51 protein-coding genes and 1 pseudogene (2 of these 52 only partly in view) are annotated in these 56,747 nt (G+C 72.4%); 28 read left to right on the top strand and 24 right to left on the bottom strand.

Translation table 11 applies throughout. The features are described 5' to 3' along the window. The 4 genes from JT362_RS14910 to JT362_RS14895 all read right to left on the bottom strand — a co-directional run. Positions 1-685, bottom strand: partial view of a FecCD family ABC transporter permease gene (locus tag JT362_RS14910; protein ID WP_260191793.1) — the 5' portion only. The gene continues 350 nt to the left of window position 1, outside the view; 685 of the gene's 1,035 nt are visible here — the first part of the coding sequence; the start codon lies at positions 683-685; its stop codon lies off the left edge, out of view. After that, positions 685-1,596 (bottom strand): FecCD family ABC transporter permease, encoded by a 912-nt coding sequence (locus tag JT362_RS14905; protein ID WP_375546508.1) that lies wholly within the window; start codon positions 1,594-1,596, stop codon positions 685-687. Before JT362_RS14905 ends, JT362_RS14910 begins: the two co-directional genes overlap by 1 nt. A gap of 76 nt (positions 1,597-1,672) precedes the next feature. Next, positions 1,673-2,491 (bottom strand): siderophore-interacting protein, encoded by an 819-nt coding sequence (locus tag JT362_RS14900; protein ID WP_260191791.1) that lies wholly within the window; start codon positions 2,489-2,491, stop codon positions 1,673-1,675. Positions 2,492-2,493: 2 nt separating this feature from the next. Then, positions 2,494-3,489 (bottom strand): ABC transporter substrate-binding protein, encoded by a 996-nt coding sequence (locus tag JT362_RS14895; protein ID WP_260191790.1) that lies wholly within the window; start codon positions 3,487-3,489, stop codon positions 2,494-2,496. Positions 3,490-3,544: 55 nt separating this feature from the next. Here JT362_RS14895 and JT362_RS14890 point away from each other — a divergent pair, with 55 nt between their 5' ends. Together JT362_RS14890 and JT362_RS14885 are read left to right on the top strand one after the other, a co-directional pair. Further along, positions 3,545-4,348: a helix-turn-helix domain-containing protein gene (locus tag JT362_RS14890; protein ID WP_260191789.1), complete on the top strand. Its 804-nt coding sequence runs from the start codon at positions 3,545-3,547 to the stop codon at positions 4,346-4,348. A gap of 36 nt (positions 4,349-4,384) precedes the next feature. After that, a complete protein-coding gene (locus tag JT362_RS14885; protein WP_260191788.1) occupies positions 4,385-4,549 on the top strand; it encodes a hypothetical protein in 165 nt (54 codons plus the stop codon). Positions 4,550-4,591: 42 nt separating this feature from the next. Here JT362_RS14885 and JT362_RS14880 read toward each other — a convergent pair whose 3' ends face one another. Together JT362_RS14880 and JT362_RS14875 are read right to left on the bottom strand one after the other, a co-directional pair. After that, positions 4,592-4,954 carry a VOC family protein gene (locus JT362_RS14880; protein ID WP_260192051.1) on the bottom strand — a complete coding sequence of 121 codons (363 nt, stop codon included), beginning with the start codon at positions 4,952-4,954 and terminating at the stop codon, positions 4,592-4,594. Next, positions 4,951-6,258: a cation:proton antiporter gene (locus JT362_RS14875; protein WP_260191787.1), complete on the bottom strand. Its 1,308-nt coding sequence runs from the start codon at positions 6,256-6,258 to the stop codon at positions 4,951-4,953. The genes JT362_RS14880 and JT362_RS14875 overlap by 4 nt, the downstream gene beginning before the upstream one ends. Before the next feature lie 124 nt (positions 6,259-6,382). Between JT362_RS14875 and JT362_RS14870 the strand changes: the two genes are divergently transcribed. Together JT362_RS14870 and JT362_RS14865 are read left to right on the top strand one after the other, a co-directional pair. Beyond that, on the top strand, positions 6,383-6,790 hold the full coding sequence (locus tag JT362_RS14870) for a four-helix bundle copper-binding protein (protein ID WP_260191786.1): 408 nt from the start codon (positions 6,383-6,385) through the stop codon (positions 6,788-6,790). 12 nt (positions 6,791-6,802) lie between these two features. Beyond that, positions 6,803-6,997: a PspC domain-containing protein gene (locus JT362_RS14865; RefSeq protein ID WP_260191785.1), complete on the top strand. Its 195-nt coding sequence runs from the start codon at positions 6,803-6,805 to the stop codon at positions 6,995-6,997. Positions 6,998-7,004: 7 nt separating this feature from the next. Here the strand turns inward: JT362_RS14865 and JT362_RS14860 are convergent, their stop codons facing one another. Together JT362_RS14860 and JT362_RS14855 are read right to left on the bottom strand one after the other, a co-directional pair. After that, complete coding sequence (locus JT362_RS14860; protein ID WP_260191784.1) at positions 7,005-7,751, bottom strand: TauD/TfdA family dioxygenase; 747 nt, start codon at positions 7,749-7,751, stop codon at positions 7,005-7,007. After that, a complete protein-coding gene (locus JT362_RS14855) occupies positions 7,748-8,953 on the bottom strand; it encodes an MFS transporter (RefSeq protein WP_260191783.1) in 1,206 nt (401 codons plus the stop codon). The genes JT362_RS14860 and JT362_RS14855 overlap by 4 nt, the downstream gene beginning before the upstream one ends. 159 nt (positions 8,954-9,112) lie before the next feature. Here JT362_RS14855 and JT362_RS14850 point away from each other — a divergent pair, with 159 nt between their 5' ends. The 4 genes from JT362_RS14850 (at position 9,113) to JT362_RS14835 (ending at position 15,012) form a co-directional block, all read left to right on the top strand. Next, positions 9,113-10,117, top strand: a complete 1,005-nt coding sequence (locus JT362_RS14850; RefSeq protein WP_260191782.1) for an ABC transporter substrate-binding protein — start codon at positions 9,113-9,115, stop codon at positions 10,115-10,117. Then, on the top strand, positions 10,107-11,210 hold the full coding sequence (locus tag JT362_RS14845; RefSeq protein ID WP_260191781.1) for a FecCD family ABC transporter permease: 1,104 nt from the start codon (positions 10,107-10,109) through the stop codon (positions 11,208-11,210). The genes JT362_RS14850 and JT362_RS14845 overlap by 11 nt, the downstream gene beginning before the upstream one ends. Then, the gene (locus JT362_RS14840; RefSeq protein ID WP_260191780.1) at positions 11,207-11,971 is read left to right on the top strand and encodes an ABC transporter ATP-binding protein; all 765 of its coding nucleotides are present in this window, start codon (positions 11,207-11,209) and stop codon (positions 11,969-11,971) included. Before JT362_RS14845 ends, JT362_RS14840 begins: the two co-directional genes overlap by 4 nt. A gap of 74 nt (positions 11,972-12,045) precedes the next feature. Next, positions 12,046-15,012: a 3-keto-alpha-glucoside-1,2-lyase-like domain-containing protein gene (locus tag JT362_RS14835; RefSeq protein WP_260191779.1), complete on the top strand. Its 2,967-nt coding sequence runs from the start codon at positions 12,046-12,048 to the stop codon at positions 15,010-15,012. A gap of 5 nt (positions 15,013-15,017) precedes the next feature. Here the strand turns inward: JT362_RS14835 and JT362_RS14830 are convergent, their stop codons facing one another. Then, positions 15,018-15,902, bottom strand: a complete 885-nt coding sequence (locus JT362_RS14830) for a cation diffusion facilitator family transporter (protein ID WP_375546498.1) — start codon at positions 15,900-15,902, stop codon at positions 15,018-15,020. Positions 15,903-16,076: 174 nt separating this feature from the next. On the opposite strand from JT362_RS14830, the gene JT362_RS14825 reads away from it, so the two are divergent. Next, a complete protein-coding gene (locus JT362_RS14825; RefSeq protein WP_260191778.1) occupies positions 16,077-16,526 on the top strand; it encodes a DUF4396 domain-containing protein in 450 nt (149 codons plus the stop codon). On the opposite strand, the gene JT362_RS14820 is transcribed toward JT362_RS14825, so the two are convergent. After that, entirely contained in the window at positions 16,523-17,281 is a 759-nt protein-coding gene (locus JT362_RS14820) for an IclR family transcriptional regulator (protein ID WP_260191777.1), read from the bottom strand. The two genes, JT362_RS14825 and JT362_RS14820, sit on opposite strands and share 4 nt — an antisense overlap. Positions 17,282-17,487: 206 nt before the next feature. Here JT362_RS14820 and JT362_RS14815 point away from each other — a divergent pair, with 206 nt between their 5' ends. Further along, positions 17,488-18,108, top strand: coding sequence for a DUF4360 domain-containing protein (locus tag JT362_RS14815; RefSeq protein ID WP_260191776.1), 621 nt, complete (start codon positions 17,488-17,490; stop codon positions 18,106-18,108). Between the two features lie 143 nt (positions 18,109-18,251). After that, positions 18,252-18,896, top strand: a complete 645-nt coding sequence (locus tag JT362_RS14810; protein ID WP_260191775.1) for a DUF4360 domain-containing protein — start codon at positions 18,252-18,254, stop codon at positions 18,894-18,896. Positions 18,897-18,946: 50 nt separating this feature from the next. On the opposite strand, the gene JT362_RS14805 is transcribed toward JT362_RS14810, so the two are convergent. Then, complete coding sequence (locus tag JT362_RS14805; protein ID WP_260191774.1) at positions 18,947-19,489, bottom strand: TetR/AcrR family transcriptional regulator; 543 nt, start codon at positions 19,487-19,489, stop codon at positions 18,947-18,949. A gap of 54 nt (positions 19,490-19,543) precedes the next feature. Between JT362_RS14805 and JT362_RS14800 the strand changes: the two genes are divergently transcribed. After that, positions 19,544-20,473, top strand: a complete 930-nt coding sequence (locus JT362_RS14800) for an NAD(P)-dependent oxidoreductase (protein WP_311202709.1) — start codon at positions 19,544-19,546, stop codon at positions 20,471-20,473. Positions 20,474-21,445: 972 nt separating this feature from the next. Here JT362_RS14800 and JT362_RS35795 read toward each other — a convergent pair. After that, positions 21,446-22,561, bottom strand: a pseudogene (locus tag JT362_RS35795) (NACHT domain-containing protein); the annotation flags it as partial. A gap of 650 nt (positions 22,562-23,211) precedes the next feature. On the opposite strand from JT362_RS35795, the gene JT362_RS14790 reads away from it, so the two are divergent. The 4 genes from JT362_RS14790 to JT362_RS14775 are packed head-to-tail and all read left to right on the top strand — an operon-like array spanning position 23,212 to position 30,393. Then, a complete protein-coding gene (locus JT362_RS14790; protein ID WP_260191772.1) occupies positions 23,212-24,750 on the top strand; it encodes an alanine/glycine:cation symporter family protein in 1,539 nt (512 codons plus the stop codon). A 38-nt stretch (positions 24,751-24,788) separates the two neighbouring features. Continuing rightward, positions 24,789-25,775, top strand: a complete 987-nt coding sequence (locus tag JT362_RS14785) for a LacI family DNA-binding transcriptional regulator (protein WP_260191771.1) — start codon at positions 24,789-24,791, stop codon at positions 25,773-25,775. Positions 25,776-25,810: 35 nt separating this feature from the next. Continuing rightward, a complete protein-coding gene (locus JT362_RS14780) occupies positions 25,811-27,661 on the top strand; it encodes a glycoside hydrolase family 76 protein (protein WP_260191770.1) in 1,851 nt (616 codons plus the stop codon). Beyond that, the gene (locus tag JT362_RS14775; RefSeq protein WP_260191769.1) at positions 27,658-30,393 is read left to right on the top strand and encodes an AbfB domain-containing protein; all 2,736 of its coding nucleotides are present in this window, start codon (positions 27,658-27,660) and stop codon (positions 30,391-30,393) included. Before JT362_RS14780 ends, JT362_RS14775 begins: the two co-directional genes overlap by 4 nt. Before the next feature lie 2 nt (positions 30,394-30,395). Here the strand turns inward: JT362_RS14775 and JT362_RS14770 are convergent, their stop codons facing one another. Then, a complete protein-coding gene (locus tag JT362_RS14770; protein ID WP_260191768.1) occupies positions 30,396-30,845 on the bottom strand; it encodes a DUF6924 domain-containing protein in 450 nt (149 codons plus the stop codon). A gap of 86 nt (positions 30,846-30,931) precedes the next feature. Here JT362_RS14770 and JT362_RS14765 point away from each other — a divergent pair, with 86 nt between their 5' ends. Beyond that, positions 30,932-33,019 carry an acyltransferase family protein gene (locus JT362_RS14765; protein WP_260191767.1) on the top strand — a complete coding sequence of 696 codons (2,088 nt, stop codon included), beginning with the start codon at positions 30,932-30,934 and terminating at the stop codon, positions 33,017-33,019. Positions 33,020-33,034: 15 nt separating this feature from the next. Here JT362_RS14765 and JT362_RS14760 read toward each other — a convergent pair whose 3' ends face one another. From JT362_RS14760 to JT362_RS14745, 4 genes are all read right to left on the bottom strand, one after another. After that, on the bottom strand, positions 33,035-34,282 hold the full coding sequence (locus JT362_RS14760) for a coiled-coil domain-containing protein (protein ID WP_260191766.1): 1,248 nt from the start codon (positions 34,280-34,282) through the stop codon (positions 33,035-33,037). Between the two features lie 120 nt (positions 34,283-34,402). Beyond that, on the bottom strand, positions 34,403-35,500 hold the full coding sequence (locus JT362_RS14755; protein ID WP_260191765.1) for an alkaline phosphatase family protein: 1,098 nt from the start codon (positions 35,498-35,500) through the stop codon (positions 34,403-34,405). A 20-nt stretch (positions 35,501-35,520) separates the two neighbouring features. Beyond that, positions 35,521-38,340 carry a helix-turn-helix transcriptional regulator gene (locus JT362_RS14750; RefSeq protein ID WP_260191764.1) on the bottom strand — a complete coding sequence of 940 codons (2,820 nt, stop codon included), beginning with the start codon at positions 38,338-38,340 and terminating at the stop codon, positions 35,521-35,523. Positions 38,341-38,786: 446 nt separating this feature from the next. Further along, positions 38,787-39,095, bottom strand: coding sequence for a hypothetical protein (locus tag JT362_RS14745; RefSeq protein WP_260191763.1), 309 nt, complete (start codon positions 39,093-39,095; stop codon positions 38,787-38,789). A gap of 181 nt (positions 39,096-39,276) precedes the next feature. Between JT362_RS14745 and JT362_RS14740 the strand changes: the two genes are divergently transcribed. Continuing rightward, complete coding sequence (locus JT362_RS14740; protein WP_260191762.1) at positions 39,277-39,636, top strand: anti-sigma factor antagonist; 360 nt, start codon at positions 39,277-39,279, stop codon at positions 39,634-39,636. Between the two features lie 101 nt (positions 39,637-39,737). Here the strand turns inward: JT362_RS14740 and JT362_RS14735 are convergent, their stop codons facing one another. The 3 genes from JT362_RS14735 to JT362_RS14725 all read right to left on the bottom strand — a co-directional run bounded on the left by JT362_RS14735 (position 39,738) and on the right by JT362_RS14725 (position 43,915). After that, positions 39,738-40,805 carry an NAD-dependent epimerase/dehydratase family protein gene (locus JT362_RS14735; protein WP_260191761.1) on the bottom strand — a complete coding sequence of 356 codons (1,068 nt, stop codon included), beginning with the start codon at positions 40,803-40,805 and terminating at the stop codon, positions 39,738-39,740. After that, a complete protein-coding gene (locus JT362_RS14730; RefSeq protein ID WP_260191760.1) occupies positions 40,802-42,913 on the bottom strand; it encodes a catalase in 2,112 nt (703 codons plus the stop codon). The genes JT362_RS14735 and JT362_RS14730 overlap by 4 nt, the downstream gene beginning before the upstream one ends. Positions 42,914-42,991: 78 nt before the next feature. Beyond that, positions 42,992-43,915, bottom strand: a complete 924-nt coding sequence (locus JT362_RS14725; RefSeq protein ID WP_260191759.1) for a YihY/virulence factor BrkB family protein — start codon at positions 43,913-43,915, stop codon at positions 42,992-42,994. Between the two features lie 104 nt (positions 43,916-44,019). On the opposite strand from JT362_RS14725, the gene dhaK reads away from it, so the two are divergent. From dhaK to JT362_RS14700, 5 genes are read left to right on the top strand one after another with little or no spacing between them, the layout of a single operon-like run. After that, complete coding sequence (gene dhaK, locus JT362_RS14720) at positions 44,020-45,021, top strand: dihydroxyacetone kinase subunit DhaK (protein ID WP_260191758.1); 1,002 nt, start codon at positions 44,020-44,022, stop codon at positions 45,019-45,021. Continuing rightward, positions 45,021-45,641, top strand: coding sequence for a dihydroxyacetone kinase subunit DhaL (dhaL, locus tag JT362_RS14715; RefSeq protein ID WP_260191757.1), 621 nt, complete (start codon positions 45,021-45,023; stop codon positions 45,639-45,641). Before dhaK ends, dhaL begins: the two co-directional genes overlap by 1 nt. A gap of 42 nt (positions 45,642-45,683) precedes the next feature. Beyond that, on the top strand, positions 45,684-46,352 hold the full coding sequence (gene dhaM, locus JT362_RS14710; protein ID WP_260191756.1) for a dihydroxyacetone kinase phosphoryl donor subunit DhaM: 669 nt from the start codon (positions 45,684-45,686) through the stop codon (positions 46,350-46,352). Between the two features lie 41 nt (positions 46,353-46,393). After that, positions 46,394-48,358 carry a Xaa-Pro dipeptidyl-peptidase gene (locus JT362_RS14705; RefSeq protein ID WP_260191755.1) on the top strand — a complete coding sequence of 655 codons (1,965 nt, stop codon included), beginning with the start codon at positions 46,394-46,396 and terminating at the stop codon, positions 48,356-48,358. Between the two features lie 52 nt (positions 48,359-48,410). Next, positions 48,411-49,271, top strand: coding sequence for a hypothetical protein (locus JT362_RS14700; protein WP_260191754.1), 861 nt, complete (start codon positions 48,411-48,413; stop codon positions 49,269-49,271). Here the strand turns inward: JT362_RS14700 and JT362_RS14695 are convergent. The 4 genes from JT362_RS14695 to JT362_RS14680 form a co-directional block, all read right to left on the bottom strand. Beyond that, positions 49,268-49,696 carry a hypothetical protein gene (locus JT362_RS14695; RefSeq protein WP_260191753.1) on the bottom strand — a complete coding sequence of 143 codons (429 nt, stop codon included), beginning with the start codon at positions 49,694-49,696 and terminating at the stop codon, positions 49,268-49,270. The two genes, JT362_RS14700 and JT362_RS14695, sit on opposite strands and share 4 nt — an antisense overlap. Before the next feature lie 19 nt (positions 49,697-49,715). Further along, a complete protein-coding gene (locus JT362_RS14690; protein WP_375546507.1) occupies positions 49,716-50,375 on the bottom strand; it encodes an asparagine synthase-related protein in 660 nt (219 codons plus the stop codon). Positions 50,376-50,571: 196 nt separating this feature from the next. Next, complete coding sequence (locus JT362_RS14685; RefSeq protein ID WP_260191751.1) at positions 50,572-50,868, bottom strand: cupin domain-containing protein; 297 nt, start codon at positions 50,866-50,868, stop codon at positions 50,572-50,574. Positions 50,869-50,952: 84 nt separating this feature from the next. Beyond that, positions 50,953-52,860, bottom strand: coding sequence for a P-loop NTPase family protein (locus JT362_RS14680; protein ID WP_260191750.1), 1,908 nt, complete (start codon positions 52,858-52,860; stop codon positions 50,953-50,955). Positions 52,861-53,190: 330 nt separating this feature from the next. On the opposite strand from JT362_RS14680, the gene JT362_RS14675 reads away from it, so the two are divergent. The 5 genes in view from JT362_RS14675 to JT362_RS14655 are tightly spaced (at most 4 nt apart) and all read left to right on the top strand, a layout consistent with a single transcriptional unit that may run on beyond the window. Next, on the top strand, positions 53,191-54,741 hold the full coding sequence (locus JT362_RS14675; RefSeq protein ID WP_260191749.1) for a sensor histidine kinase: 1,551 nt from the start codon (positions 53,191-53,193) through the stop codon (positions 54,739-54,741). Then, the gene (locus tag JT362_RS14670) at positions 54,738-55,133 is read left to right on the top strand and encodes a roadblock/LC7 domain-containing protein (protein ID WP_260191748.1); all 396 of its coding nucleotides are present in this window, start codon (positions 54,738-54,740) and stop codon (positions 55,131-55,133) included. The genes JT362_RS14675 and JT362_RS14670 overlap by 4 nt, the downstream gene beginning before the upstream one ends. 4 nt (positions 55,134-55,137) lie before the next feature. Next, the gene (locus JT362_RS14665; protein WP_260191747.1) at positions 55,138-55,491 is read left to right on the top strand and encodes a DUF742 domain-containing protein; all 354 of its coding nucleotides are present in this window, start codon (positions 55,138-55,140) and stop codon (positions 55,489-55,491) included. Next, entirely contained in the window at positions 55,472-56,086 is a 615-nt protein-coding gene (locus JT362_RS14660; protein ID WP_260191746.1) for a GTP-binding protein, read from the top strand. Before JT362_RS14665 ends, JT362_RS14660 begins: the two co-directional genes overlap by 20 nt. Then, positions 56,087-56,747 carry the 5' portion of a cytochrome P450 family protein gene (locus JT362_RS14655; RefSeq protein WP_260191745.1) on the top strand. Its footprint extends 581 nt past the window's final position, so the window shows 661 of its 1,242 coding nt (coding positions 1-661); its start codon is at positions 56,087-56,089; the stop codon falls past the right edge of the window. It abuts the gene before it with no gap.

Here is a 56,747-nt window from a genome sequence, read left to right as displayed (position 1 = left end):
CGTCGCCGAGCCCGGCCTGGTGCATCGCCCGCGACAGCGCCGCGAGCAGCGCCGCGAGCACGCCGACGACGAGGAACGGCACCCCCACGTCCGACCAGTCCAGCCCGTTCAGCGAGCCAGTGCTCCACCCGCTCGCGGCCAGCGCGACCTCCAGGTCGACCCGCAGCACGATCCACGAGTTGACCGCCGTCAGCACCGCGTTCACCGCGATCCCGACCACGATCAGCAGCCGCCGGTCCAGCCCGGACCGCAGCGACAGCGCGTAGACCACGGCCGCGGTGAGCAGTCCGCCCAGCATCGCCGCCCCGGTCAGCGAGAACGCGGTCCCGCCGACGGCGGTCAGCACGATCAGCGCCCCGGTGTAGGCCCCGGCGTCGAGCCCGATGACGTCCGGGCTGCCCAGCGGGTTGCGGGTCAGGTTCTGGAACACCGCCCCGGCCAGCCCCAGCCCGGCGCCGAACACCGCCGCCGCGCACACCCTGGGCAGCCGCCACTGGAGGATCACGAACGCCTCCTCGCCGCGCCCGGCCAGCGCCGCGAGCACCTCGCCCGGCGGCGACCACTCGGTGCCCCGCGCGAGTCCGGCGAACCCCAGCGCCAGCCCGGCGGCCACCAGCACGACCGCCACCACCAGCGCCCGCCGGGAGAACCGGGCCGACACCGGACCAGCACGCACCACGATCATCACAGCGCGGCCGCCCCGTACCGCCGGACCACCCAGATCAGCACCGGCCCGCCGAGCACCGAGGTCACGACCGCGACCGGCACCTCACCCGTCGGCAGCAGCACCCGCGACCCCACGTCCGACACCAGCATCAGCACCGGCCCGAGCACCATCGTGAACGCCACCAGCCACGGGATCGAGCCACCGGCCAGCCGGCGCGCCAGGTGCGGCACGATCAGCCCGACGAACGCGATCGGCCCGGCCACCGCCGTCGCCGCCCCGGCCAGCACCGTCACCAGCGCCACCACCGCGACCCTGGTCCGCGCCACGTTCGTGCCCAGCTCGCGGGCGACGTCGTCGCCGAGCACCAGCGCCGACAACGGCCGGGCCGCCGCCACCGCGCCGATCAGCGCGGCCGCGATCACCAGCAGCGGCACGGTCAGCGCCAGCTGCTCGCGGCCGGCCAGCGACCCGACCGTCCAGAACCGGTACCGGTCCAGCGTGTCCGGCAGCATCAGCCGCAGCCCCAGCGAGATCCCGGCCAGCACCGCGCTGAGCGCCACCCCCGCGAGCAGCAGCCGCAGCGGCGCCGCCCGCCCGACGGCGAACACCACCAGCGCCGCGCCGACCGCGCCGACGACCGCGAGCGTCAGCCGCGCGTACTGCGACCCCGCCACCCCGAGCGCACTGCCCACGGTGACCGCGAACCCCGCGCCCGCGGTCACCCCGAGCAGCCCAGGCTCGGCCAGCGGGTTGCGGGTCATCGTCTGCACCAGCGCGCCGCCGACCGCGAGCGCCGCGCCGACCGCGAGCGCCAGCACCATCCTGGGCACCCGCACCTCGTGCACGATCAGGTCCGCGGGCGCGCCCCCGCCCGACACGAGTGCCTCCCACACCCGTGCCGGGGACAGCGCCTGCGCGCCGACCGCCATGCTGAGCACCGCCACCACGGCCAGCAGCGCGAGGCACCCGGCCAGCAGTCCCGATCGTGCGGCCACCCGGCGGGTACTACTCCCGTTCAAGCCCGGCGACTCCGCGCTTCCAGTACCCGGTGATCGACGACGTCTCCTTCGGCCAGCTCCGCAGCGGCCGGATGTCCTCCGCCTCGCCCGCCGCGAACAGGAACGTGTCCGCCGGCAGGTCGAGCGCGCGCACCGTGTCGGCCAGCGCGGACCGGGTGCCGTCCCGGACCAGGCGCACGACCTCCAGCCCGGCCCGCTCGGGCAGCGGGTAGTCGTGCTCGGCCGGCTCGTCGGCCTCCACCACCAGGTGCGTGCCCGGTCCCGGCGGCGCGTCCTCCAGCCAGCGGGCCGCGGCCGGCAGCCCGGTGGGGTCGACGGCCAGGACGTAGTGCTCGTGGGTGTACCGGAAGGCCTTGCCGCCGGGCGGGCCGGCGACCGTGACGTCCTCGCCGACCTCGACGGTCTCCGCCCAGCGGGACGCGACGCCGCCAGCGCCCAGGTGACCGTGCAGCACCACGTCCAGGACCAGGGTGTCCTCGGCGAAGCGGCGGACGGTGTAGTCGCGGGTGGTCGGCATCGGGTGCGGCCAGTCCAGCTTCTGCCGCTCGTTGGGCACCGGTCGCCGCCAGGTGCCGTCCTGGTCCGGGAAGACGATCTTCACGTGGTCGTCGGCCTGGTAGGAGTGGAACCCGGCGAGGTCCGCGCCGCGCAAGGTCAGCCGCAGCATCCTCGGGGTCAGCCGCTCGCGGGCGACCAGCGGCACGGTCCGCACCCCGATCGGGTACGGCACCCGCACCGCGCCGGTGCCGGTCCGCTGGTGCTCGGCGACGCGGGCCTGGAAGTCGGGTTCGACGACGTGTCGCATGATCACCGGTCCAGCAGTGGCGCGAGGGCCTGGTCGATGGCGTCGAGGGTGCCGAGCGCCGACGGGTAGGTGGCGGCCTGGGTGTAGCGCAGCGGGAACACCATGCCGGCCTTGACCGCGGGCAGCTCCCGCCACAGCGGCGAGTCGAGCACGTACTGGACCGCCGGGCCGACCGAGCCGTCCGGCTCCAGCGTGTAGGTGATCGCGTCGGCCTCGCCGAGGCTCGCCGGCAGTTCCTCGATCGAGGGGTACTCGGACACGGCCATGCCGCCCTCGCCCTTCTCCCGCACCTCGCCGTAGTACTCCACGCCGACGTCCTGGGCGATGTTGGTGCCCCAGGAGCCGGCGAACTCGCGCTGGAAGTTGCCGGCCGAGACGTCGCCGTAACCGCCGACGTGTCCGAACGCCAGGCCACGCAGGGCGTCGGCGTACTTGGTCCTCAGCTCGGCGGCCTTCCGGTCGTAGGCGGCGCGGTCCTCGTCGAAGTCCGCCAGCCGCCCCGCGGCGTCGGCCTGCTTCTCGGACAGCTCGCGCCACTGCCACGGCTGGTCCGGGCCGATCGCCACCACCGGCGCGATCGACTCCAGCCGCTCCATGTCGACGTCGACGAGCACCGGCTGCGGCACTCCGACGACGATCAGGTCCGGGTCGGCCTTCGCGACCGCCTCGTAGTTGGTCTCCGCGGCGAGGTCGCCGGCGATCTTGGTCAGCTCGTCGTAGGTGGCGCGGTCCTCGTCGCTCATCATCTCCAGGCCGCGGCTCCAGGTGGAGATGCCGACCAGGGCGGCGTCGACCTCGATGAGCACGGGCACCGCGTAGCCGGTGGCGATCACGCGCTTCGGGTCGACGGGGATGGTGACCTCGCCGTTGTCGGCGGTGAACACGCGGGTCGGCACGTCGCTCGCGGCGCCGTCCGCGGCTCCGGTGCCACAGGCGGACAACAGGGCGACGGTGACGGCGAGCGCGCCGGCCAGGAAGGGGGTGGAACGGTTCTGCACGTTCCTTAGGCTAGCCTTACCAACTCGTCGAGGAATGTCGCTGAGAGGTCACCCGATGCAGAGTCCAGGCCACTTCGGGTCCGATCCGGTGGTGTGCGAGGAGTACGGCTACGGCCTCGGCAGCCCCGGTGGGATCCTGGTGCTGGTCTACCGTGGCGCCGGCCGCGTCACCTTCGGCGAGACCCGCGACGACTTCCTGCACCAGCTGTACTGGTCCCCGGACGGCGTGCTGTCCACGGTCGGCGGGTTCGCCGGCGGGCGGGAGGCGTTCTGGGCGCGGCGCGCGGTGACCCACGAGGTGGTGGCGGCGGGCGGCCGCACGGTGTACCGGGTGTTCCTGCGCGAGGTGCCGCCCGCGCTCGGCGGCGCGCGGTCCGGCGCGGTGTCGGTGTCCCCGGACGCGGCGCGGGCGATGGTGTCGATCGGGCGCGGCGGCGTCGGCGAGGCGGAGGCGCTGGCCGCCCGGTCGCGGATCATGGCCGGGCTGGCGGCGTCGACCCGGGAGTTCGTCGACCACCACGCGGTCGGCGCCGGCTTCGCGATGACGATCGCGCGGGCGGTGACCCGCGACCCGGGCGACGCGGTGGGCCTGGCGGAGTGGGCGACGCGCCTGCACACGAGTGTGAAGACGGTGCAGCGCGACTTCGAGCGGGAGTTCGGGATGCCGTACTCGCGGTGGCGCACCCTGGCCCGGCTGCGCGCGGCACGGGCGCTGCTGGAGTTCCACCCGGTGCACCAGGTGGCGCACCGGGTCGGCTACGCGAGTCCGTCGTCGTTCGTGGCGGCGTTCGCCAAGGAGTTCGGTGACACGCCGGGACGGCTGCGCGGAGGGTTGCGTGGTGCCAGGATGGGGTACTGAGGGAACCGGACATTTCGTCTACGAAGGGAAGCCCCCATGGCGCTCGACCCCAAACGCCGCTTCCGCCTGCTGGCGGTGATCGGCGCGCTGGCCGCGCTGCCGCTCCTCGCGGCCTGCAACGACAGCGAGGAGGACGACGACGATGACGACGACGACGGCATGCGCGCCCGTCCCGCCATCGTGATGATGGTGTCCCAGTAGTCGTACCGGCTTCGTGCCGGCGCCCGCGCGGCGCCGGCACGGTCATTCCTCGGGCAGGTACAGGCAGAACGGGTGTCCGGCCGGGTCGAGGCAGACCCGCACGTGTTCCTGCGGCTGGAACTCCGCGAGCCGGGCCCCCGCGGCGACCGCGTAGTCGGTCGCGGCGTCGAGGTCGGTGACCGCGATGTCCAGGTGCGCCTGGATCAGCTGCGATCCCGGCTCGCCCGGCCACACCGGCGGCACGAAGTGCGGCTCGGTCTGGAACGACAGCCGCGCGCCCGCGGGCGAGCGCAGCGTCACCCAGTGCTCTCCGTCGTCGAGCGGCGTCCAGCCGAGCAGCCGCCGGTAGAAGTCCGCCAGCTCCCGTGCGTTCGGCGCGTCCAGCACCGTCGCGGTGAGCGTCATCCTCGGGCGGTCGTCCATGTTCCGTCCCCTTCCTGTCGTTCCTCGTGACGGTCGTCGAGTTCGTCCTTCTTGCGGTCCAGGAACGCCATGACCGGGCTCGCGGACAGCCCGTGCACGACGATCGAGCCGACCACGACCAGCGCCACGATCCGCCACACCGCGCCCGCCTCGAGGAAGTCCCCGTGCTCGACGGCGTAGGCGACGTAGAACACCGAGCCGACGCCGCGCACCCCGAAGAACGAGACCACCACCCGCTCCCGCGTCGCGGCGCGCCCGCCGAGCAGGGCGAGCAGGCCGGCGACCGGTCGCACCACGAGCAGCGCCACCAGGGCCACCAGCACCTCCTCCCAGGTCAGTCCGGCCAGCAGGCCGCGGGTGACCGCCCCGCCGAGCAGGAAGATCACCAGCACGGTCAGCAGTCGTTCCAACTGCTCGACGTAGGTGTGCAGCACGCGGTGGTAGCCGTGCGATCGCTCGGCGGCTCGGATCGTGCACGCGCACACGAACACCGCGACGAAGCCGTAGCCGTGCACCAGCTCCGCCACCCCGTAGGTGAGGAACGTGGCGGCGAGCGCGACGAACCCCTCGGCGTGTTCGGCCAGCCGCAGCTTGTCCGACTCGGCCCGGAAGAACAGCTTGCGCAGCCCCCATCCGGCGACCAGGCCGACCAGCAGACCGCCGCCCACGCGCCACAGCACGTCCACGGCGAGCCAGTGCGCCAGCCACCCGCCCGGCGCGAGACCGGCCCCACTGATCGCGATGGCGGCGTAGGTGAACGGGAACGCCAGGCCGTCGTTGAGCCCCGCCTCGGAGGTCAGCGCGAACCGGGGTTCGTCCTCGGTCTCCTCCTCGGCGCCCTGGGCGGGCTCGCCGACCTGCACCTCGCTGGCGAGCACCGGGTCGGTCGGCGCCAGCGCGGCGGCGAGCAGCACCGCGCCGGCCACGCCGAAGCCCAGCACGCTCCAGCCGAGCAGGCCGAGGCCGACCATCGTGATCGGCATGGTGACGCCGAGCAGCCGCCAGGTCGTCGACCAGGCGTGCCGGCCGACCCGGCGGTCCAGCGCGAGACCGGCGCCCATCAGCGAGACGATCACGCACAGCTCGGTGAGGCGCAGGGTGATGTTGGCGTGCTCCATCGGCAGCGGGTCGGGCAGCGGTTCGATCAGGGCGAACGCCACCGCGCCGACCGCGAGGAAGATCATCGGCATCGAGACCGGGATCCGGCCGAGCAGCCGGGGGAGCAGGGCGGCGGCCAGAGTCGCGAGCCCCGCGGCCGCGTACACGACCGAACCAGGATCAGTCACGAGCTCCCTCCCGCCCCGCCGGTGCCGGCAGTGATGTACCCGGCCGGAATCGCGCGAAACGGTGGTTTCCCGGCACCCGCGTCGGGTACGTGGATCGGACGGAACCGACTCGGGAAGGACGACGATGACTGTCGCGGAGATGGTGCGGACCTACCCGGCCGACCTCGGCGGAGTGGACCGGAACGCGCTGGTGCGCTGCATCGAGGAGTGCCAGGCGTGCGCCCAGGCGTGCACGGCCTGCGCCGACGCCTGCCTGAGCGAGTCGGACGAGGAACTGCCCGGCCTGCGCAAGTGCGTGCGCACCGACCTGGACTGCGCCGACGTCTGCGCCACCACCGAGCGGGTGCTGTCCCGGCACACCGGCTACGACGCCAACATCACCCGCGCCGTGCTGGAGGCCTGCGCCACGGTCTGCGCGTCCTGCGCCGACGAGTGCGAGCGGCACGCCAACCACCACGACCACTGCCGCGTCTGCGCCGAGGCGTGCCGCCGCTGCGAGCAGGCCTGCCGAGCCCTGATCGACTCCCTGTAGAAGGAGACCCCCGTGACCACCACGTCGACCGCGCTGACCAGGCCCCAGAGCCGCAAGATGATCGCCGGCGTCTGCGCCGGCCTCGCCGCTCGCTACGGCTGGCGAACCGGCCGGGTGCGGCTGGTGTTCGTGCTGTCCTGCCTGCTCCCCGGCCCGCAGTTCGTCGCCTACATCGTCCTGTGGGCCCTCATGCCCAGGAGCCCCTGACCGGCGTTCACCGGGCCGCGGCGGTGCGCAGGGTGAGGATGCGGACGACGCGCTCGCCGGTGTGCGCGTCGCGGCCGTGCCAGCAGCGGTAGTTGTCCAGCACCAGGACGTCGCCCTCGGCCAGTGCGAACCGGGGGAGCGTCGCCTCCAGCGCGAGCGTGGCCTCGGTGAACCGGGCGAGCATCGCGGTGATCCGGTCGGCGGCGGGGTCGCGGTGCAGCGGCACGGCGCCCTCGCCTCGGCGCACGATCCGCCGGCCGGTGCGGGTGTACTCGACGTGCCTGGCCACCCGCGGGATCGCCGGCAGGCCGCGCAGGCCGGTCCAGGCGCCGTAGAGGTCCACGTCGTCGCCGGTGAGGAACGCTACCAGCTCCGGGTCGGCGTCCTCGACGAACCGGTACGCGTCGGCGACGAACGACTCCCCGCCACTCGCCGGTCCGCGAACGCACTGCACGAGCACGGCGTCCTCGTCCGGATCGCGCCGCCGCACCGGCACCCCGCCGACGTCCACGACCTGGTCGAAGCTGTCCGCGTGCAGGTGCACCGCGCCGCCGTCCCGGGAGGCGCGTTCCCGGACCGGGAACAGCTCCCGCAGGTCGGCGCCGTGCACGGTCGCGGCGGCGAGCACCAACCCGTCGGCGGTCACCGGCAGGCCGGTGAGCACGACCGCGCCGTCCTCGGCGAGCGCGTGCCGGGCCTTGTCGGCGGCGTCGTCGGCGGCGGCGTCCACGCGGGCGGGGACGACTCCGGTCATGCGGCGAACCTCCTCGTACTGGGAACGAGCGCGGCGGCGGCCGGGGCGAGGAAGCACACGGCCGCGCACGCGCCGAGCACCGCGGTCACCCCGAACGCGTCGATGGCCGGGGCGATCAGCGCGAGCCCGACGGGCGCGAGCCCGTAGGAGAGCAGGAAGTCCAGAGAGGACACCCTGGCCAGCTTGTCCGGTGCGACCTCCCGCTGGGTGGCGGTGAACCACGGCACGTTGAACAGCTCGATGCCAAGCCCCGCGACCACGTAGGCGGCCACGACCACCACCCAGTGCACCGGCAGCAGCAGCGCCAGCGGCGCGAACCCGTAGCAGGCGAGCGCCGCGAGCGCGGCCCAGCCCTGCGCGCGCGGCCGCCAGCGCGCGACCACCACCGCGCCGATCAGCGCGCCCGCGGTGTAGGCGGTCAACGCCGCGGCGAGCACGAACTCGGTGTCGTACCGGTCGCGGCTGACCAGCGGCAGCGCGACGCCGGTCGCCGAGTAGCCGGTGGCGATCACCGCGGTGAGCGCGCCGAGCCCGGCCAGGAACCACGGGTGCCGCCGCGCCTCCCGCACCCCGTCGGCGAACTCCCGGGTGAACGGCACCCGCGCGACCGGCGCCGCCGGAGCCGCCGCGCCCGCCGGCGGGACCAGCGCCGCGACCAGCCACACCAGCCCGGTGCCGACCAGCAGCGCGCCCGGGTCGAGCACGGTGGCCAGCAGGGCGGTCAGCCCCGGCGCGGTCAGCGTGGTGACCCGCACGGCCAGCGCCATCGCCGCGTTCGCCTGCTGGCGCCGGTCGGGGTCGACCACTTCGGCGGTGAGTGCCTGGAACGCGGGCCGGCACGCGCCCTGCCCCGCGCCGACCACCGCCGCGGCCAGCGCCATCAGCAGCACCGACCGGCCGAGCCCGAACGCGATCACCGGCGACGCGAGCGCCGCGGCGAGCCCCGCCCACAGCACCACGGCCCGGCGCGAGTGCCGGTCGGCCAGCACCCCGCCGACCGGGACCGCGAGCAGGAAACCCACCGTTCGGGTGGCCAGCACGATGCCCAGCCCGCCCGCGGTCAACCCCCGGTCGAGCACCGCGAGCCCGAGCACGAACGGCAGTGCCCAGGTGGCGAGCCCCGAGGCGGTGGTGCCGGTCCACAGCCGCAGGAAGCCCGCCTCCAGCAGGATCGATCGGGGCGCTGTGGCCGTGGCGGTCACCGTGACTCCTTCCGCTGTCCAGCCGGGACCCTAGCCGCACTCTTGCCTCAGTCTGGCAAATGCAAGTTAGATGCGAAAGAGAACCGACCATGGTTAGTGAAACTGATTATCACTACAATGTGGCCGCTCGTCTGATCGGACCCCGCCTTGGAGGTTGTGATGGCACAGCGAGTCCTGGTCCGCGCCGCCGGGCTCGCGGCCTGCCTGGCCGTCCTCGCCACCGGCTGTGCCGACCCGTACGCGGCTCCCGACCGTTCCGGCGAGGGCGTCACCGTCACCTCCTGCGGCCGGGAGCTGTCCTTCCCGGCCACGCCGGAGCGCGCGGTCACCCTCGACCAGACGGCCACCGAAACCCTCCTCGAGCTGGGTCTCGCCGAGCGGATGGCCGGCACCTCGAACCTGAAGGTCCCGATCGCCCCCGAGTACGCCGCCGACTACGACACCGTGCCGGTGCTGAGTGAGAAGCTGCTCACCGCCGAGCAGTTGCGCGCCGCGGCCCCCGACGTCGTGCTGGCCTCGTTCGCCGCGCAGTACACGCCCGACCGGGTCGGCACCCGCGAGGAACTGGCCGAACTCGGCCTGCCCACGTTCGTCAGCGCGGTGGACTGCCCCCGGCACCACGAGAACCGGACCGCGTTCGACCGGCTGTTCGCCGACTACGAGACGATCGGCCGGATCTTCGGCGTCGAGGACCGCGCCGCCACACTGGTCGACGAGCAGCGCGCCGCCGTCACCCGCGCCGAGCGGGCCGGCGAGAACTCCGCCGGCGAGCCGACGGTGCTCTGGCTGTACTCGACGTTCAACGGCATCCCCTACGTGGCCGGCGGCACCGGGCTCCCGGCCGAGCTGAGCCGGATCGTCGGCGCGCGCAACGCCTTCGACGACGTCGACGAGGACTGGCCGGAGGTGTCCTGGGAGCGGATCGCCGAGCGCGACCCGGACGTCATCGTGGTCGGCGACCTGTCCGAGCGCGGCGCGCCGGGCGACAGCGCCGAGGAGAAGATCGCCATGATGAAGGAGCACCCGGTGGTCTCCCAGCTGCGCGCCGTCCGGGAGAACCGGATCATCGAGGTCCCCGGCATCGCCATGGACCCGTCGGTGCGCTCGGTGGACGCGCTCGGCCTGGTCGTCGACGGCCTGCGTGACCTCGGGCATGTCCGCTAGCCGCACGCGGGAGCCCGTGCTGCCCGCCCTGCTCCGCCCGGACGCGCCCGCCCTCCCGGCCGACGAGCCGGCACCTCCGCCAAGGCGAGTCCCGCCGGTGCCGCTGTTCGCGGCCGGGCTGGTGGCACTGGTCGGCTCGGTCGCCGGCGGCGTGCTGGTCGGCAGCGGCGACATCGGCCTCGCCGAGCTGGGCCGGGTGCTCGGCGGGCACCTCGGGCTCCACGTCGACCCGCTGCCCCGGCTGCTCGACTCGCTGGTGTGGGACCTGCGGATCCCACGGGTGCTGATGGCCGCCGTCGTCGGCGCCGCGCTCGCGATCTGCGGGGCGGTGCTGCAGGCGGTCACCCGCAACGCGCTCGCCGAGCCCTACCTGCTCGGCATCTCGCACGGCGCGTCCACCGGCGCGGTGGTGGTCGTGGTGCTGGGCGTCGGCGGCGGCGCGCTCGGCGTGTCCGGCGGCGCGCTGGTCGGCGCGCTCGGGTCGTTCGCGCTGCTGCTCGCGCTGCTCGGCAGCCGCGGCCTGAGCTCGGTGCGGGTGCTGCTCACCGGGATCGTCGTCGGGCTGCTGTTCGAGGCGGTCACCTACCTGGTGCTGATGGCCTCCAGCGACGCGGACACCACCCGCGCGATCACCTACTGGCTGCTCGGCTCGATGGCACCGTCCCGCTGGGACACGCTCGTGGTGACGGCGGTCGTCGCCGCCGTGGGACTGCTGGTGCTGTGGCTGTACTCGACCGCGCTGGACGGGCTCGCGTTCGGTACCGACACCGCCGCAGCGCTCGGCATCAACGTGCGGGCGACCAGGATCGTGCTGCTCGTGGTCACCGCGGTGCTGACCTCGGTGGTGGTGGCCTCGGTCGGCGCGATCGCGTTCGTCGGCCTGATCGTGCCGCACGGCGTGCGGTTCCTCCTCGGCCCGGCGCACCGGACGCTGCTGCCGTTCAGCGCGCTGGCCGGCGCGGTCTTCCTGGTGTGGACCGACGCGCTGGCGCGGGTGGCGTTCGCCCCGCGCGAGGTGCCGGTCGGCGTGTTCACCGCGCTGGTCGGCGTGCCGCTGTTCCTGCTGGTGCTGCGCAGGCGGGGTGACCTGTGAGGATCGCGGCGGTGGGGCTGGCCTGGGCGGCGGGCGGCCGGACGATCATCACCGGCGTCGACCTGGACGTCGCGCCGGGGGAGACCGTCGGCCTGATCGGCCCCAACGGCTCCGGCAAGTCCTCGCTGCTGCGCTGCCTGGCCGGCCTGCGCGCACCGTCCGCCGGCACGGTCCGCCACGGCGACGAGGACATCGCCGGCTGGAGCGCGCGGCGGATCGCGCGGCGGCTCGCGTTCGTCGAGCAGACCGCCGACAGCGACACCGACCTGCGGGTGGCCGACGTGGTCGCGCTCGGCCGCACGCCGTTCCGGGACCGCTGGCGGGGCGTGGACCGCACCGACCGCGCGATCGTCGACGCCGCGCTCGACCGGCTCGACCTCACCGAGCTACGGCACCGGCGGTGGGCCACGCTGTCCGGCGGGGAGCGGCAGCGCGCGCACATCGCCCGCGCGCTCGCGCAGCGGCCGCACGCGATCCTGCTGGACGAACCGACCAACCACCTCGACGTGCGCCACCAGCTGGAGCTGATGGCGCTGCTCACCGGCACCGACCAGACCGTCCTGGTCGCGCTGCACGACCTCGCGCTGGCCGCCCGCTTCTGCGACCGGCTGGTGCTGCTGCACCGAGGCGCGCTGGTCGCCGACGGCACCGCCGACGAGGTGCTCACCTCTGCGCGGCTGCGGGAGGTGTACGAGATCGACGCCGAGGTCGGCCGGGACGCGCTCGGCCACCCGGCCATCGCCTACCGCGGCGTCACCTGACTTGTGCGGCCATTCGCCGTAACCGGCCCCCACTTTCGTTGACCCTGAGCGAAAGTGCTCCTACTGTCCGTGACATGCGGTTGATACCCTCCCTGCTCGCCGCTGCCACCGGACTCGTCCTCACCACCGTTCTCGCCCCGACCGAAGCCCAGGCCCAACCCGACCTCCCGCCCCAGGAACCGGGCGTGACGTTGCGGGTCTTCGACGTCCAGGTCGGCCTCGAGGAACTGTGCGTGCTCAAGCCGGGGCAGACGCCCAACGTCGACAAGCTGATGCCGACCATCGACTGGAGCACGACCGACCAGTTCGAGATCGCCGACAACTTCGTCTCCGAGGTCACCGGCAACCTCGACGTCGAGAACGCCGGCACCTACGAGTTCCGGCTCACCAGCGACGACGGCTCCCGGCTGCGCATCGACGGGTCCGTCGTGGTCGACCACGACGGCCTGCACGCGCCGACCCCGGCCACCGGCTCGGTCGAGCTCACCGCCGGCTACCACGCCCTGCGCATCGACCACTTCGACGCCCAGTACGACAACGTGCTCCGGCTCGAGTGGCGCCCGCCCGGCGCCGCGGACTTCACGCTGGTGCCGAACTCAGCACTGAGCACCGACGCCGACGTGGTGCGGGTGACCGCGCCCGGCCGCAAGGAGTGCGAGGCCAGCGGCGACACCCCGGGCGACGGCATGCCGCTCACCGCCGTGCACCCCGACCACACGCTGACGAACCTGCGCCCCGAGGGCTTCGAACCGCAGGTCAGCGGCATGGACTGGTTGCCGGACGGGCGGCTCGCGATCACCACCTGGGGCGGCTCGGAGAACGAGCTCGGCGAGGTGTACCTGCTGAGCGGCGTCACCGGCGCGACCGACCCGTCCCAAGTGGACTACCAGCGGATCGCCAGCGGGCTCACCGAGCCGATGGGGATCAAGCACGTCGACGGCAAGCTGTACGTGTCCGAGAAGACCGGGCTGACCGAGCTGAACGACACCGACGGCGACGGCGTCACCGACGAGTACCGGACGATCGCGACCTGGCCGTACGGCGGGAACTTCCACGAGTTCGCGTTCGGCCTGCTGTACCGGGACGGGTACTTCTACCTCAACCTGTCCGTCGCCATCGACCTCGGCGGCGCCACCACCGACCCCCAACCCGCGCCCAACCGAGGCACGACGGTGAAGGTGCACAAGGACACCGGCGAGGTGTCCTATGTGGCCGGTGGGTTGCGGACCCCGCACGGCATCGGCTGGGGACCCGACGGCGAGGTCTTCGTCACCGACAACCAGGGCGGCTGGCTGCCGTCGTCGAAGCTGGTGCACATCAAGCAGGACAGGTTCTTCAACCACTACACGAACCCGGCCGGCCCGTTCGACTCCCGACCGGTCACCCAACCCGTACTCTGGTTGCCGCAGAACGAGATCGCGAACTCGCCCAGCAACCCGGTCCAGCTGACCACGGGCCCGTTCGCCGGCCAACTGGTGTTCGGCGACGTCACCTACGGCGGACTGCAACGCGCGTACCTGGAGAAGATCGGCGGCGAGTACCAGGGCGCCGTGTTCCGGATGACCCAAGGCCTCGAAGCCGGCGTCAGCCGCATCAGCATCGGCCCCGACGGCGCGATCTACACCGGCGGCATCGGCGCCGGCGGCAACTGGGGCCAACCCGGCAAACTCGACCACGGCCTGCAGAAACTCGCGGCGACCGGAAGCGACGCCTTCGACATCCTGGCCATGCGCGCGGTCGAGGGCGGCTTCGAGCTGGAGTACACCCAGCCGCTGTCCGCCGAGACCGCCGCCGACCTGGTGACGAAGTACGAGGTGTCGCAGTGGCGCTACGAGCCGACCGAGGACTACGGCGGCCCGAAGATCGACCAGCAGACGCTGACCCCGTCCTCGGCGACCCTGTCCGCGGACGGTCGGACGGTCGTGCTGCGCGTCCCCGGCCTGCTGCCCGGCCGCGTGGTGCACGTCCGCTCACCGCGCCCCTTCGCGGCCGAGTCCGGCGAGCAACTGTGGAGCACCGAGGCCTGGTACACGCTCAACCGCCTGGCCGGCGGAGGCGGCGCCGCCACGTCGTACGAGGCGGAGCGGGCCGCGCTGAGTGGCGGCGCGGCCGTCAACACCAACCACCCCGGCTACTCGGGTACCGGTTTCGTCGACGGCTACTGGAACTCGGGCGCGGCGACCGAGTTCACCGTGGACGTTCCGTCGGCCGGCGCGTACAACCTGGACCTGCGGTACGCCAACGGCCCGGATCCCTTCACCGGCACCAAGTCCCTGACCGTCCACGTCAACGGCGAGCGAGTCCGCCAGACCCACCTACCCAGCACCGGCGCGTGGTCGACCTGGGCGGACCACACCGAGACCCTCACCCTCGCCGAGGGGGTGAACACCGTGACGTACGCCTACGGGGCGGGGGACACTGGCAACGTGAACCTGGACAAGCTGACGGTGAGCGAGGCGGAACGAATCGTCCTGTTCGACGGCTCCGACCTGGACGCGTGGGAGGCCCGCGCGGGCGGCCCCGCGACCTGGCCCGTCGCGGACGGCTCGATGGAGTCGCTGGGCGGTGACATCCGCACGAAGGAACGTTTCCAGGACTTCCGCCTGCACGTGGAGTGGTACGAGCCGCAGTACCCGCCGGACGTCACCGGCCAGGCACGCGGCAACAGCGGCGTGTTCCTCCAGGAGCGGTACGAGATCCAGGTCCTGGAGTCCCACGGCAACCCGCTGGCGCCCAACGAGGCCGGTGCCATCTACAACAAGAAGGCCCCGGACGTGAACGCCGCCGCCCCGATGGGCGAGTGGCAGACCTACGACATCACGTTCCGCGCCGCCCGCTTCGACGCCGCCGGCAACAAGATCGAGAACGCCCGCGTGACGGTGGTGTGGAACGGCATTCTGGTCCACGACAACGTCGAGATCGACGGCGGCACCGGCGACAGCGATCCCGAGACCCCCGAACCCGGCGCCATCCGCCTCCAGGACCACGGCGACCCCGGCGACAACCCCCGCTACCGCAACATCTGGATCGAGCCGATGTAGACACCTCAGCGCGGTGCGGCGCTGTCCAGGTGCGCCCGGTGGTACGAGTGCGCGTTCGTCGGGTGGGCGTGGATCGTCGCGCGGGTCAGGTGGGGGAGGGCGTGGGTGAGGCGGTGCTCGGCGGCGTGGGCGATGGTGTGCGCGGCCACGACGGACAGGGTCGGCGCCACCTCCACGTCGGCTTCGGCGGTGAGGGTGTGGCCGACCCAGCGTAGGCGCACCCAGCCCACGTCATGGACGCCCTCGGTGTCGCGCAGGGCCTGCTCGGCGTCCGCGACCAGCGCGGGGTCGACGGCGTCGAGCAGGCGGCCGAGGACCTCGCGCGCCGCGCCGACCAGGAGCGGCACGATCGCGACGGCGATCGCCAGGCCGACCAGCGGGTCCACCCACTGCCAGCCCAGCGCCGCCCCGCCCGCGGCGGCGACCACCGCGAGGCTGGTGAACCCGTCGACGCGAGCGTGCACGCCGTCGGCCACCAGGGCGGCCGAGCCGATGCGGCGGCCGACCACGATCCGGTACCTGGCCACCAGCTCGTTCCCCGCGAAGCCGACGACGCCGGCCGCCGCTACCCAGCCCGCGTGGGTGACCTCGCGCGGGTCCACCAGCCGTTCGACCGCCTGCCACCCGGTCAGTGCCGCGGATGCCGCGATGACCAGCACGACCACCAGCCCGGCCAGGTCCTCCGCGCGCCCGAGCCCGTAGGTGAACCGGCGCGTCGCCGCCCGCCGGCCGAGTAGGAACGCGACCGCCAGCGGCAGCGCGGTCAGCGCGTCGGCGACGTTGTGCAGCGTGTCGCCCAGCAGCGCGACCGACCCGGTGAACGCCACCAGCACGGCCTGGACCGCCGCGGTCGCCGCCAGCGCCGTGAACGAGATCCACAGCGCCCGCATCCCCTGCCGGCTCGATTCCAGCGAACGGTGACCGTGCCCGTGACCATGTCCGTGACCCACGGCGCAACCGTACGCACCCGCCCTGGCCTGCGACAACGCCGCAACAGCCAGTGGCTGGCACCCGCCACCGACTCGTGCTACGGTGATACCCCCATAGGGTATATGGAGGCGAGAATGTCGACAGAACACGCCAGCTGGGGCATGGCGGCCTCGGCCACCCTGCACTGCCTCACCGGCTGCGCCATCGGCGAGGTGCTCGGCATGGTCATCGGTACCGCGCTCGGCTGGGGGACGATCGCCACCGTCGTGCTCGCGGTCGCACTCGCGTTCCTGTTCGGCTACGCGCTCACCATGCGCGGCGTGCTGCGCGCGGGGGTCGGCTTCCGTCGCGCCGTCAAGGTCGCGCTCGCCGCCGACACCGTGTCCATCGCGGTCATGGAGATCGTGGACAACGCGATCATCGTCGGCATCCCGGGCGCGATGGACGCCGGGCTCGCGAGCTGGCTGTTCTGGGCCGCGCTGGCGTTCGCCCTCGCTGTCGCGTTCGTCGTGACGCTACCGGTGAACAAGTGGATGATCGGCCGCGGCACCGGGCACGCTGTCGTGCACGAGTACCACCACTAGCGGGACAGCAGGGGCGCCACTCGGTGCACGATGCCGGTCAGGTCGCCGGCCAGTTCGGACAGTCGGGTGTCGGTGAGACGCACGGTCGGGCCCTGTACCGCGACCGCGGCCACCACCTCGCCGCCCGGCGAGTGCACCGGCGCGGCGATGGCCCGCACTCCCGGGTTGCGCTCCTCGTCGTTGAGTGCCCAGCCGCGCTCGCGAATCAGCTCCAGCTCGGCGCGCAGCCGGTCGGGGTCGGTGATCGTGCGCTGGGTGGCGCTGGCCAGCTCGCCGAGCCGCTCGATCTGCTCGTCCAGGTCACCGGCGCTGGCGAGCAGGCACTTGCCCATGGCCGACGCGTGCAGCGGCACCCGGCTGCCCTGTTCCTGGTCGAACCGCAGCGGCTGGCGGGACGCGACCGCGAGCACCACGTGCACGTCGTTGCCCGCGCGGATGCCCAGGTTGACCGACTCCCCGGTGGCCGAGGCCAGCTCCTGGAGCAGCGGGAGCGTCTGGCGGTAGCCGAGTCGCTCCTCGGCCTTGCGGCCCAGCGCGACCAGGGCGGGGCCGAGCAGGTAGCGCTCCGAGTCGGGGTCCTGCAGCAGCAGGCCCTCCTCGGTGAGCGCGCGGGCCAGCCGGTGACAGGTGCTCATGGTGAGGCCGGTCTGCCGGGCGAGTTCGGTGACGCCGAGTCCGCTCTCGGCGTCCTCGACGCGGCGCAGCACGGCGAGCGCGCGCTCGACCGTCTGCGCACCTGAGCGGGGCCGTGTCACGCCTCGCATCCTCGCACAGTCGATCACAGCCGGCCGAAACGAACCCCGCCACTGAATTAGTTCACCCAGGAAATCCCAGGCTGCGGACTTTTCCGTCCGGTTCCGTTAATGACGCGGACATTTCTGTCCATCCCTTGTTCGGGTGATGATCATGCCGTAGCGTCAGGGGTCGCCCCCGACTTTTCGCAATCGGAAGGTAATCCCCGATGCTATCCATGATTGCCGCTGCCGGCATGGCCTTGTCCATCGTTGTCACCCCCGCGGCCGCGCAGGACGACCGCCCGACCGAGCGGGTCACCGTCGACGTGGTCACGGTCAACGGCTCCGGCTGCCCCTCGGGCACCGCCGCCGTCGCCACCGCGACCGACAACACCGCGTTCACCGTCACCTACAGCGACTACATCGCCCAGGTAGGCCAGGGTGCGAACCCGACCGACCTGCGCAAGAACTGCCAACTCTCACTCCGTGTGCACATCCCGTCCGGGTTCACCTACGCGATCGCGCAGGCCGACTACCGCGGTTTCGCCCACCTGGCACGCGGTGCGGAGGCCAAGCAGCAGGCGAGCTACTACATCCAGGGCACCTCGCCGACCAGGCGGTCCAGTCACCCGATCGCCGGCCCGTACAGCGACAACTGGCAGTTCACCGACCGGACCGAGATGGCCGAGCTGGTCTACGCGCCGTGCGGCGAGGAGCGGAACCTGAACATCAACACCGAGCTGCGGGTCAACGCCGGTTCGTCGGGCGGTGCCAGCAGCTTCGTGACCATGGACTCCACGGACGGTTCGGCCAGCACGGAATACCACTTCAGCTGGAAGCGCTGCTGACTCACCCGAACGTGCCGCCGCGACCGGTCTTTGTCGAAGAAAAGGCCGGCCGCTGCGCGCGCTGAAACAAATCCTCCTTTCGATTCTCTCTCACAAATGTCGGGGGTCTTCAGCCTGCTCCAAAAGCCCTGGAGGTAAATACCATGCTCGCCACGCTCACCGCCGCGGTCGTCGCCATCGCCACGGTCGTCGCGCCCGCCGGGGCCAGATCCGGCCCCCACTTCACCGACCCGCCGGACGACAAGATCGTCATCGACATCGTGACCGTGAACGGCTCCGGCTGCCCGTCCGGTACCGCCGCCGTCGCCGTATCGAGTGACAACACGAAGTTCACCGTGACCTACAGCGACTACATCGCGCTGGTCGGGGTGGGGGCCGGACCGCTGGACTTCCGCAAGAACTGCCAGCTCAACATGATCGTGCACGTGCCGCAGGGCTTCACCTACGCGATCGCCCAGGCGGACTACCGCGGGTACGCGAACGTCGCCGAGGGCGCGAGCTTCACCGAGAAGGCGAACTACTACTTCCAGGGTATGTCGCAGACGACCCCGAGGTCCCACCGCTTCGAGGGCCCGATGGACGACAACTGGCAGGCCACCGACCAGGTCGAGGTCGACCAGCTCGTCTACAAACCGTGCGGCGAGGAACGCAACTTCAACATCAACACCGAACTCCGGGTGAACGCCGGCACCTCGGACACCACCGAGACGACCAGCTTCGTCACCATGGACTCCACCGACGTCGACATGAAGACCGAGTACCACTTCAGCTGGAAGCCCTGCCCGTAACGGGCCCGATCGGCAGCGCCCCGCGCAGCGTGACCCGCCGCGCGGGGCGCTCACCCGAGCAGTGGGCCGAGTTCCCGCACGACGGTGGTCAGCGGGGTGACGCTGCGCTGGATCCTGGCCGTCATGATCGCGCCCTCCAGGGTGCTGATCATCAGCGTGGCGAGGCGGCGGGCCCGGTGACGCGGGAGGTCCATCCGCACCAGTTGGTCGGTGACGGCGCGGTGCCAGCGGGCCAGGGCCGCGCGTACCTGGTCGTTGACCGGGGAGTCGCCGCCAGCCAGGTCCGCCGAGCCGGCCATCACCGGGCAGCCGCGTTCGAAGCCGCGGGTGGTGAACTCGTCTCGCCACTGGCGCACCAGGTGGGCGAACAGGCCGGCGGGGGTGGGGCGGCGGGTGGTGGCCGGGTACTCGGCTGCCCAGCCTGCGGCGAAGTCGCCGGACCAGATCAGGGCCTCGCCGACCAGTTGGTCCTTTCCGCCGGGGAAGTAGTGCTGGAACGAACCGCGTGGGGCGTTCGCGTGGGCCACCACGTCGCGGACGCCGGTCGCGGCCACTCCCCGTGAGCGAACCAGCTGCGCCGCGCTGTAGACCATGCGGTCTCTTGGTCCGCGTTCTGACATGTGTCATAGTATGACAGACGTCATAACGTGGAGGTGCATGTGGGTACGGGGTTCATCGGCTTGGGGCTCATGGGGGAGCCGATGGCGCGCAACCTAGTGCGTGCCGGGGTACCGCTCGTGGTGTGGAACCGGACGCCCGGCGCGTCGGTCGGCGCGGAGGTGGCCGGCTCGCCGGAGGAGGTGTTCGAGCGGTGCGACGTCGTGGTGCTCATGCTCGCCGACGGGGCGGCGATCGACGAGGTGCTGGGGCGGGGGACGACGCGGTTCCGGATGGTCGCCGGGCGCACGGTGGTCCACATGGGAACGACGTCGGCCGACTGTTCCAGGGAGCTGGAGGCTGACGTGCTCGCCGCCGGCGGGCGTTACGCGGAGGCGCCGGTCTCCGGGTCGCGCAAGCCCGCCGAGGACGCCGAGCTGGTCGCGATGCTCGCCGGCGCGTCCGACACGACCGAGGCGGTCCGGCCGCTGTTGGCGCCGATGTGTCGCCAGGTCGTCGACTGCGGCGCGGTGCCGAACGGCATGGCGATGAAGCTGGCGGTGAACCTGTACCTGATCACCATGGTCACCGGGCTGGCCGAGTCGTTCCACTTCGCCGAGCGGCACGGGCTCGACCTGGAGACCTTCCTCGGCATCCTCGACGCGGGGCCGATGGCGAGCAGCGTGTCCCGGGTCAAGTCGGACAAGCTCGTCGCCCGCGACTTCACCCCGCAGGCCGCGATCTCGAACGTGCGCTACAACAACGAGCTGATCGCCGCCTCGGCCAGGGCAGCCGGGGTCGCGTCACCGCTCCTCGACGTCTGCCACCGCCTCTTCGCCGAGACCGAGGCCCTCGGCCACGGCGCCCTCGACATGGCCGCCGTCATCCGCGCCGTCGAGCACCGGACGCGGGCACACCAGGTCGAACTCCCCACGGGCCCAGGACAGCACGAAGTCGCCGACCGGGGACCGGGGCAGTAGTTCGGCCAGGTCGGGTCGAGCCATCCGTTGGGTACGGGTGAGGGCGAGGGTCGAGAACAGCTCCACGTTCGGCAGCCAAAGAAGTGACCCCATCTCGGTCCCGGTCTCCAGGTACGGCAGGAAGACCAGGATCAGGTGTTCGAGTTGCCGTTGCCACCAGTTGCTGGCGTCGCTGAGGTCCTGGTTCTGGTAGAACCAGGACGACACCTGGTCCCACCACCGACCGTCGGTGATCCATGGACGCGGCGCGGCGATCAGGGCGGCACAGAGCCGGTCGTCATCGATCGGCGGGTCCAGGTGGAGCAGTTTGTGGACGACGGACGTGGGCGGGTTGCCGGGGAACATGCCGCCGAGGTAGAGCGGTTCCGCTCCGAACCGCTTGACGATGCTCGCCGGTTCCGCCTCGACCGCCAGACTTCCCCACCAGGTGTGCTCCTGCCAGTCGGACAGCGTCGTCCCGTGCCGGTCCCGCAGGTCGTGGTGAAGCTCGGGCCAGGTGCGCGCCAGGTGCAGGGCGACGAAGCCCGCCAGCTCACGGCCGTCCTCGATCTCACCACCCAACACCGTGCGCATGGTCGCGCGCACCGCCGACCGGTTGCCCGGCGAGGCATGGAGCATCAACACGCGCAGCGCCTCGTCGCGGTCGAGGAACTCGCGGGCGACTAGACCGTCGTAGCCGTAGCGGTCCACGAGGTCGACGTCGAGGGTGTCGCGCAGGGCGGCGGTCGTCACCTCCCGGATGACGTCGTGTCCGGGGTGGACGTAGCCCAGCGTGCGCGCCGCGAACGCCAGGTTCCGGGCGGGGTCCGCCAGCACGAGGCGGATCAACTCGTCGGCGCCACCGTCGATGTTGCGGTCCAGCAGCTGGATCGCGATCTGGGCGACGACCTCCCACTCACCGGCCAGCACCCTCGGCCGCAGGGCCGACCACAACCGCTCGGGGCTCGGGTTCGTTCGGACCAGGTGCTCGGCGGCGAAGTACTCCATGAACGTCCGATGCGTGAACCCGTACCGGGGCTCGGTCTCGGTCGCGCCGACGTCGGACAGGATCCATGCCCGTCCGGTGCAGAACTCGACGAACCGCTCCGCGCTGGCGATCGCCTCGTCCTCGTCGAAGCTCTTGGCCACCAGGTGCTCGACCAGTAGCGCCACGATCCGGTGCCTCGGCAGCGCCTTGCCGGACTCCTCGGCGCTGAACAGCCGCCACGCCAGGTGCTGCACCGCCCCGCGCAGCCGGCCGACGAACTGGGGCGCCTCGGCGATCCCGCGCATCACGTCCCAGCGGTCGAACAGCATCACCGCGCACCGCTCGTAGATCTGCGCCAGGTTCGCCGGGATGTAGTGCTCGCTCGAGTACATCGCGCACAGCAGGGCGAGCAGCAGCGGGTTCGACCGCAGCTCGGTGATGCCCGCGCTCTCCCGCAGGAACGACTCGGCCGTGCGCGCCCGGTCCGCCTCCGGGGTCGCGGCGTCCAGCGCGAACCACCGCTGCGCGTACCGCCGGACCTGCGCCTCGCTCAGCCCGGCGATCACGCCCACGGTGAAGTTCCGGTGGTCCAGCGGCGCTTCCGCGTACCCGATCCGACGCGCGGTCACCAGCACCGGCACCAGCGGGAACCGGCTGACGAAACCGTCCACCAGCTCCGCGAACTTCCGGCGCAGCTCCGGCTCGACCAACTCGTCGAGGCCGTCGAGCAGCACCACCGCCCGGCCGTTGCGCAGCAGGTACTCCACGGCCATCGACGGCGGCCGGAGGTTGTACGGGTCGGCGCAGACCAGCTCCAGGTAGTGCGCCAGCTCCTTCCCCCCGGTCCGGAACGAGCCGGTGAAGTTGCGCAGCACCAGCAGGAACGGCACCCGCCCCTCCGCCCCAGGCACCAGGTCCGCTGCCACGTCGTGCGCCAGCTTCGCGGCCAGCGTCGACTTCCCGGCGCCCGGGTCGCCGAGTACCACGGCCCGGTGCGCGGGCAGGGCCAGCCGCTCCAGATCGGGTGCCTCCCGGCCCTCCTGCTCGGGGCGCAGTACGGGCTCCACGTAGAGACGCCGGTAGGGGACCGAGCGGCTCACGCCAAGGTGCGGCAGGCGCATGTGCCCGTGCACGGCCACCACCTGCGCACGCAGTTGCTCGGCGAACTCGTGGACGGCGGCCAGGTCGCCCAGGTCACGCAGCAGGCGCGAGTTGACGGCCGCCGCCGCGGTCAGGTGGGTCGCGGACGCGAGGATGCCGGCCGTGGTGATGCGCTGCGCGGGCGGGATGTTCACGGCCGTCAGCGCGTCGAAGACCACATCCGTGGCGGTGACGAGCAGTTCGGGCGGGACGCCGGCGTGCCGCAGACCGTGCCGGAGCTCGTGGCGGATGTTGACCCGCAGCTCCTCCCACGGCTCGTCGGCCAGCGTCGTGCCGAGTACGAACTGGAGTGCGATCTCCTCGAAGTCCGGCGAGGTCAGGTAGGTGTGCAGGCGGTGCGCGCCCGCTTCGCCCAGTTCGGTGCGCAGGTCGTCCGCGACCCGGCTCGGTACGAGCGTCCGGGACGTCTCGCGCAGCTGCCGCTGGTGCTGGCGCTTGCGCACCTTGACGAAGACCTTCTGGCCCGCCTGCGCGAGCACCCGCGCGACGGTGGGTTCGACTCCGGACACGGGCCACAGCCAACCACGACCCACTAGCACGAGCACATTCCGATAACAACCAACTACCGTAGGTTGCGCGCTCAACCGCTGAACCGGTCGGATGGCGAACCATGTCCGGTCACACGCATGTCCTGGCCGCCGAGGGTGGGGCGCTGTCCAGCATCGAGGACGCGATCAACTCGGTCTTCGACCCGATCTCGGACTTCGTGTCCAATCTCGTGTTCGCCGAGGTCACGGTCTTCGGGGTGACGTTCCCGTGGATCGTCGCCTGGCTGATCATCGCGGCCTCGGTGTTCACCGTCTACTTCGGGTTCATCCAGCTGCGCGGGTTCGCGATGGCCCTGCGAATCGTCCGCGGGCGCTACACCCGCAACGACGAACCGGGCGAGATCAGCCACTTCCAGGCGCTCTCCTCGGCGCTCTCCGGCACCGTGGGACTGGGCAACATCGCCGGGGTCGGCGTCGCGATGACGATCGGTGGGCCAGGGGCGACCTTCTGGATGATCCTGGCCGGCCTGCTCGGCATGTGCACCAAGTTCGTCGAGTGCACGCTCGGGGTGAGGTACCGCGATCACCACCCGGACGGCACCGTCTCCGGCGGCCCGATGCAGTACCTGCGCAAGGGCGTCGCCGAGCGGTTCGGCAACGGGTTCGGGGTCGGGCTGGGCAAGGTGCTCGCCGGGCTGGCCGCCGCGATGATCCTGTTCTTCGGTATCGCCGGCGGCAACATGTTCCAGGCCAACCAGACCTTCGCCCAGCTCAAGGACGTCACCGGCGGGTCGGACGGGTGGCTCGGCAGCGACGGCGCCGCGCTGATCTTCGGGCTGGTGCTGGCCGCGCTGGTCGGCGCCGTGGTGATCGGCGGGATCAAGTCGATCGGCTCGGTGACCAGCAAGCTGGTTCCGGCCATGGGCATCATCTACGTCAGCGCGTGCCTGCTCGTGATCGGTGTGAACGTCACCGAGGTGCCGGCCGCGTTCGGGGACATCTTCTCCGGGGCGTTCACCGGCGAGGGCGTCCTCGGCGGCGCGATCGGGGCGCTGATCGTCGGGTTCCAGCGGGCCGCGTTCTCCAACGAGGCGGGCATCGGCTCCGCGCCGATCGCGCACTCCGCGGTGCGCACGAAGAACCCGGTCACCGAGGGCTACGTCGCGCTGCTCGAGCCGTTCGTCGACACCGTCATCGTCTGCACGATGACCGCGCTGACCATCGTCATCGCCAAGCCGCAGTTCTGGCTCGACGCCAGGGCCACGGTCGCCGCGGGCGGCGACGAGCCGGACGGCGTCACGGTCACCTCGGAGGCGTTCGCCACCGCGCTGCCCTGGTTCCCGTACGTGCTCGCCGTCGCGGTCGCGCTGTTCGCCATCTCCACGATCATCACCTGGGGCTACTACGGGCAGAAGGCGTGGACGTACCTGTTCGGCCGCAGCCAGACCAGCGTCCGGGTGTACTACGTGGTGTTCTGCGCCTTCGTCGTGATCGGGTCCGTGCTCACCCTGGGCAGCGTGCTCAACTTCGCCGACGCCGTGCTGTTCGCGCTGGCGCTGTTCAACATCATCGGCCTCTACCTGCTGATGCCGATGGTCAAGCGGGAACTCGACTCCTTCCGAGGCAAGGTGCGCAGCGGGGAGCTCGTCCAGGTCAAGTAGCGGTTTACAGCGTTGGCACAACGTTGTAAAAGTAGAGGGTGGCCACGCTCAAGGACGTAGCGGTGCTCGCCGGGGTCTCGGTGAAGACCGTGTCCAACGTGGTCAACGGCTACGACTTCGTGAAGCCGGAGAACCGGCGCCGGGTCGAGGACGCGCTGCACGCCACCGGGTACCGGCCCAACGTCGGTGCCCGCAACCTGCGCCGCGGCCGCACCGGGTTCATCGCGCTCGTCGTGCCGGAGCTCTGCATCCCCTACTTCGGCGAGCTGGCCGGCGGGGTCATCGCCGCCGCGCAGCGGCACGACTGGAGCGTGCTCATCGAGCAGACCCAGGGCGACCGCGACCGGGAGCGGGCCACGCTGGCCTCCCTCGGCCCGCACCTGGTCGACGGCGCGCTGGTCAGCCCGCAGGCGGTGGAGGCGAGCGACCTCACCGGCGTCGGGGTGCCGGTGGTCCTGCTCGGCGAGCACCCGCTGGCGCTCCCGCTCGACCACGTCGGCATCGACAACGTCCGCGCCGCGCACGCCGCCGTGCGGCACCTGCTCGACCTCGGGCGGCGCCGCGTCGCGGTGATCGGGCAGCACCCGACCCGAGGCACCGCGGCGCAGCGGCTCGCCGGGTACCGCCGGGCCATCGAGGAGGCCGGGCTGCGGTACGAGCCGGCGCTGGTCGCGGAGACCCTGCGGTACCACCTCGCCGACGGCGCCGCCGCGATGCGCGGGCTGCTGGACCGGCGGCCCGACGCGGTGTTCTGCTTCAACGACATGCTCGCCCAGGGCGCCATCCGCGCGATCGTCGACGCGGGACTCCGGGTGCCCCGCGACGTCGCGGTCGTCGGGTTCGACAACGCCGAGCACAGCGCGTTCACCGTGCCCTCGCTGACCACCGTCGCACCCGACAAGGCCGCGCTCGCCGAGGCCGCCGTCGACCTCGTGCACCGCCGCGCCACCGACCCGGACTTCCCACCCGAGGACGTCCCGATCCCGTTCACCCTGGAGATCCGCGAGAGCACCGCCCACAACTGAATACCGCACCAGGAACCCCTGCACCTGGAGCACACATGTCAGTACAGCTGGCCCTCGTCGCGGCGCTCGCGGCGGGGATCGTGACCGTACCCACCGAGTCGACGCGGGCGGCACCGGCACCGGCACCGGTCGCCGAGCCCGCCGCCACCGTCTGTTTCCTGCACTGCGACACGCTCGACCCGTCCCGCGCCGGGCAGGAGACCTTTCCCGTGCCGGAGAAGGACCTCAACGGCCGCCGCCTCGTCCTCCACGTGTCCGATGTGGACGGAATGGCCTGGGGCAGCATCGACGACGGGCGCCCCGGCGACTCCGTCTGGCTCGACCGCTCCTGGGACGGCGGCGCCACCTGGGAGGGACTGCTCGGCCGGGCCACCATCCCGGACACGTGGACCGGCACCCGCACGCTCATGTACAACATCTCCGACCCGCGCGGCCACCGCCGAGGCGTGATCCGCGCCTGCGGGGACGCCCAGGGCGTCGGGTGCACGGAGTGGGTGTACCCGGAGGTCTGCGACACCCGGTGCGACGGCGCCGACCCGGGCCTGGCCGACGGCGACACCCAGCCCGTGCCGCCGACCACGCTGTTCGGCCGCACGATCCGCCTGCACCTGGACCGCGACGGCATGGCCTGGGGCAGCATCGAGTCCGGCGCGCCCGGCGACGAGATCTGGCTGGACCGCTCGTGGAACGCCGGCGCGAGCTGGCCCGGCGGGTCGTCGCTCGGCCGCACCGCCGCGACCGGGACCTCGGCCAGCACCACGATGTTCGCCACCCACGACCCGCGCGCCAGGCACTACGGCGGCGCGGTACGGGCGTGCGGCCGGGCGGCGCCGTACCAGCAGGGCAGCTGCACGCCCTGGGCCCGCCCGGCCACCGACCGCGCCGCCGCGGCCGCCGACGCGCTGCTGTACGACTACGACCCGTACGACGGCTGGTGGCGGAGCAGCTGGTGGAACTCGGCGGCCACGCTCACCGCGCTGATCGCCTACGCCGCGCACACCGGCGACCGGAGCCACGACTGGGTCATCGCCCGCACCTTCGAGCGCAACCGGGGCACGTTCCCCGCCGGTGAGCGCGGCACCGATCCGATCGAGGGCGACTTCCGCAGCCGCGCCATCGACGACGCCGCCTGGTGGGGCCTGGCCTGGATCGCCGCCTACGACCACACCGGCGAGGCCCGTTACCTCGACATGGCCGGGAGGATCGCCACCTACGTGCACGGCTACTGGGACCCGAGCACCTGCGGCGGCGGGGTCTGGTGGAACCGGGAACGCACCTACAAGAACGCGGTCACCAACGGCCAGTACCTGCGCCTGACCGCGGCCCTGCACCTGCGAACACCGGGCGACACGGTCTGGCTCACCCGTGCCCGCAACGCCGCCGACTGGTACCTGGCCAGCGGCATGATCAACGCCGCCGGCCTGGTCAACGACGGCCTGACCGGCGACTGCCGCAACAACGGCCAGACGGTGTGGACCTACAACCAGGGCCTCGCGATCGGCGGCCTGGTCGAGGTGTGGCGGGCGACCGGCGACGCGCGCCACCTCGACGTGGCGCGCCGGCTCGCCGACGCCGCGATCACCGGTGACGTGCTGACCCGCGGTGGCGTGCTCACCGAGAGCTGCGACGTCGGGACCGCCAGGTGCGACGACAACCAGAAGCAGTTCAAGGGCATCTTCGTCCGCTACCTCGCCGACCTGGCCGACGTGACCGGATCGCCCGCGTACCGGCGGTACCTGCGGGCCCAGGCCGACTCGGTCTGGACGCGCGACCGGGACGCGCTCAACCGGGTCGGCCAGCGCTGGGCGGGTGGCGACCCCAACCAGGTCGACTGGCGCACCCAGGCCAGCGGCCTCGAAGCACTCACCTTCGGGAGCACCGGATGAGACGTCTCCTCGTAGCCGCAAACGCTTTCCTCATCGCCGCGACCACCGTCGTCGCGGTCGCCCCGGCCGCCTCGGCCGCCGAGTGGGTGCCCAAGCAGCCGCCGCTGACAACGCCGTGGACGAGCCAGGTCTCGCCGACGAACGCGCTGCCCGAGTACCCGCGCCCGCAGCTGGTCCGCGCGGACTGGCTCAACCTCAACGGCGTCTGGGAGTTCACCGGCACGCCGAACATCGACTCGCCGCCGGTCGGGCAGACGCTGCCCGAGGGCGTGCTGGTGCCGTACCCGATCGAGTCCGCGCTGTCCGGGATCATGCGGCACGAGGACAGCATGTTCTACCGCAGGACGTTCACCGTCCCGTCCGGCTGGGACGGCCGCCGGGTGAAGCTGAACTTCGGCGCGGTGACCTGGGAGGCCAGGGTCTGGGTCAACGGCGTCCTGGTGGGCACGCACACCGGCGGCTTCGACCCGTTCGCCTTCGACATCACCGACGCGCTCCGCGACGGCGCCAACGAGATCATCGTCGGCGCGTACTCGCCGATCGACGGCAGCACCTACCCGATCGGCAAGCAGCGCCGCGACCCGAGCGGGATCTGGTACACCGCCGCGTCCGGCATCTGGCAGACCGTGTGGTTGGAACCGGTGCACGCCAACCACATCACCCGGCTGGACACCACCCCGGACGTCCCGGCCGGCGAACTGGACCTCGTCGTCCAGGGCAGCCCCGGCCAGCCGGTCCGTGCCGAGGTCCTGAGCGGTGGGACGGTCGTCGGCACCGCGACCGGCACGAGTGGGCGGCACCTGCGGGTCCCGGTGCCGAACGCGCGGCTGTGGTCGCCGGACGATCCGTTCCTCTACGACCTGCGCGTCACCATGGGCTCGGATGTCGTCACCGGCTACTTCGGCATGCGCTCGCTGGGCAAGGCGATGGTCGGCGGGGTGATGCGTCCGCTGCTCAACGGCGAGTTCGTCTACCAGCTCGGCACGCTCGACCAGGGCTACTGGCCGGACGGGATCTACACCGCGCCGACCGACGAGGCGCTGGCCTTCGACCTGGAGCGGCAGAAGGCGCTGGGCTTCAACATGGTCCGCAAGCACATCAAGGTCGAGCCGGCGCGCTGGTTCTACCACGCCGACCGGCTCGGACTGCTGGTGTGGCAGGACATGCCGTCGCTGGACGCGGTGGACGACGTGCCGGCGCGGGCGCACGCGAACTTCGAGTCGGAGCTGCGGCGGATGGTGGAGAACCTGAAGCAGATCACGTCGATCGTGCAGTGGGTGCCGTTCAACGAGGGCTGGGGCGAGTACGACAACGGGCGGATCGTCGACCTGGTCCGCTCCATCGACCCGACGCGGCTGATCAACCACAACTCCGGCTCGAACTGCTGCGTGTCCGACCCGGAGCCGTCGAACGGCGACATCATCGACGACCACGCGTACCAGATGTCGGCGGGTACCCGGCTGCCGACGGCGACCCGGGTCGCGGTGCTCGGCGAGTACGGCGGGCTCGGACGGCGGGTGGAAGGTCACGAGTGGGAGCCGGGCGCCGGGTTCGCCTACGGGGACCTGTACCCGGACGAGACGTCGCTGACCAACCGGTACGTCGCGATCACCGAGGAGGTCGGCCGGTTCGTGCAGACCCGGGGGCTGTCCGGATCGGTCTACACCGAGCCGTACGACCTGGAGAACGAGGTCAACGGCTTCTACACCTACGACCGGCGGGTACTGAAGATGGACGCCGCCCGGGTGCGCGCGGTGAACCAGGAGGTGCTGGCGCGGGCCGAGGGCACCGAGGTCGGCCGCGGCGAGCTGGTGTCGCTGCGGGTCACCACGCCCGGGTACACCGACCGATACCTGCGGCACCGGGACAGCCTTGCGCGCACGGACCCCGACGACGGATCGGACGTGCTGAAGAAGGACGCCACGTTCTGGGCGCGGCCGGGGCTGGCGGACGCGTCGTGCCTGTCGTTCGAGTCGCGGAACTTCCCCGGCCGGTACCTGCGGCACGCGGACTGGCGGCTGCGGCTCGACGCGTCCGACGGCTCGGCGGCGTTCGCCGGCGACGCCACGTTCTGTGCCCGTTCCGGCTCGGGGGCGACAGCGCTGGAGTCCTACGACACTCCCGGCGCGTTCGTCCGGCACTTCGACGAGCAGGTGTACCTGGCGCGGAGCGGTGGCCCGAACCCGTGGGACACGGCCGCGAGCTTCGCCGAGGACACCACGTGGGCGGCGGTGGTGCCGCGCTGGCGCAGTGCGGTCGACCTGCCGCTGGACCAGGCGCGGTCACTGCGGGTGACGACGCCGGGGTTCACCGACCGGTACCTGCGGCACCGGGACAGCCTCGCGCGTACCGACGTGGTCACGGCGTCGAGTCCGGCGCTGCTCAAGGCGGACGCGACGTTCGTGGTGCGGCGGGGGCTGGCGGATCCGTCGTGCTACTCGTTCGAGTCACGGAACATCGCGGGGAACTACCTGCGGCACCAGTCGTTCCGGGTGCGGATCGCGGGAAGTGACGGGTCGGAGCTGTTCCGCCGGGACGCCACGTTCTGCGCGCAGCCGGGGTCGGGGGCGGGAACCGTCCGGCTGGCCTCGGTCAACGAGCTGGGCACGAACGTGCGGCACTACGCGGAGGAGGTGTGGGTCGCCTCCAGCGGCGGCGCGCACGCCTACGACAACCCGGCCTCCTACCCGGCCGACGTCAGCTGGGCCATCGCCCCGCCCTGGACACCCTGACGTCAGGGCGTCGGGGGCTGGTCGCCGCGCAGGGCGGCCAGGGCCTCGACGTGCCTCGGGTGCAGGCGGTGGACGCCGTCCTCGCCGACGGAGTCGAGGTAGTCGTCGAAGGTCAGGTTGTCGATCGAGAGGTTGCCGACGACGCTGCGGACGGCGTCGGCCGCGACGCGGAACGTTCGACCGGGCTCCGCCCTGACGTCGACCGCCAGGAGCGGGTGGTCGTCGCCGGCGAACGTCGTCGCGTCGGCCACCACGAGCACGGGTTGCGGGTGGTCCGGCGGCAGGAGGGACAGCAGGTCCTCGGGCGTGAGGTCCCGGTGGGCGGGGTCCGCGACGTAGGTCACGTACTCGTCGTCGACCTCCGCCGGCAACGCGGCCCAGGCGGCGTCGTCGGTGAAGTCGGTGCGCACGAGCAGCGGGTTCTCGGTGCGGGGGAGCGGGCTGGACGGCACGGGCACCGAGCCTAGCGGGGAAACCGTTGAGTACGCTCCCCGCTCGGGGGACGACCAGCCGGGCGACGGAAGCAGGGGGCGCGAGCGTGGGGGTGGCGGTCGAGGAGCGGCACGAGCCCGCCCCGTCCCGGAACACCGAGCGCCCTGCTCGTGGGTTCCGGCCGGACATCCAGGCGCTGCGGGCCGTCGCGGTGCTGGCGGTCGTGCTCAACCACCTGTGGCCGGAGTGGCTCACCGGCGGGTACGTCGGGGTGGACGTGTTCTTCGTCATCTCCGGGTTCCTGATCAGCTCGCACCTCGGCCGGGAGATCGGGACCACCGGGCGGGTGCGGCTCGGCCGCTTCTACGCCCGGCGCGTGCGGCGGCTGCTGCCGGCCGCGTTCCTGGTGCTCGGGGCCAGCCTCGTCGCCGCCTACCTGCTGCTGCCGTACCCGCGCTGGGAGGCGAACGCGCAGGAGGCGGTGGCCAGCGCGCTGTACTTCGAGAACTGGCTGCTGGCGATCAACTCGGTCGACTACTCCGCGGTCAACGCGGTGGCGAGCCTGGTCCAGCACTACTGGTCGCTGTCGGTGGAGGAGCAGTTCTACCTGTTCTGGCCGCTGCTGCTGGTGCTGCTGTTCAAGCTCAGGGCGCGGCTCGCCGGCATCGCGGTGGTCGGCGCCGCCTCGCTCGCGTACAGCGTCTACCTCACCGAAACGTCCCCCGAGCAGGCGTACTTCGTGACGCCCGTTCGGGTGTGGGAGTTCGCGCTGGGTGCGCTCGTCGCGTTGCTCGGAACGCGGCTGGTGCTGCCCAGGGCGGCCTGCGGGATCGCCTCGCTCGCCGGGTTCGCGATGATCGTCGGCTCGGCCGTGGCCTACGGGCACGGGACACCGTTCCCCGGCTACCTCGCGCTGGTGCCGACGGTGGGCACCGCGCTGGTCATCGTGGCCGGGAACCGGGACGGGCGGCAGTGGCACACGCCGGTCACCTCCTCGGCACCGGTGCAGTTCGTCGGGAACGTCAGCTACTCGCTGTACCTGTGGCACTGGCCGCTGATCGTGCTGGCGCCGTTCGCGCTCGGTGTGACCGAGCCGACGACGTTGCAACTGCTCGGCGTGCTCGCCGCGTCGCTGGTGCTGGCGTACCTGTCGAAGGTGCTGGTCGAGGACCGCGGGATGGCCTGGCCCCGGCTCACCCGCAGCACCGGGCTGACCTTCACCGGCATGGTCGCCGGAGTGGTGGCGGTCTCGCTCGCCGCGGGGTCGCTGAACTGGACCTACGACCGGCACGTCGCGCAGGCCGAGCGGGAGCTGGCGGTCCAGGCGGCCGACCGGTGCCACGGCGCGGGCGCGCTCGACCAGGAGAACGACTGCGCGGACCCGCTCGGCCCGGCGGAGGTCGTGACGATGGGCCCGGCGAACCGGTACTACTGGGCGCCGCCGGAGTGCGTGCCGGTCGACGAGTACCGGGCGGGTGACAAGCAGACCACGTCGGTGTGCGACTACAGCCGGGGCGCGTCGTCGGCCGAGACGGTGTGGCTGGTGGGCGACTCGCACGCGCAGCAGTGGCAGAGCCCGCTGTTCGAGCTGGCCGAGGAGCGCGGGTGGGTGCTCAAGTTCGCGGTGCTCGGCGGCTGTCCGTTCGCGAAGATCCAGTTCACCGGGTACCGGGTCGAGGCACCCGAGGCGCACACCCAGACCTGCATGGACTGGACCGAACGGATGGTGGACGTGATCGCCGCCGACCGCCCGGCGATGGTCCTGACGTCGTTCCACGCCCGCGAGGAGAACGCCGACGACGGTTCCGGCCGGTCGCAGGTCGAGCAGTACCGCGAGGGTCTGGAGCCGTACTGGCGGGTGTGGACCGACGCGGGCGCGCGGGTGGTGGTGCTGGCCGATCCGCCGCAGAGCGTGAGCGTGCGGTCGCGGGACTGCGTCACGCTGAACCCCGACGATCCGCTGGCGTGTGCGGCCGACCGGGCGGCGGCGCACCCGCCGGACCCGCTGACCGAGGTGGCCAGGACCACCGACGAGGTCACCCTCGTTGACCTGACCGACTACTTCTGCGACGCCCGCCGCTGCTACGCGGTGGTCGGCAACGTCGCCGTGTACTTCGACGGCGACCACCTGAACCGGGAGTTCAGCCAGAGCCTGAAGCCGATGCTCGCCGAGGCCCTCGACGCCGTGCGGTGAGTCTCCGCCCGCCGTTCAGGTCGGGGTGGGCTGCTCGACCTTCATGCGTTGAGCCGGGATGTCCGCCGGTCTCGGTCCTGGGTCGGGGTCGTCGTCCGGGTCGTCGGGCTGGAGCAGCGGGGCGGCGCCGGTCAGGATCTCGCGCGTGGTGCGGATGTGGTCGGCGAGCTGAGCGCGCAGGTCACGCAGCTCGTCGACCCGCCGCCGCGCCACCCCGACCCGCCGGTCCGCTTCGGCGGTGGCCTCGGTGACGAGGTGGTTCGCTCGGGCGGTGGCGTCGTCGAGCAGGTGATCGGCCCTGGTGGTGACGTCGTCGATCAGGGCCTCGGCGTGGGTGGTGACCTCGGCGCGTCGGCGGTTGGCTTCGGCGGTGGCCTCGGTGACGAGGTGGTTCGCTCGCGCGGTGGCGTCGTCGACGAGGTGGTCGGCCCTGGTGACGGCCGTGTCGACCAACGTCTCGGCGGTGGTCCTGGCCTCGGCTAGCTGACGGTCCGCGCTGGCTCGTGCCGCTTCGGTGACGCGGGTGGCCTGGATCTTCGCTTCGGCCAGGCGGCGGGTGGACTCCGCGGACGCGGCGGTGAGGGTGCGCTCCGCCTTCCGGTCCGCGTCGGTGATGCGGCGGGCCGCCTCGGCTTTTGCCCTGGTCAGCAGGGTTTCCGCGGCCTGTTCGGCGGCTTGCTTGCGGGCGGTGATCTCCTGGACGGCCTCCGTGCGTCGGGCGGCCATCGCGACCTCGAAGTCGGATTCGATGCGCTCGCGGCGGCGGGCTGCCCGCGCGTCCAGCTCCGCGACCTCGGCTTTCGCCTGGCGCATCAGGGTCTCGTGTTCGGACTCCATCGCGCGGCGGCGGTCGTCCAGTTCGGTCAACCGCTGCTCGTGGCGGGTGCGTAACCGCTCGGCCTCCTCCTGGGCGGTGGCCGAGCAGTGTTCGGCGGCGGCCTGCGCCCTGGCGATGATCTCGCCGGCCTCCTCCTTCGCCAGCTCGACCATCCGCCGCAGCCGCGGCGGTAACCGCTCGGGGTCCAACGGCGCCCGCTTCAGTTGGTCGATCCGTTGCGCCAGGCGGGAGTTCTCCGCGCGCAGCCGTTCCACCTCTCTGGTCAGGTTCTCGGCAAGGTTCGCGTTCGCATCCCGATCGGCGGCGAGCACGCGCAGCTCCTCCTCGACGCTCTGCACGTACTGCCGCACCGGACCACGCCGGTAACCGCGGAACACCACGTCGAATCCGGTGCGCAGCGGTACCAGTTCCCTGCCGTCGACCACCCGGCATCAACTCCCTCCCACTTGACCGTCCATTATGGACAGAGCGGGTAGACACCTTGCTGATTCCAGGTATACCAGCAAAAGTAGCAGGCAGGTAAGGCCCTTCGCGGAGTTCGTTGATCAAACTCGGGTGAGCAGGAACGGGACCAGCAACTCCGCGGCGGACAGCGAACCGTGTTGCCCCACCGCCGAGGACACCGCCGGCTCCGCGACCGACCTGATCACACCGGCACCGTCACGCGCGGCCACCACCACGTCACCGATCCGCCCGGCGAACGCCGCCGCCACCGGCCCGAACCAGCCCTCCTCGACGGCCTGCTCCCTCGGCACCACGACCGCCGCGTCGCCCAGCACCTCCCGCCAGGCCGCCAACACGGAAGCCGCCGCGCCCGGCTCCGCGTACACGTGCCGCGAACGCGGGTCGCCGGCCAGCAGCCGTACCCCCGCGCGCAGCTCCGGCACGGTGTCCACGTCGAACGTCCGGTCCATCGTGACCATGCCGTGGTCACCGGTCACCGCCAGCACCGCGTCGGCCGGCAGCGCGTTCGCCAGCGTCGCGACCAGCCGGTCCACCTGCGCCAACTGCACCCGCCACGGCAGCGAGCCCGGCCCGTACACGTGCCCCATCGTGTCCAGGTCGGCGTGGTAGCCGTAGACCAGCCGCCGGCCGGGCGCGGTCAGCGCGGTGATCATCTCGGCGGCCAGGTCGCCGAGCGCCCGGTTGCCCCGGTACTCGCCGCCGCGCAGCACCGCGCGGGTCAGGGGTGTGTCGCGGAACACGCGCCTGGACACGACCGTGACCGCGACCCCCGCCGCCCCCGCCCGCTCGAACACGGTCGGCGCCGGCTGCACCCGCTCGGGCGCCGGGTCCGCGTCCGCGCGCCAGTTCAGCCCGTCCAGCCGCGTTCCGTCCACCTCGAACGACGTACCGACCATGCCGTGCGAACCAGGCGGCAGGCCGGTGCCGACGGAGGCCAGGCTGACCACCGTGCTGGACGGGAACCCGACGGTCAGCGGTCCCGCGTCCGGCAGCGACGCGAGGAACGGCGCGTCGGCGGCGTGCTCGCGCAGCAGTTCCGAGCCGAGCCCGTCGACCAGCAGCAACGCCGCCGCACGGGCCGGCTCGACGGGCAGCGCCGGCGCGCCGCCGACGCCGAGCGCGGCCAGCAGCGACGGCAGCACCTCGGCCAGCGACCGCCGGCCGTACTCGGGGAGCATGATCCCCAGCAAACCACGAGTCAGGTGAGCGTGTGGTCGTGCTCGGCGGCCTCGCGGGCGATGTCGATGCGGGACCGGACGCCGAGCTTGGCCAGGATGTGCGACACGTGCGTACCGACCGTGCGCGGCGAGAGCACGAGCTGCTCGGCGATCTGCCGGTTGGGCAGCCCGGCGGCGACCATCGCCGCGATCTTGGTCTCGGTCGGGGTGAGGCTCTGCCAGCCCGCCTTGGCCTGGCGGTGCTTGGCCCTCGGCCCCCGGCGGATGCCGTGCCGGCGCAGCCGCGCGCGCAGGTGCGTCAGGTCCCAGTTCGCGCCGAGCTCGCCGTAGAGGTCGTCGGCGGTGGTGAACGCGGAGCGCGCCGCGATCCGGTCGCCCTGCTCGGCGTGGGTGAGCGCGGCCGCCTCCAGCGCCTTCGCGCGCAGCAGCGGGCGGCTGGCCCGCTCGTAGTGCTCGGCGGCGTCCCGGAGCATCGACGGGTCCCGGTCGAGCAGCCCCCGGCAGTACGCGGCGGTGGCGAGCCGGTGCGGCACCCGGGACTGCCCGGCCAGCGTGCTGGCCTGCGCGGCGATGTCGGCGGCCGCGCCCTCGGTGCCGACGTGCGCGGCCAACCGCGCCGCCTCGGGCAGCAGGTCCTCCATCTCGTCGAGCTCCTCGGCGTGCCCGGTGACGCACGCGGTGAGCTCGGCCAGCGCCTCGGCCGGCGCGTCGTTGATCTCGAGGTCCAGGCTGCGGGCCAGCTTCAACGACGCGATGACCCGGTTGCCGATCTTCTCCGCGCTCGGCGCGGCCAGCTCCAGATGCTGCCGCGCGGTCGCCGGGTCACCCCGGTGGAACGCGATCACGGCGGCGATGCCCCGGTCGCAGCACGTCACCCCGGGGTCCTTGAAGTCGTCGGACAGGTTCTCGATCTCGGCCTGGGCGTCGTCCCACCGGCCCACCTCGAACAGCAGCTCGGTGAGCGCGGTCTGGGCCTGAGCGAGCCGGACCAGGCTGCCGGAGCGGTCGGCCTGCTGGCGTACTCGCTCGGCGGCCCGGATCGCGTCCTCGTACCGGTCGAGGTCACCCAGTGCGACGGCCTTGTTGATCTGCAGCAACAGGGCGAGATCGGTGAGCGCGGTGTCGTCCTCGACGACCTCCAGCGCCCGCTCGAACAGCGGCACCGCGCTCGCGACGTCACCCTGCATCATCGACACGATGATCAGTACGTGCAGCGCCCAGCCGACCGCCCAGCGGTCCCCGGCCTGCTCAGCGGTCGCCAGGGCCTCCGCGGCGACCCGCCCGGCCACGGTCACCTCGCCGAGGTCCCGGTGAGCACGCGCGGTCATCACCAGCAGCCGGCCCCGGTGCTGGGCGGACAGACCAGGCAGGGTGAGCGCCCGCGCCAGTGACTCGAACGACTCGTCGGCCCGGCCCGCCAGCGCGCGGCACTGGGACACCGTCCAGTGCAGGTCGACGACCAGGTCCGGGTCGGTGATCACGGCCATCGTGCGGTGCGCGACGCGCTGGGCCCGGACGTGGTCGCCGGTCCGGAACAGCGCGTCCGCCAGCCGGCAGGCGAGCACCGCGCCGCGCCGGGTGTTCGGCGGCGAGCGGCGGGACGCCTGGCTCAGCAGGTCGATCGCCAGCTTCGGGGTCTGCGCGATCAGCGTCGGCGCGGCGTCGGCGAGCCAGTCGAGCAGTGGCTCGTCCAGCGGACCCGCGTCCGGCGATTTCGTGGCGGCGAGGAGTTGGCGGGCGACCCGGTCGTGCGGCACCCCGGCTTCGGCCAGGGCGCGGGCCGCGTCCCGGTGCCACGCGGGCCGGACCGCCTCGGCGATGTCGTCGTAGAGCGCGCGGCGGATCAGCGGGTGCCGGAACGCCAGCCGCTCGCGGACCTCCCGGAGCACGCCGGCGGCACAGGCCTCGTCGAGTGCGGGCACCAGGTCGACGATGCGGGCATTCCGCACGAGCGCGAGGTCGGAGACCAGGAAGTCCATCCCGAGCAGGGCCGCGGCCTGCAGCGTCGTGCGCAGGTCGCGGGGCAGGAAGTCGAGCCGGTGCGCGATCGCCGCGTAGAGCGACTCCGGCACCGGGCCACCGGTCACCTCGACGACCCCGGAGTCGTTGACCTTCAACCGGTCCGAGCGCAGCAGGGCCTCCATCAACTCGGTCACGTACAGCGGGTTGCCGGCGGCCCCGTCGGCGAGCCGCAGCAGATCCTCACCGGGCTCGCCCGAGGAGATCGCGGTGACCAGGTTCGCGATCGCACCCTGGGGCAGCCCGCCGAGGCGGACGGTGCCGGGCTCGCCGACCGCGCGACGGACCGCGTCGAGCTCGTCGCGCTGGGGGATCGGCCGGACGACGCCGATCAGCAGCAGGGCGGAGCGGTCGACCCAGCGGGTGAGCATCTCCCACACGCCGATCGTCGCGGCGTCCGCCCATTGCAGGTCGTCGACGACCAGGACGGTCGGGCCCGCGCTGCAGAGTTCGGTCAGCAGGGTGAGCATCTGCTCGGACGCGGCGGTCGTCGGATCGGCACCGCCGCTGACCTCGCCCCGCAGCAGTCGCTGGATGGTCGCGAGCCGGGGCTCGTTGTCCAGTTCCCTGGCCCACAACGCATCCAGCAACGGCCGCAGGGGGAGCGCCTGCCCGAGCTCGTCGCCTTCGGCCCAGAACACCTGGTAGCCGCGTTCCTCGGCGGCCGCCACCGCGGCCCGCGCGAGGGATGACTTGCCGATGCCGGGCTCGCCCTCGATGAGCAGCGCTCGCCCCGTGCCGGCGGCGAGGTCGTCGGTCAACTCGACGAGCCTGGAGAGTTCGGCGTCACGGCCAACAAGCGCAGACGCACCACCCGGCATGGTTCGACGATATGACGTGCCGTGGCCGAAGGCATCGGCCATCCGGGCGGTTGTGCAGGGTCCGCCCGTAGTGGGGGTCGCCACATCAACCACCGACCATGCGCGTTTCTTCGAACGGCCCAGTTGTTAGCCGCTCGTTAGCAGTCGGTTATTTCCTCAATTACACCTCACATGTCATAGTGGAATTGGTAAGAGGATATGTTGGGCCTCTTGTATACCCCACGCGAGCTCTCTGGCCAGTCGTCGCTTGGATGCTAGGCCCCTTTTCCGGTGCAGAGAAAACGGGAGGCACGATGAGAATCGCGCGAATGGCCACCGCCCTTGTTGCCTCGATTCTGTTGGTTTTCGCAGGTGCAGGTGCAGGTGCGGCGGAACCGCCGGACATGACGCACAACGGCGCTACACCTGGGATGACGCACAACTGACGGATCTTCATCGAAATCATTTCAGTGGATCGCGCACCTCGGTCGAATGAGGTAGCCGTCCGGTGCGAGCGGCGCCGGCCGCAGGTCTTCTTCGTCGATGGCCCCACCATCGCCGTCAAGGCCTGCGGCCCGGTGCACTGCACGATTCTGCAATGTGTAGCCGAGGTCGACGAGGCGCCCACCTAATGCGCATTCATCGGCCACGCCCACCTGCTCTCGTCTTCCGGCGTCCGCGTCGAGAAGCCGGAGTACGTACCGGGCAATCTGGTTGTTGACGCTGGACAGTTCGGCGACGAGCACCAGCTCGTCGTGCCAGTCCGGGTCGGTCACCGCTTCCCCATCTCCTGTGCTCACCACGTTGCTTGACCTGAGCAACTCTTGCCCTGTCGGGCCGTCGAGACATCGGTAGAACGACGTATGTCGTTGTGGCGGGTTCGGGGCGGGCACGCTACGGTAGGAGCAGGTTCAGCCAGCAGCCACGTCCGGTACGACCGAGACAGAGGTGGTTCTGGTGCTGCACATCCAACGAGAGATCCACGACTTCGCCGTGCTCACCCGGGTGATCGGGGAGATCGACCTCAACGTGTTCGACGAGCTGCGAAGAGCGCTGGACACCGCGCTCGCCCTGACCGCCGCCCCGTACCCCATGGTCGTCGACCTGGACGGCGTCTCGTTCCTGTCCTCCGCCGGCCTGGCCGAACTGGTCGGGATCGACGAACGGGCCAGGACCCGCGGCGTCGAGGTCCGCTTCGTCGCCACCCGCCGCGAGGTGCTGCGCCCGCTGCGGCTCACCGGGCTGCTGGACCACCTCGACATCCGTGCCGAGGTCGACGAGGCGCTGTCCCGGCGACATCCGGAACTGAACGTGTAACGCGCGCCGCTCCGGCGGCGATGACCCCAGTGACCCCGCGTTGCTGGCGGACCCCCGACCTGGCAGCAACTCGGGGTTCTCTCATGTCCGCCGTCGCGCGCTCAGGGCGTGCTGCCGGGGCCGGTGCGGAGTTCGTGGGCGCGGCCCCCGGGGACGGTGGGCTCCAGCGGCGGGGTGGGCAGGCCGCCGACGTCGCGCATCCCGGCCAGCAGCTCGCCGACCGTGGTGGCCGCGTCGTACCGCGGGGTCCAGCCGAGCTCGTCGCGGGCGCGGGTGGAGTCCATCAGCGGCAGCCGCAGGACCGCGTCGAACAGGTCCGGGTCGGCCGGCGTCAGGTGCAGCCGCCACGCCGCGACCAGCGGGCCGCGCAGCGCCCAGACCGGCAGTGGAACCACCCGCGCACCCAGCAGCTCGGCCAGCAGCGGCGCGTCCAGCACCGGCTCGGTCGCCAGGTTGTAGGCGCCGCGCGCGTGCCCGTCGAGCGCGGCCAGCCGGTACGCCAGCGCCGCGTCGTCGGTGTGCAGCACCTGCATCCGCAGGCCGGGCAGGTCCGGCACGACCGGGATCATCGACGGCCGGACGAGCCGCTGGGGGAGCAGCGGCCCGGCGAACAGCCTGCGCTGCTCGCTGGCCGCCTCCCACTGGAACAGGAACCCCGGACGCATCCGCACCACCCGCACGTCCGGGTGCTGGGCCTCGAACCCGTCCAGCACGCGCTCCAGGTAGGCCTTCTCCCGGGTGTAGGACGCCGCCGGCCAGCCGTGCGTCGGCCACGACTCGTCGACCATCGTGTCCTTCGGGCCGGGGGAGTAGGCGCCGACCGACGACGCGTACACCAGCGCCGGCACCCCGGCGGCCGCGGTGGCCTCGAACACCCGCACGCTGCCGATGACGTTGGCCTCCCACGTGGTCACCGGGGTGCGCGCCGGCTGGAGCAGCCACGCCAGGTGGATCACCACGTCCGCGCCGGCCAGCAGCGGGACCAGGTCGTCGGTGGCCACGTCGGCGACCGCCCACTCGGCCTTGTCGACCGTCCACTCCGGGCACCGCCGGGCGATCGCGACGATCGTGCCGACGTCCGGGTCGTCGTTCAGCTCGCGCAGCACGCTGCTGCCGACGTTGCCGCTCGCGCCGGTCACCACGACCCGCTTCGCGGGCCCCGGACTCATGCCGGCACCCCGTCGGTCCTCCTCGCCCACGCCCGGTGCGCGGCGATCCCGTCGGCGAACGCCTCGACGAACCGGGCCGACAACTCGCCGGTGAGGTCGCCGGCCGCGGCGGTGGTGGTCACCACGCCGAGGTCGGACTCGACGTTCGTGTCCTCGGCGAACCGCACCTCCCGCACCCCGATCCGGCGCAGCAGGTCGACGCCGGACCCGAACGCGGCCACCGCCTTGGCGTGCTTGAACGCCTCCAGCACGAAGTGCACCGCGTACCCGTCCGCCGCCAGCGTCTCCACACTGGACGGACCGCAGGGCACGAGCACCGCGTCGTAGAGCACCGAGGCCATCGTGTTCAGCGCCCGGTCCACAGGCACCTCGGTACCGGCCGAGTCGCGCACCGAGCCGTCGGCCGGCGCCAGCAGCTCCACGATCGCACCGCGCTCGCGCAGCCCGTCGACCACACCGGCCAGCCCGGTGCCGTCCACCCCGTCGGCCACCAGTACCGCGACCTTGCGGGTGGCGATCGTGGCGGTCGGCGCGTTCAGCTGGCTCAGCGCGGGCGAGCTGGCGCCGTGGTTGGGCCGCACCTCCTCGGCCGGCGCGGGCACCCCCACACCGGGGGCGACCCGGGTCGCCAGCTCGTGGTCCACGTGGTTGAGCTGCTCGACCACCCGCGCGCGCACGCCCATGTCGACGCACTTGCCGAGCTCGAACCGGAACGCGCTCACCATGTGCTCGCGCTCCACGTCGGACATGCTGTTCCAGAACAGGGTCGCCTGGCTGTAGTAGTCCTTGAACGACTCGGCCCGGCGGCGGATCTTGGCCCCCTCGACCTTCTCCTGGTAGTGCTCGAACACCTCCGGGAACGCGCCGTCGGCCACCGGGCAGCCGCCGGACAGCGCGTTCTTCGTGTAGCTGGTCTTCCCGGTGTTGATCGTCGACTGGTGGTAGCCGTCCCGCTGGTTGTGGTGCACCGGCGCGACCGGGCGGTTCACCGGGAGCTGGCTGAAGTTCGGCCCGCCGAGCCGGATCAGCTGGGTGTCCAGGTAGGAGAAGTTCCTCGCCTGCAGCAGCGGGTCGTTGGTGAAGTCGATGCCCGGCACGATGTTCGCCGTGTGGAAGGCGACCTGCTCGGTCTCGGCGAAGAAGTTCTCCGGGTTGCGGTCGAGCACCAGCCGCCCGACCGGCCGCACCGGCACCCGCTCCTCCGGCACGATCTTCGTGGCGTCCAGCAGGTCGAAGTCGAACGCGAACTCGTCGGACTCCGGGATCAGCTGCACGCCGAGCTCCCACTCCGGGTACTGCCCGGCCTCGATCGCGTCCCACAGGTCGCGCCGGTTGAAGTCCGGGTCCTTGCCGGCGATCTTCTGCGTCTCGTCCCACACCAGCGAGTGCGTGCCGAGCACCGGCTTCCAGTGGAACTTCACGAACGTGCCCCGGCCCGCGGCGTTCACCAGCCGGAACGTGTGCACGCCGAAGCCCTGCATCATCCGGTAGCTGCGCGGCAGCGCCCGGTCGGACATCAGCCACATCATCATGTGCAACGTCTCCGGCTGCAGCCCGACGAAGTCCCACAGCGTGTCGTGCGCCGACTGCGCCTGCGGGATCTCGTTGTGCGGCTCTGGCTTCACCGCGTGCACGAAGTCGGGGAACTTGATCCCGTCGTGGATGAAGAAGACCGGCATGTTGTTGCCGACCAGGTCGTAGTTGCCCTGCCGGGTGTAGAACTTGGTGGCGAACCCGCGCACGTCGCGGACGGTGTCGGCCGAGCCGCGCGACCCGGCGACCGTGGAGAACCGCACGAACACCGGGGTACGCGTCGACGGATCGGTGAGGAACTCCGCGCAGGTGTACTCGCGCAGCGAGTCGTCGTAGGGCTCGAAGTACCCGTAGGCGCCCGCGCCGCGAGCGTGCACCACCCGCTCGGGAATGCGTTCGTGGTCGAAGTGGGTGATCTTCTCCCTGGCGTGGAAGTCCTCCAGCAGGGTCGGGCCGCGCTCGCCCGCGCTCAACGAGTCGTCGTCCTGACCGATCCGCACCCCCTGCTGCGTGGTGAGGTGGGTGTCGGTCGGGTCCTCGCGGACCGGGTCGAGCTGCTCGTGCTTGTCGTTCACCGTGGCTCCCTCGGACCGGCGCTCAGAAGTCGTCCGAGGGGCCTACCCGCGATCGGCGCGGGCAATCCGGGTGCGCGGTCAATCCATCGCCCGGGTGTCCCTCGGTGGGAGGAACGGCTCGGTCTCCTCGGGGAGTCCCTCGGTGATCTCCTTGCCGCGGGCCAGCTCCGCGTCCAGCTCGGCGCCGAGCAGCACCGCCAGGTTCGAGATCCACAGCCACACCAGGAACACGATCACGCCGGCCAGCGAGCCGTACACCTTGTTGTACGAGGCGAAGTTGGCGACGTAGAACGCGAACCCGGCCGAGGCGACCACCCACAGCACCACCGCGAGCGCGCTGCCGGGCGTCAGCCAGCGGAACCCGGGGTGCCGCACGTTCGGCGCGGCCCAGTACAGCAGCGCGATCGCCAGGCTGATCAGGAACGCGAGCACCGGCCACTTGGCGATGCTCCACACCAGCAGGCCGGTGTCGCCGAGGCCGAGCATGTTGCCCACCTGCTCGGCGATGCCGCCGCTGACCACCACGCCGATCGCGCACGCGGCCAGCAGGACCACCATGGCCAGGGTCAGCCCGACCCGCAGCGGGAGCGTCTTCCAGACCGGCCGGCCCTCCTCCACCTCGTACATGGTGTTCGACGCCCGGATGAACCCGCCGATGTACCCGGACGCCGACCACAACGCGCCGAGCAGGCCGGCGATGGCGAGCGGCCCGGCGACCGAGGCCGACCCGGACAGCTCGCGGATCACGTTGACGACGGTGTCGCTGGCCTGGCCGGGCGCCACCTGCCGGACGTTGTCGATCAGGGTCTGGGTGGCCGACTCCCCGGCGAGGCCGACGAGCGCGGTGAGCAGCACGATCCCGGGGAACAGCGACAGCATGCTGTAGTAGGTCAGCGCCGCCGCCCAGTCGAGCATGTTGTCGTCGTCGAACTCGCGGACCGTGCGCTTGAGCGCCGCCCACCAGGAGCGCTTCGGCAGGTCGCCGGGGCCTTCGGTCGCCATGGGGTCGGTTACCCCCGGCTGCCGGTCCGACACCCGCTTTCGGGATCGGCCGCGAAGGGGTAGGAATCGAGGTTGGCGGCTGTCGATCACGCCTGGAGGCTTCGATGAAGAAGATCATCAACGACCCGGCCACCGTGGTCGCCGACTCGCTGCGCGGGCTGGAGCTGGCGCACGCCGACCTGGTCACGGTCGTGCCGGACCCGGCGGTGGTGGTCCGCGCGGACGCCCCCGTGCAGGGCAAGGTCGCGGTCATCTCCGGCGGCGGCTCCGGGCACGAGCCGATGCACGGCGGCCTGGTCGGTCCCGGCATGCTCGACGCCGCCTGCCCCGGCCCGGTGTTCACCTCGCCCACCCCCGACCAGGTGCAGGCCGCGATCGAGCGCACCAACGGCGGGGCCGGCGCGCTGCTGATCGTCAAGAACTACACCGGCGACGTGCTGAACTTCGAGACCGCGGCCGAGCTGGCGCAGGCTGAGGACGTCGAGGTCGCCACCGTCGTGATCGACGACGACGTGGCCGTGCAGGACTCCCTCTACACCGCCGGCCGGCGCGGCGTCGGCGGCACCGTGCTGCTGGAGAAGATCGTCGGCGCCGCCGCCGAGCGCGGCGACGACCTGGCCGCCTGCCTGGCGCTGGCCCAGCGGGTGGTCGCGAACGTGCGGTCGATGGGCATGGCGCTGGCCGCCCCGACCGTGCCGCACGTCGGCGAGCCCAGCTTCGACCTCGACGCCGACGAGATGGAGGTCGGCATCGGCATCCACGGCGAGCCAGGCCGCGCCCGGCTGCCCGCGGAGAACGCGGACGGCATCGTCGCCCGGCTGCTGGAGCCGGTCCTGGCGGATCTTCCGTTCCGCGAGGGCGACCGGGTGCTGCTGTTCACCAACTCGATGGGCGCCACCCCCCTGCTGGAGCTGTACCTGGCGCACGGGATCGCCGAGCGGATGCTGGCCGACCGGGGCATCGTGGTGGAGCGGCGCCTGGTCGGCCCGTACGTGACGAGCCTGGAGATGCAGGGGATGAGCCTGACGGTGTTGAAGCTGGACGACGAGCTGACCGGGCTGTGGGACGCCCCGGTCCGCACCGCCGCGCTGCGGTGGGGCAGCTGATGGCGTGCACGGCGGAGTCCGTGGCCGACGCGGTCCGCGCCGCGGCGGCGGTGGTGGCGTCCCACCGCGACGAGCTGGTCGCCCTGGACCGCGCCATCGGCGACGGCGACCACGGGGAGAACCTCAACCGGGGCTTCACGGCGGTCGTGGCCGCCCTGGACGAGGGCACCCCGGACACGCCTGCGGCGGTGCTCAAGCTGGTGGCGAGCACGCTGATCTCGAAGGTCGGCGGCGCGGCCGGGCCGCTGTACGGCACCGCGTTCCTGCGCGCGTCGGCGGTGGTGAAGGACGCCGCCGAGCTTGGCCCGGCCGAAGTGGTCGCGGCGCTGGAGGCCGCGCTCGGCGGCGTCGTGGCCCGCGGCAAGGCCGAGGTCGGCGACAAGACCATGGTCGACGCGCTGAGCCCAGCCGTCGAGGCGGCCAGGTCGGCCGACTCGGTGTCGGAGCTGCTGACGGCGGCCGCCGAGGCGGCCCGCGCGGGCGCGGAGTCGACGGAGCCGCTGGTCGCGCGCAAGGGCCGCGCCTCCTACCTTGGCGAACGCAGCGCCGGCCACGTGGATCCCGGTGCCCGGTCCACGGCCCTGATCCTGGGCTCGTTCGCGGCCGGGCCAGTGCGATGAAGGACGTCTTCGGCGCACTCGACGCTACGAAGGGAGCCTTCATTGCATGACGGGGCGGAGCGGGTCGGGCTGGTGGTGGTGTCGCACAGCGCGCGGTTGGCCGCCGGGGTGGCGGAGGTCGCGGGGCAGATGGCGCCGGACGTGACGGTCGCGGCCGCCGGCGGTACGGCCGATGGCGGTATCGGCACCGACTTCGACGCGGTGAGCGAGGCGCTCGCGCGGGTCGGCGCCGCGGCGGTGCTGTACGACCTCGGCAGCGCCCGGATGGTCGCCGAGTTGGCCGTGGAGTCCCTGGACGACCCGTCGAGGGTGGTCCTGGTGGACGCGCCGCTGGTCGAGGGCGCCGTGGCGGCGGCGGTGGCCGCGCAGGGCGGCGCCGACCTGGCCGCCGTCGCGTCGGCCGCGCGGGCCGCCGGCAGCGAGCCCGAGGTGGCCGCTCCCGCCGAGGGCGAGGAGATCCGTGTCCGGCTCACCAACGAGATCGGCCTGCACGCCCGCCCGGCGGCGCTCACCGCCCGCACGCTGTCCGAACTGGACGCCTCGGTCACCGTCCGATTCGGCGACAAGTCCGCCGACGGCACCAGCGTGCTGGCCCTGATGGCCCTGGGTGCCCGCGGTGGCGACGAGGTCGTCGTGTCCGCCACCGGCCGCCAGTCGGACGACGCCCTGCGCGCGTTCGCCGACCTGGCCGCCCGCGACTTCGACGAATAGGGGGATTCCCAGCGGGCGTCCTGGAACGTAGGTTTCTGACCATGCCCCTGCCTGCCCTGCGCCGCGCCGCGCTCCTGCCTGGGATTGTCGTGGTGCTGACCGGCCTGTCCGCCTCGCTGCTCTCGGCGCCCGCCGCGGTCGCGGCGCCATCGGCACCGCCGCATGTCGACGGGACCGAGACCGTGCCCGTCTACGACTACGCCGACGCCATCCGGGAGAGCGTGTGGGTCACCACGCCGCTCGACAACGACGGCGACGGTGCCAAGGACCAGGTGGTCGTCGACCTGGTCCGGCCGAAGGAGACCGCGCGCGCCGGGGTGAAGATCCCCGTGGTGATGGACGCCTCGCCGTACTACCAGTGCTGCGGCCGGGGCAACGAGAGCGAGCTCAAGGAGTACGCCGAGGACGGCACGGTCACCCAGTTCCCGCTGTTCTACGACAACTACTTCGTGCCGCGCGGGTACGCCTTCGCCGCCGTCGACTTCAACGGCACCAGCCGCTCCACCGGCTGCGGCGACGTCGGCGGGCGCGAGGAGATCCTCGGCGTGAAGGCCGTGATCGACTGGCTCAACGGGCGCGGGCAGGCCACCTACGCCGACGGCACCCCGGCCCGTGCGACCTGGACCACCGGCAAGGTCGGCATGATCGGCAAGTCGTGGGACGGCTCGGTCGCCAACGGTGTCGCCGCGACCGGCGTCGAAGGGCTGGAGACGATCGTGCCGATCGCGGCGATCTCCAGCTGGTACGACTACTACCGGGACAACGGGGCGCGCTACACCACCGACTTCGGCCCGGCCTGGTTGTCCGGCTACGTCAACGGCCGCCCGCCGGAGGTGTGCCAGCCGGTGCGGGACGAACTGCTCGCCGGGTCGGCGAACGAGACCGGCAACTACAACGCGTTCTGGCACGAGCGGAACTTCGTGCCGGACGCGCGCAAGGTGAAGGCCAGCGTGTTCGTCGTGCACGGCATCAACGACCTGAACGTCGAGACCAAGCACTTCGCGCAGTGGTGGGACGCGCTCGCCCGGAACGGCGTGCCGCGCAAGATCTGGCTCGGCCAGCCGGGCCACGTCGACCCGTTCGACTTCCGCCGCGCCGAGTGGGTGGCGACGCTGCACCGCTGGTTCGACTACTGGCTGCAGGACCTGCGCAACGGCGTCATGCGCGAACCGATGGCGACGATCGAGCGCGCCCCGGACGTGTGGGTGAACGAGCGGACCTGGCCGGCGCGCGGCGCGTTCCCGTTCCCGGTCTCGCTCGGTGCCGGTGACGGCACCACCGGCACCCTGGGCCTGGTCCCCGGCCGAGGCACGACGTCGATCACCGACGACCCGTCCCTGCGCGAGACCCGAGCGGTGTCCAACCCGAACGCGGAGGTGGCCGGCCGGCAGGTGTTCCTGTCCGCGCCGCTGAACCGCGACCTGCGGATCAGCGGTACGCCGGAGGTGACGCTGCGGGTGCGGGTGTCCCAACCGAACACGCAGCTGTCCGCGCGCCTGGTCGACTACGGCCGCGCGCCCAGGATCGACTCGATGGGTCCTGGCGAGGGCGTGCGCACCCTGTCCACCGAGTCCTGCTGGGGCGCGTCCACCGAGTCCGACGACGCCTGCTACCGCGAGACCGCGAAGAACGTGGTCACCTCGGACTACCAGGTGATGACCCGGGGTTGGCTCGACGCCGCACACCGCGACTCGCTGACCCGGCCGACGCCCCTGCGCCCCGGCCGCTGGTACACCGTGACGTGGCGGCTGAACGCCCACGACGCCGTGCTGCCGAAGGGCCGAGTGCTCGGCCTGGTCCTGACCCTGAGCGACACCCAGTTCACGATCCCGTCCAGCACCGGCGCCACCGTCGAGGTGGACCTGCGCCGCAGCCGCCTGCACCTCCCGGTGTCCCTGCACCCCGGCGCGACCGCGCTGCCCGAGGTCTCGGCGGCCCCGCAGGTGCACGCCCCACCGGCTCCGCGCACCGCCAGCACAGAATCGAGGTGGCACGACTTCCGCTGACCCGTCGGTTATCCACCTGACCGACCGGCCTCACCGCGCGTACGCTGCGGCGATGCGGCTCGAGATCGCGTGCGACGAGTCCGGGGCGGAGGGGGAGAAGCTCGTCGGCGGGGTGACCGATGTGTTCGCGCACGCCAGCGTCGCCCTGGACGTCGGGGCGGCGCAGGCGTGCGTGCGGGAGCTCCGGGAGTTGATCCGGTCGCCCGCCACCGAGTACAAGGCCAACCACCTGCTGCGGGAGAAGCACCGGGACGCCCTGCTGTGGCTGCTCGGGCCGTCCGGGCCGATCCGCGGGCACGCGGTGGTGCTGCTCGTCGACAAGTCGCTGTTCCTGGTGCGGCGGATGGTCGAGTTGCTCGCCGACACCGGGCCGGGCACGGCCGAGCTGCTGCACCGGCGCGGACCCCGGGAAGCCGGTGCGGAACGGTGGGCCGCGTTCCTCGCGTCGTTCAACGACCTGGCCCGGCCCAGGAACCGGAACGGCGGCGGGTCCGACTTCTTCGCCGACCTCGACCACCTGTTGCGGCTCGACCTCGACCCCGAGGTGCGGGCCACGCTGGCGTCGATCCGCACCGGGCGGGAGCGGATCGACGCCTACCGGGCGCGGGATCCGAGGGAGCTGCCGCTGCTGGACCCGATCGGGCCGGCGATCGTGGCGGCCGTCGCGTACTGGGGCGGGCCGGTGTCGATCGTGCACGATCGGCAGCTGGCGCTCACCGAGTACCGGATCGCCCGGCTCGTGGAGTTGTGCGGTGGGCGGCTGGACGGGGTGCGGCTCGTGGCCGCGCGGTTGGACGCGCGGGTGCAGGTCGCCGACTTCCTGGCCGGCGTGGCCCGGCGGATCGTGTCGGACGAGCTGGCGGGGCGGGGGGACGGGGAGCTGCTCGCGCTGCTCGCGCCCTTCCGGATCTAGCCGGTCAGACCCCGGCGGAACCACTCCGGCATGGCGTCCTCGGCGCGCGGGAACCGTTCCTGTTCGAGGCGGAAGTGCTCGGGTGCTGGTGGGGTCGGGTACGGCGGTTGGTCGTTCCAGTTGTACTGCACCGAGTACCGCGCGGGCGGGTCCACGATGAGCCGGAACGAGTACCACGTGCCCCGGCCCGCGACGTACATGCCGCCGCGGAGCCGGGAGAACAGCGGCGCCAGCTCGCGCGGGGCGCTCACCCGCGGCGTCGTGCCGTCGGCCATCCGGACCGCCGCGCCGACGTTGACCTTCTTGCCGAGTGCCATGTAGTCGAGGATCAGGCGGTGCCACCCCGCGGGCAGCTGGTCCACCAGGAGTTTCGTGGCCTCGCCGAGCAGGTCGTTCTGTTCGGGCGGGGTCAGCTGGTCGGTCATGGTTTTCCTGTCGTCGGGTTCAGTCCACGAATGATCGCAGCCACAGTTCCAGGGTCAGCACCAGCCACAGCTTGCCGCCCTGCCGGGGGAGCAGGGTGCCGTCGCCGCGCAGCCACGAGCGGATCGTGTCCTGGCGGAACAGGTCCCTGGCCCGGGCGGACGGGCCGAGCAGCAGGTCCTCGCTCAGCTCGCGGAGCGGGCCGTGCAGCCACTGCTGGACCGGAACCAGCATGCCGCTCTTGGGACGGTCCACGATGGTCGCGGACAGCAGATCGCGCACCGCCTCCTTGAGGATCCACTTCTCGACGGTGCCGTTCAGCTTCCACCGGGCGGGGATCCGGAACGCGTGGTCGACGACCGCGCGGTCGAACAGCGGCGCGCGGCCCTCCAGCGCGCTCGCGGCGGTCAGCCGTTCGACCTTGGTCAGGATGTGGTGGGCGCCCTTCGTCCGCAGGTTCGTGTGCAGCAGCTGGTTCAGCAGGCCGTGCATCCGGCCCTGCCGCAGGTACGGGGCGACGTGGTCGGTCAGCGGCGGCGCGCCGGCCAGCTCGGCGTGCGCCGACGGGGTCAGCAGCACCGGCAGGTCGGCGAGGCACTTGCGGTACGACTCCAGGTACGCGTCCGCCCGCGCCAGCGGTGACGGGTCGTCGCGGTGCAGCTCGTGGATGATCATCGGCAGGTTCTTGGGGCCACCCGTGCGGCCACCCGGCGCAGGCCGGTGGCGAGGCGTTCGCGCCAGTTCGTCGGCAGCGGTGGCCGGTCGTCGAGCCTGGTCAGCGCGGCGGCGAGGTCGTCGTCGCCGCGGTCGCGGGCCGCGTCGGCGGTGATCGCGTAGTCCTCGTGGTCGATGCCGTAGCCGGAGTTCGCGGCCAGGATCAGCAGCGGCCGGCCCGGTTGCCGAACGAGTGCGGCATCATCGCCGGGATCCGGACCAGGGTGCCCGGCCCGAGCCGCAGCGAGGTCACCCGGCGGCGCTCGGTGTCGTAGAGCCCGCAGGAGGCGTGCCCGAGGGACAGGACGAAGTGCTCGCCGCCGTGCGCGTGCGGGGTGAACGCGCTGTGCGGGGCGACCAGACCGAGCTTGTAGGTCGCGTTGCTTGGGCGTTCCGGCGAGGTCTTGGCGTCCCCGATGAAGTACCGGGCGAACTGCCCGTCGTCGATGAACCGCAGCAAGCTCCATGACCTGGCTCCTCCCACCCCGAACCAGGACGATCGTAAGCGATCATGGTGGCGGACCGGGGCGGATGTTCGCACTCGCTACCGCGTCGCGTGCGCCAGGTGCTCGGTCAGCCGCCGGACGCCTTCGGTCAGCCGGCGGAAGTAGGTGGCCTTGCTCATCGACAGGCCCCTGGCCGTCGCGGCCGAGGTGGCGCCCGGCTCGACGTAGCGCTGCCACAGCACCGCCCGCAGCTCCTCCTCGCGCTGGCTGGTGCCGAACGCCGCCGAGATGCCGGAGCGCAGCGTCGAACGCACCGACTCCGCGCGCTGCTCCACCCCGATCCCCACCGCCAGCGGGTGCTCGGCCAGCTCCGCCGCCACCGCGAACGACTCCAGCGCCGCGCGCACCTGGCCGACCGACAGCGCGGGCGGCAGCCCCAGCTCCCGGTACACCTGGTCGAGCTGGTGCGCGCGCAGCCCGCCCGGCCCGTAGTCGATCCAGTACGCGCACAGCGGCCGCCCGTCGACCGTGCGGTCCAGCTCCGGCACCACCGTCCCGCCCACCGCCAGGCAGAACTCGTGCAGCCGCTCGTTGTGCTGGAACAGCGGGACGATCGCGTGCCGGGGGTTGGCCACGTCGGCCCGCAGCGCGACCGCGATGTTCAGCATCGCCAGCGCGGCGCCCTCGTCGTCGGACAGGTCGATGCTGTCCCGCCAGATCACCACGTCCTCCGACGCGCACACGCGGGCGGCGAAGTCCAGGCAGTCGCGGCCGAACGCGTCGCCGGCGAGCACGGAACGTGGTGCCGAACCGGGTGTCAGCCACACCGCGTAGCCGACCGGGGTTCCGGTGTCGTCCCGCGCCACGACGACGTTCCGCGGCGCCAGCCGGTGGTACGGCTCGCTGGTCGCCCACCACTCGGGGTACCCGCGGGCGGTCAGCGCGGTGCCGAGCACCTCGGTGTCGCCCGGCCGGATCCGGTCGGCGTGGTAGCGCGCGCTGCCGTCCCAGCAGTACGTCCAGCGCAGCACCGGTTTGCGCACCAGGTGCGCCAGGTCGGTGAGCACCGACCGGTCGCCGAGCGTGCCCAGCCGGTACAGGTGGTCGGCGATGCGCCTGCGCAGCTCCCGCTCCCGGGCCGGGCGCCCGCCGAGCAGGTGTTCGCGCATCGGCTCGCGCACGGCGTCGTGCAGGGTGACCGCGTCGCCGACCTGGTCGACGAACGGCAGCCCGGCAAGCCAGCCGAACGCGCTCTCCGCGTCCGCCCGCCGGTCCAGCGTGTCGGCCAGCAGCTCCAGCGTGGTGCGCCGGGCGATCGCGCACGCGGCGAGCGCGTCGAAGCGGGTGGTGCCCCAGCGCACGGCCGCGGTGAGCCGGACCAGGGTGGCCACCAGCCTCGGCTCGGGCGTGATCCGGCCGTGCCGGTGCCAGGCGCCCGCGGCGAGCACCAGCGCGAGCGGCGAGCCGGCGGCCCAGCGGCCGATCTCCCGCGCCGGCTCCGCCGGGACGCCGTGCGCACCCAGCAACTCGACCGCGGCGGCCTGGTCGAGGGCGGCCAGCTCCAGCGCGAACGACACCCGCGCCCAGCCGCCGGCGAACCATCCGGCGTCCGGCCGGTCCCGGCCGGCGATCACCACCACGGCGTCGCCCGGCAGCCGGGGGACCACGTCGTCGCGCAGCTCCCTGGCGCCGGCCGCGATCCGCTCGAAGCCGTCGAGGAGCACCACCGTGCCGGCGCGGACGTCGGCCAGCGCGGCGGCGATGGCGGCCGGCTTCGGCTCGATCGACCTGGCGTCGATCCACCTGGTCGGGCGGCCGGCGTCGTGGGCGGCGTCGGCCCACGCGCGGAGCAGCTGGGTCTTGCCGATGCCGCCCGCACCGTGCACGAGCAGCACGTTCCGGTCCAGCTCGCCGGAGAGGATCCGGTCGAACAGGGCCAGCTCGGCGGCCCTGCCCACCAGCACGTCGGCGCGCCCGGCCACCCGGTCGCCGATTGTCACGTTCATGCCACCGCCTGTCTGCCCGGCTCCACCGGATGCACAATACGCAACCACTGTGCCCGGAAAACCGCCAAAGCGCAGGACCCGGCCCTGTCTAGTCTATTATGGACGGTCTACCGATTGTCCACTGTGGATGGTCAACGCCCGGTTCGCCGGGCAGCTGCCGGCCGCCTTGACCGTTGGGATAATCTCCTATCCCGCTGCTTATGGGGAAGCGCATACAGTGAGGAACCGATGAGCGAGGAACCGATGAGCGGCGACAACGGACCTGCGATCTGACAACTGGTGATCATGACCACTTCCTCACCCGTGTCGACTCTGCCCAGGCAGGCCGGCATGTGGATCAGCATCGTCGGCGTCACCGCCTACGTCCTCGCGTCCCCACTGCTGTTCAACGACTCGCTCGCGGATTCGTTGTGGTGGGTCGCCGCCGGCGTCGTCGCGATCGGCGTCGTGGCCGCCGGCGCGCTGCGGTCGGCGCGCGCCGCCCGCGACCACGTCGACGAACTGCACCGGCTCGACGACGAGGCCAGAGACCTCGCCGGCATCTGCGAGACCCGCCGGCTCGCGATGGAGAACATCGTCGAACTGCAGCTCCCGGCGCTGACCCAGGCCCCATCGCAGCCGCCGCTGCCCGAGGCGGGCGGCGACGACGTCTCCGCCGCGCTGCTCGTCCGCGCCGCCGGGCACCTGGCCCGCGTCCGCGAGGACATGCACGCGCGGACCGAGGCGGTGCAGGCCGCGGTCGTCACGCTCGGCCGGAAGGTGCAGGCCTCCGCGCACCGCATCCAGGAGGAGGCCTCCCGGATGGTGCAGCGGCACCCCGCCGACGCCGACGTGCTGCACACCAGCATGCGGGTCGACCACGCCGCCGCCCAGCAGGCCCGCAACGCGCAGAGCCTGGCCGCGCTGTGCGGCGAGTGGCCCGGCCAGCAGTGGCACCAGGCGCTGCCGATCGCCGACGTCGTTCGCGGCGCCGCCGGCCGGATCACCGCCTACCAGCGCGTCGAGGTCTCCGGCGACCCGGGCGTCGCGGTCTCCGCGCGCGTGGTCGAGCCGCTGATCCACGTGATCGCCGAGCTGCTCGCCAACGCCACCCAGTCGTCGCCGCCGACCACCCAGGTCCTGGTCTCGCTGCGGCACGTGCAGCGCGGCGCGGTCATCGAGATCGACGACGGCGGCGTCGGCCTCGACGACATCCGCCTGGAACAGGTCCGCGAGATCGCCTCCGGCCGCCACGTCGTCGGCCTCGCCGACCTGGGCGAGATCCCGCAGACCGGCCTGCCGGTGGTCGGCGCGTACGTCCGCCGGCACGGCTTCCGGGTCGACATCACCGAGTCCGTCTACGGCGGCCTGCGCGCCATCGTCCTGGTCCCGGCCGAGCTGACCGAGCCCGTCGCCCCCAGCGGCAGGGTCGCCGGCGGCCACGTCCTCACCCGCCGCACCGACCGCGTCGACGACCCGATCCTCCCCGAGCCGGCCCCGACCCCCCTGCCGGAAACCCTCGCGACCCCCGCGAGTCCCACGTTCCCGTCGCGGGAGTCCCACGTTGCGGAAGCCCCGGTGCCGCCGAGCCCGGAGCCTCGGCCGAGACCGCGCCCGGAACCCGCGCCGGCCGACTCCGCCGCCACGCCCGGCACCGGCACGGAGCCGTCCGAGCAGCTGCCCGAGCTGCCGCGCCGCCGGTCCCGCCGCGCGGAGGCCGCCGCCAACGCGGCCGAGCCCGTCGGCTGGCCGGGCGAGCAGCACGGCGAACTGACCGCCGACAGCGCCCAGTCCGCCGAGGAGGCAGGCCAGTGGATGGGAGCCTTCCTCAGCGCGGCCGGTCGCCCGGCGACCACCCGTTCGAACCACCAGGACCCGAGCCAGGACACGGAGGACCGATGAGCACCCACCCCGGCGACAACAGCTGGATGCTGGAGTTGATCAGGACGGTGCGCGGCGTGCGGCATGCGGTCGTCCTGACCTCCGACGGGCTGCTGAAGGTACGCACCGAGCACACCCCGGTCGACGTGGCCGACAAGCTCGCCGCCGCGTGCGCCGGCCTCAGCTCGCTCGGCCAGGGCGTCAGCAAGGAGTTCGGCTCCGGCGCCGGCCCCCGGCAGGTGATGGTCGAGTTCGACGGCGGGTTTCTGTTCGTCCGCGGCGCTGGCGACGGCTCGCGGCTGGCCGTGGTCACCGAGCAGCTCATCGACCCCGCGCTGATCGCCCAGCAGATGCAGGCCCAGGTGCTGACGATCGGCGAGCGGACCCTGAGCACGCCGACCCGCACCGGCTGAGCGCATGGACGAAGCCGACTTCACCGACCACCCGGTCCGGCCGTACGTCATCACGTCCGGCCGCGCGCACCCGTCGCGCAACACCATCCGGCCGGAGACGCTGCTGCGCGTCGACCCGGAGATGCCGACGCCGGTCACCGCCGGCCGCCAGGAACGCGCGCTGCTCGACGTCTGCCGGGGCGTGCTCTCGCTGGCCGAGGCCGCGGCCCACCTGCGGCTCCCGGTGAGCCTGGTGGTGGTGATCGCCTCGGACCTGGTCGACTCCGGTCACCTGTCGATTCGTTCCGCCGCACCGCGTCACGCGCTGCCCGACCGCGACCTCCTGGAGAAGGTGCTCAATGGTCTCCGCAAGCTCTGACGGTATCGCCGACCACAGCCGGTACGTCTCGCCGACGGTCGCGCAGTCGGTCAAGATCCTCGTCGTCGGCGCGTTCGGCGTCGGCAAGACGACGCTGATCGGGTCGGTCAGCGAGATCGCGCCGCTGCGCACCGAGGAGACCATGACCGTCGCCAGCGTCGGCGTGGACTCGCTGGCCGGGCTGGACGGCAAGACCACCACCACGGTGGCCATGGACTTCGGTCGTATCACGGTCAGCCCGGACGTCGTGCTGTACCTGTTCGGCACGCCGGGCCAGCGGCGGTTCTGGGACCTGTGGGAGGGCCTCGCCGACGGTGCGGTCGGCGCGCTCGTGCTGGTCGACCCGCGCCGGATCGAGGACAGCTTCGAGGTGTTCGACCAGCTGGAGCTGCGTACCGGGATGCCGTTCGCGGTGGCGGTCAACCAGTTCCCCGGCGCCCCGCGCTACACCGCCGACCAGCTGCGCGACGCGCTCGACCTGTTGCCGGACACCCCGATCGTCGACTGCGACGCCCGCTCCCGGGAGTCGTCGGCCGCCACGCTGATCACGCTCGTCGAACACGCCCTCCGCTTCCCAGCAAAGGCCTACGCGTAGATGACCACCACCCACCGGCTCAGGCTCTCGGAGATGACCGGCCTGACGCCGCTGATCACCACGACCACCGTCGCCGACCCGCAGGCCGCCTACCGGGCGCTGGCGGAGCGGTGGGGCACGATCGCGCCGGTCGAGCTGGAGCCGGGCATCAACGCCTGGCTCGTCCTCGGCCACCACGAGCTCTGCCAGGTCGTGCGCAACGAGCAGCTGTTCTCCCGCGACCCCAACAACTGGCGGATGTTCTACGAGGGCGTCGTGCCGCCGGACTCCGGCCTCGGCCCGATGATGTTCCCCCGGGACAACTGCTACTTCGCCGACGGCGACAAGCACCGCAGGCTGCGCGCGCCGCTCGACGAGGGTCTCGCCGGACTCGACGAGCACCGGATGAGCCGGTTCATCCGGGCCACCTGCGCCGACCTGATCCGCGGCTTCTCCAACCAGGGCACCGCCGACCTGGTGTCCGACTACGCGGCCGTGGTGCCGATGCTGACCGTCGCCGGTCTGTTCGGTCTGCCGCCCGCGCAGGGCCACCAGCTGCGGGCGGCGCTGATCGCGCTGTTCAGCTCCGCCGAGGACTCCCAGCCGGCCGCGCACGAGCTGGAGCGGATCCTCACCGGGGCGATGGAGGCCCGGCGGCAGGCGCCGGCCGACGACCTGACCA

The sequence above is a fragment of the Actinophytocola gossypii genome (genome assembly GCF_025165815.1).
Lineage (GTDB): Bacteria > Actinomycetota > Actinomycetes > Mycobacteriales > Pseudonocardiaceae > Actinophytocola > Actinophytocola gossypii.
The sequence above is the reverse complement of the archived record's forward strand: the minus strand, read 5'-3'. Positions and strand labels throughout refer to the sequence as shown.

What these genes read in the sequence shown, in the direction of transcription:
- JT362_RS14905 (WP_375546508.1), bottom strand. Translation starts at nt 1,596, where the DNA reads ATGGCGGTCGGCGCGCAGGCGCTGTCCCCGGCACGGGTGTGGGAGGCA.
- JT362_RS14900 (WP_260191791.1), bottom strand. Translation starts at nt 2,491, where the DNA reads ATGCGACACGTCGTCGAACCCGACTTCCAGGCCCGCGTCGCCGAGCAC.
- JT362_RS14890 (WP_260191789.1), top strand. Translation starts at nt 3,545, where the DNA reads ATGCAGAGTCCAGGCCACTTCGGGTCCGATCCGGTGGTGTGCGAGGAG.
- JT362_RS14885 (WP_260191788.1), top strand. Translation starts at nt 4,385, where the DNA reads ATGGCGCTCGACCCCAAACGCCGCTTCCGCCTGCTGGCGGTGATCGGC.
- JT362_RS14880 (WP_260192051.1), bottom strand. Translation starts at nt 4,954, where the DNA reads ATGACGCTCACCGCGACGGTGCTGGACGCGCCGAACGCACGGGAGCTG.
- JT362_RS14870 (WP_260191786.1), top strand. Translation starts at nt 6,383, where the DNA reads ATGACTGTCGCGGAGATGGTGCGGACCTACCCGGCCGACCTCGGCGGA.
- JT362_RS14860 (WP_260191784.1), bottom strand. Translation starts at nt 7,751, where the DNA reads ATGACCGGAGTCGTCCCCGCCCGCGTGGACGCCGCCGCCGACGACGCC.
- JT362_RS14850 (WP_260191782.1), top strand. Translation starts at nt 9,113, where the DNA reads ATGGCACAGCGAGTCCTGGTCCGCGCCGCCGGGCTCGCGGCCTGCCTG.
- JT362_RS14845 (WP_260191781.1), top strand. Translation starts at nt 10,107, where the DNA reads ATGTCCGCTAGCCGCACGCGGGAGCCCGTGCTGCCCGCCCTGCTCCGC.
- JT362_RS14835 (WP_260191779.1), top strand. Translation starts at nt 12,046, where the DNA reads ATGCGGTTGATACCCTCCCTGCTCGCCGCTGCCACCGGACTCGTCCTC.
- JT362_RS14830 (WP_375546498.1), bottom strand. Translation starts at nt 15,902, where the DNA reads ATGCGGGCGCTGTGGATCTCGTTCACGGCGCTGGCGGCGACCGCGGCG.
- JT362_RS14825 (WP_260191778.1), top strand. Translation starts at nt 16,077, where the DNA reads ATGTCGACAGAACACGCCAGCTGGGGCATGGCGGCCTCGGCCACCCTG.
- JT362_RS14815 (WP_260191776.1), top strand. Translation starts at nt 17,488, where the DNA reads ATGCTATCCATGATTGCCGCTGCCGGCATGGCCTTGTCCATCGTTGTC.
- JT362_RS14810 (WP_260191775.1), top strand. Translation starts at nt 18,252, where the DNA reads ATGCTCGCCACGCTCACCGCCGCGGTCGTCGCCATCGCCACGGTCGTC.
- JT362_RS14805 (WP_260191774.1), bottom strand. Translation starts at nt 19,489, where the DNA reads ATGGTCTACAGCGCGGCGCAGCTGGTTCGCTCACGGGGAGTGGCCGCG.
- JT362_RS14790 (WP_260191772.1), top strand. Translation starts at nt 23,212, where the DNA reads ATGTCCGGTCACACGCATGTCCTGGCCGCCGAGGGTGGGGCGCTGTCC.
- JT362_RS14780 (WP_260191770.1), top strand. Translation starts at nt 25,811, where the DNA reads ATGTCAGTACAGCTGGCCCTCGTCGCGGCGCTCGCGGCGGGGATCGTG.
- JT362_RS14775 (WP_260191769.1), top strand. Translation starts at nt 27,658, where the DNA reads ATGAGACGTCTCCTCGTAGCCGCAAACGCTTTCCTCATCGCCGCGACC.
- JT362_RS14755 (WP_260191765.1), bottom strand. Translation starts at nt 35,500, where the DNA reads ATGCTCCCCGAGTACGGCCGGCGGTCGCTGGCCGAGGTGCTGCCGTCG.
- JT362_RS14750 (WP_260191764.1), bottom strand. Translation starts at nt 38,340, where the DNA reads ATGCCGGGTGGTGCGTCTGCGCTTGTTGGCCGTGACGCCGAACTCTCC.
- JT362_RS14735 (WP_260191761.1), bottom strand. Translation starts at nt 40,805, where the DNA reads ATGAGTCCGGGGCCCGCGAAGCGGGTCGTGGTGACCGGCGCGAGCGGC.
- JT362_RS14725 (WP_260191759.1), bottom strand. Translation starts at nt 43,915, where the DNA reads ATGGCGACCGAAGGCCCCGGCGACCTGCCGAAGCGCTCCTGGTGGGCG.
- dhaK (WP_260191758.1), top strand. Translation starts at nt 44,020, where the DNA reads ATGAAGAAGATCATCAACGACCCGGCCACCGTGGTCGCCGACTCGCTG.
- dhaL (WP_260191757.1), top strand. Translation starts at nt 45,021, where the DNA reads ATGGCGTGCACGGCGGAGTCCGTGGCCGACGCGGTCCGCGCCGCGGCG.
- JT362_RS14705 (WP_260191755.1), top strand. Translation starts at nt 46,394, where the DNA reads ATGCCCCTGCCTGCCCTGCGCCGCGCCGCGCTCCTGCCTGGGATTGTC.
- JT362_RS14700 (WP_260191754.1), top strand. Translation starts at nt 48,411, where the DNA reads ATGCGGCTCGAGATCGCGTGCGACGAGTCCGGGGCGGAGGGGGAGAAG.
- JT362_RS14695 (WP_260191753.1), bottom strand. Translation starts at nt 49,696, where the DNA reads ATGACCGACCAGCTGACCCCGCCCGAACAGAACGACCTGCTCGGCGAG.
- JT362_RS14680 (WP_260191750.1), bottom strand. Translation starts at nt 52,860, where the DNA reads ATGAACGTGACAATCGGCGACCGGGTGGCCGGGCGCGCCGACGTGCTG.
- JT362_RS14675 (WP_260191749.1), top strand. Translation starts at nt 53,191, where the DNA reads ATGTGGATCAGCATCGTCGGCGTCACCGCCTACGTCCTCGCGTCCCCA.
- JT362_RS14670 (WP_260191748.1), top strand. Translation starts at nt 54,738, where the DNA reads ATGAGCACCCACCCCGGCGACAACAGCTGGATGCTGGAGTTGATCAGG.
- JT362_RS14665 (WP_260191747.1), top strand. Translation starts at nt 55,138, where the DNA reads ATGGACGAAGCCGACTTCACCGACCACCCGGTCCGGCCGTACGTCATC.
- JT362_RS14660 (WP_260191746.1), top strand. Translation starts at nt 55,472, where the DNA reads ATGGTCTCCGCAAGCTCTGACGGTATCGCCGACCACAGCCGGTACGTC.